Genomic DNA, 57671 nt, shown 5'->3' on the forward strand with positions numbered 1-57671 from the left:
ACGCGACAGCCTCGCCGCTGCTCATGAGACTACGTGACGTCACCGTGCGCAATTGGCTTGCTCTGACCGCCATGGGCTTCTTCGGTGTCTCTCTGTACACGCTCCTCCTCCACATCGGACTTGCCGCCTCGACCGCGGCCTACGCCGCACTCCTCATCCCGACGACGCAACCGATCTTCACCGCTCTTCTCAGCCGCCTAGCCTTCGGGGAGGCGGTGGGCTCCGCGATCATCGTCGGACTGGCGCTCGGCCTCGTCGGGGCCGGGCTCGTGCTCCTCGGCGGGTTGTCCTCTTCGGAAGACGCGTTGCTGATCGGAAACGTCGTCATCATCGCTTCGGCCTTCTCGTTCTCCTGCTATGCGGTATCGGCGAAGTTCGCCCCGGCATCGCTCAGCTCGATCGAGAACACGACGCTCTCCTTCGTGTTCGGGACCCTCTTCCTCCTGCCTATGCCCCTTCTGCTGGGCGAGACCCTCAGCCTGACGGACACGACGCCGTCTTTCTGGGTATCGATCGCTTACCTCGTGGTGTTTGCGACCGTGCTTCCTTACCTTTGGTGGAACGATGCCGTGAAGAGCATCGGCTCGTCGCGAACGGGAATATTCACGTTCCTTATGCCGCCACTCGCCGTCGCGCTCGCTGCACTCGTTCTCGGGCACATGCCAGTGCCGATCCAGATCATCGGCGGGGTCTTGTCTTTGTGTGGGGTCGCGCTGGCAACGTTCGGCTGGCCCCGGAGAGCGGCGCGATGACCGGCGAACTCGTGGGTCGCACGGCATTCGTGTCGGGCGCATCGTCGGGGATTGGCTTCGCCTGTGCGGTGGCGCTCGCCCGGAGAGGCGCGGCGGTGGTGTTGAATGCGCGCCGAGCCGAGCCTCTCGCGGAGGCGGCGGACCACATCCGTGGGCTCGGAGCGCCCGTGGCCGTGGCCGAGGGTGACATCGCCGACCCGAATGCCCGTGCTCGGTTCCCGCTCGGTGAGGTCGACATACTCGTCGCGAATGCGGGCGGCCCTCTCCCGACGCGTTTCGTGGACCTCACCCCGGAAGCATTCCATAGCGCCTTCGACGTGAATGCCGTGGCGACACTCGCACTCGTGCAGGGCTGCCTCCCCGCCATGCGACGGCGAGGCTTCGGGCGTATCGTGACCATACTCTCGACCGCGGCGATTCGCCCGATTCCAGGCCTCGACGCCTCTGCAGGTGCCCGGGCCGCCGTGGTCGCCGCGCTGCGCGGACCGGCGCGTGACGCGGCAAGGGACGGCGTCACGATCAACCACCTGCTACCCGGCTCGATCCGGACCCGCCGCACGGACGAGTACCTTGCTATACGAGCCGCCGCCGTCGGAGGAGAGGATGCCGCGTTCTCGGAACTCGTTCGCGATATACCCGCTGCCCGCCTCGGTCTGCCCGAGGAGATCGCGGCGCTCTGCGCGTATCTCGCCTCTCCGCTCGCCGGTTTCGTGACGGGGCAGACGATTTGCATAGATGGTGGCCGAACCCTTTAATGAGCCCGCCTCAGATCGCCTCCTCCCACGGGAAGAACGGAAGGCCGTCGAGGCGGCCTTGCGTCTGCGGCGGCTGAGGGGGCATGCCCTCTTCGGGCGGGGGGATGACCGGGGTGGTGCCGGGCTCGGGGTCGGGGGGAACGATCGTCATCTCGGGGCCGGCTTCCATGCCGGGATCGAGGACGCCGTCCTCGCGCTCGAGCGTCTCGGACAAGGTCTCGCCCGGGCGGCGGCGATAAGGGACGGTGTCGGGATCCTCGGCCGGCGCGGCGCGCTCGGTGGCGAGCAGCCTGTCCTCGGCGGCGGCGGGAGCGAGCAGGAGGGGCGGGGCGGCGAGGGCGCCGAGCGCGAGGGCGATCGCGCTGGCGCTGGTGCACAGGCTCCGGCGCAGGCTCTTGCGATGATCCGTCATGGTTCGGCTCTCCTCGGCTTCTCGAGGAGGCCAAAGCGCCATGGCTCCGGCGGGTTCCCGAAGGGGCTCAATCCCGCCAGTCGCGCAGGGCCCGGCGGAGATAGCCGAGCACGCCGCCGCCGGCGCCCGTGCGCACGCTCTCCACGCGGCAGACGAGCACGTCGTGCGTGCCCACGGGCACGCTCCGCACGAGGCGGCACTGGAAGGCCGCGGCGGCGTCGGGCAGTTCCGGAGCCCGGCCGGGACGCTCGGTCCAGGCGGTGCCCTCGAACCTCTCCTGCGCCTCCGCCGCCCCGGCGAAGCGCGCGGCGAGCGCGCGGTGGCGCGGCCGCAGCACGTTGACGCAGGCGATCCCGTTGCCCGCCAGAGCCGCTCCGCTCGCGCTGGCGCGGTTCACGCAGACGAGGAGCGTCGGCGGGTCGTCGGTGACGCTGCACACGGAGGTCGCGGTCAAGCCGCGGCGCCCCGCCGGGCCGTCCGTCGTGACGAGCGTCACGCCCCCCGCGAGCCAGGACATGCCCTCGCGGAATTGCGCGGCGTCGACGAGCCTGCGCGCGTCGGCATGCAGCATCGCGCCCTCCGTTCTGCGCCGGCTCAGGCGTCGCCGTCGCGGCGGCGGCAAGTGCCGCGGGGGCGGCGCTCGCGCGGCGCCTGCTCGCGCACCGGGGGGAACAGGCGGTCGACGAGCGCCTCGAAGCGCTCGCCGTCGCCGGAGCCGGATGCCCGGCGCGCGGCGTCGAGGAAGATGTCGACCTGGATGTCGACCCATTTGCGTCGCGATCTCTCGAGCATGTCACGCGACCTCCATCTGACGGACGTGCGGACCGAGCGGCTCGGGCGCGCGACGTGCCGACAGCGGCTCCGGCGCCGCCTCGTCGAGATCCTCGAGGCTCGGATCGGTTGCCGCGAAGCCTTCGGCGAAGCGCTGCGACATCAGCCAGGTGGTCCGGCTCGACACGCCGAGCAGCTTCGAGAGGCGGCTGACGCTGACGGGATTGCGGCAGGAATGCAGAAGGAAGAGAGCCTGAAGCCACAGATGCAGCGGCAGGTGCGAGCCTTCGAGCAGCGTGCCGAGCTTGACGTTGAACGGCTTGCGGCAGGAATAGCATTTCATGGTGCCCGGCTTCGAGGTCGTGCCCCGCAGGCGGCCGATCGAACTGCGGCTGCCGCAATGCGAGCAGACCGGCCCGTCGGGCCAGATACGGCTCTCGAGGAAGCGATACGCATCGTCCTCGTTGCGAAAAGCAGGGTGAGTGAAAACGTCCATCAGCCCCTCCTGAATATGCCCCTTACCAATCATTGACTATTGATGTTATCATTTGTTGAGCATTATATCGCAATCGTGCTGCGTCACAAGTGCTGAGCATCCGTATTTTACGAACCTTGAAAGTAATCCGCCGACGAACGACTTCATCGCGTCGAGATTCGCAATCCAAGAAACTGAACTAAATCGACCCGCGCGGCCGAGCGCGTTTCGGCGCGCGCAGCCAGGCGCCGGGCGACGCCGCGCGCTCTCGGGGGATGGAGGCGATCTCAGGGCACGCTCGCCGCGAGGCCGGTGCGCATGGCGCGGCGGCGGGAGACGGCTTGCGCGCGGGCGTCCTCGCCCTCCCGCTCGCTGCCCGAAGCGGCGGGCTCGGGGGCGGCGGGCTCCCGCGCGGCGTCGGGGCCGGCGAGATGCGCGGCGAGGCCGGCGGCGGTCGGGAAGCGGAAGATGTCGGTGATCCGCAGGGCGGAGAGCCCCTCCTCCTCGCGCAGCGCCCGCGACGCCTGGACGGCGAGGAGCGAATGCCCGCCGAGCGCGAAGAAATTCTCCCCGCCCTCGACCGCCGCGCGGCCGAGCACCCGCGCGAAGACCCGCGCGATCCGGCTCTCGAGCGGCGTGCCGGGCCGCGGCATCGGCGCGCGGAACGCTTCGACGCGCGCAGGCTGCGCGACCTCGGGAGCGCTCGCGGCGACGTCTTCCGGCGCCGGGAGGGCCGCGCGGTCGACCTTCTTGTTCGGGGTGAGCGGGAAGGCGTCGAGCGCGACGATGCGGGCGGGCACCATGAAGGCCGGGAGCTGCGTCTCCATGGCCGCCCGCAGCTCTGCCTCCGCGAGCGGCCGCTCGGTCGTGACGTAGGCGACGAGCCGCTGGTCGCCGGGGGCGTCCTCGCGGGCGACGACGATTGCCTGGCGCACGCCGGGCAGCCGCTCGAGGCAGGTCTCGATCTCGCCGAGCTCGATGCGATGGCCGCGCAGCTTCACCTGGTGGTCGGCGCGCCCGAGAAAGGCGAGCCGCCCGTCCGGCTCGCGCCGGACGAGATCGCCCGTGCGGTACATCCGCCCGGCGCCCGCGAAGGGATCGGGCAGGAAGCGCTCGGCGGTCAGATCCTCGCGCCGCCAATAGCCGCGGGCCACGCCCGGACCGGCGAGCCAGAGCTCCCCCGTCTCCCCGGTCGCGACGGGGCGGCGCGCCGCGTCGAGCAGGTAGGCGCGGGTATTGGCGATCGGCGTGCCGATCGAGGCGACGCCGTCGCGTCCGGGGGCGGCCTCGGTGAGGGACCAGATCGTCGTCTCGGTCGGCCCGTACATGTTCTGCACGCGCGCCGCGCCCAGGCTCTCGAGCGCCGCGACGAGCGCGCCCGGCAGCGCCTCCCCGCCGATCATCAGATGGGGGACGCGCCCGAGCGCGGCGCGGGTCGCCTCGTCCTCGAGGAGGATGCGTGCGAGGCTCGGCGTGCATTGCAGATGGGTGACCCCGTGGCGCAGGATCTGCGCCGCGAGCGACGCGTCGGCGGGATCGAGGGCATCGTCCGCGGCCGGATTATTCGCGCGGCGCACGATCTCGGCGAGCGGCACGAGACCCGCGAGCACCTCGGCGGTCGGCACGCCGTAATCGATCAGGCAGGCGATCTCGTCGACGCCGATCGCGGCGAGCGCGGAGACCCGCTCCAGACAATCCTCGACCGTGCCGAACAGGCCCGAATCCTCGAAATAGCGGCGGAAGGCGAAATCGAGGATCGCGTCCATCTCCTCCTGCGAGAGGCCGCGCAGATCGAGCGCGGCGGGGTTCTCCAGGCCCGGCGGACGCTTGAAGGCGGGGAAGTCCCAGGCATATTGGCGGATGAGCCCGGCGGCGCTGCGCAGATAATCCGTCATCGGCCCGCGCGCCGCCTCGCGCACCGCCTCGCGATCGGCGCCGACGAGGGTGTGGAGCATCAAGGTGACGGTGCCCGCTTGCGGATCGTGACCGCTCTCTTCGCGCGCCGCGCGGTAGAGCGCGATCTTCTCGCCGACCTCCGCGATCGACTGGCCGAGGAGATGGGTGAGCACGTTCGCGCCCATCGCGCCGGCGTCGATCCAGGTCTGCGGATTGCCGGCGGTGGTGAGCCAGAGGGGCAGCTCGCGCGAGACCGGGCGCGGCTGGGTGACGACGGCGTGGGTGCCGCCCGAGCCGTTCGGGAACGCGACCGCCTCGCCCCGCCACAGGCGCCGCACCTGGTCGATCGCCGCCAGCATGGCGTCGCGGTTGCGCGGCGGCGCGTTCTCCGGGCGCAGGACGAAATCGTCGGGCTGCCAGCCGGCGGCGATGGCGAGGCCCGCGCGCCCGCCGGTGAGATTGTCGACGATCGCCCATTCCTCGGCGATGCGGGCGGGATGGTGCAGCGGCGCGACGCAGCTGCCGGCCCGCACCGCGACGTTGCGCGTCACCGCGGCCACCGCGGCGCCGGTCACGGCCGGGTTCGGATAGGGGCCGCCGAAGGCGTGGAAATGCCGCTCGGGCGTCCACACGGCCGAGAAACCGTTGCGATCGGCGAATTTCGCGCCCTCGAGCAAGAGCTCGTACTTGCGCGGGCCCGGCCCGTCGTCGTTGCCCCAATAGAACAGGCCGAAGGCCATCGCGCGCGCCGGTCCCTCGAAGCGCGGGCGCGCGGGGCCCGCGGCGAGGCGGTCCTCCTCGCGCGCGATCACGACCGTGAAGCCGCGCGCCAGCGTGTAGAACAGCTCGAGCACCGAGATGTCGAAGGACAGGCTCGTCACCGCGAGCCACACGCCCGGCGGATCGTGGGCGATGCGCCCGTCCATGCCGTGGAAGAAGCTCGCGACGTTGCGGTGCTCGATCATCACGCCCTTCGGCCGCCCCGTCGAGCCCGAGGTGTAGATGACGTAGGCGAGATCGTCCGGCCGCGCGCCGTCGTCGCAGGCCTCCTCCGGCAAATCGTGGGCGAGCGCGTCGATCGCGACGCGCCGAGCGGAGCCCGAGGGGAGCGCGTCGGCGAGCGCGGTGGTGGTCAAGACGACGGGCGCCGCGCTGTCCTCGAGATAGAGCGCGAGGCGCTCGCGCGGATAGGAGGGGTCGAGCGGCACGTAGGCGCCGCCCGCCTTCCAGATCGCGAGCGCGCCGATCGCGAGCTCCGGGCCGCGCGGCAGGTGGAGGCCGACGAGCGTGCCCCGCCGCACGCCGGCCGCCCGGAGCGCGCGCGCGACGCGCTGCGCCCGCGCCTCGACCTCCGCGTAGGTCAGGCGCTCGCCTCCGCACACGAGCGCGGTCGCCTGCGGCGTGCGCGCGGCCTGGGCGGCGATCAGATCGTGGATGCAGGCCTCCTCGAAGGGCTCGTCCGACGGCGCGGGGAGCGGCTCGACCGCGCGCGCCATCGCGGGCTCCGACCCGCGCGAGAGCGCGTCGATAAGCGTGTCGAGCGCCGCGAGCGCGGCCCGCGCGCGGTCCTCGGCGCAGGCGGCGTCCGCGGCGGCGAGGACGCGGTGCGTGTCGCCGCCCGGCTCGACGCGGACCCATTGCGCGCCGCGGCGGGTCTCCCGCAGGACGATGGTGCCGTGGGCGGCCCGCGCCATCGCCTCGGCGGGGATCGGCGCGCGGGCGCCTGCGACGAGGATCCGGTCCGCCCCCACCCCCAGCCGGGCGGCGAGGTCGCGCCCGGGCGCCTCGCAGCGCAGCCCCCGCGCGGCGGCGAAGGCGCGCGCCGCGGGCGACTGCGTGACGATCGCGCAGAGGCCGATGCCGCCCGCGGCGAGCCTCTCGGCGCAGGCGACGGCATAGGGCTCCTCGGCGATCAGGATGGCGGTGAAGGTCATCGTTCGCTCCGAGAGGTGATGCGGGCGCCGCGCACGGCATGGGCGGCGAGATCGAGGGCGAGGCGGCGCGGGCCCGTCGCGGTCCGGCCCGCGAGGGCGAGGCGGGCGCGATGGAGCCCGATCCCGAGAAGCCGGGCGAGCGTCGCCGCGACGAAACCGGCGCGGCCGTGATGGGCGAGGAAGTAGCGACGGCGCGAATCGAGCCAGTAGGACGGCACCCGCGTCCAGCCCTTCATGCCCGTCGAGGCCGAGCCTTCGTGGGCGACGCGGCTCTCGCGAACATAGAGCGTGGAGAACCCGGCCCGGCGCGCCCGCAGGCACAGGTCGGTCTCCTCGAAATAGAGGAAATAGCCCTCGTCGAAGGCGCCGACCGTGTCGAACACCTCCCTGCGGACGAGGAGGCTCGCGCCCGCCACCCAGTCCACCTCGCGATCGCTCTCGGGGATCGGCAGGGCGACGACGCGGTCGGCGAGGAGGCGCGTGAGCGGGCCGAGGCAGGCGGCGGCCTCGAGCTCGCCGAGCGCGGAGGGAAACCGGAAGGCGGTCGCGTGCGGCACTCCGTCGAAGCCGTGCACGTAGCTCCCGGCGAGGCCGACGCGCGGGTCGGCCTCGAGCCGCTCGACGAGGATGCGGATCGCGTCGGGGGCGGGGCAGGCGTCGGAATTGAGGAGGTAGACGTAGTCCGGACGCCCGCCGTCGGGCAGCCCCTGCCGGATCCCTTCGTTCATGCCTGCGCCGAAACCGCCGTTGCGGGGCGAGGCGTGGACGCGCACCCGAGCGTCGCGATCCCACCCCGCCGCAGCCACCGCCCGCGCGATCCGCTCGAGCGAGCCGTCGCCGGAGGCGTTGTCGACGACGACGATGCCGCCGGCGAGCCCCTCCATCGCCCGCACCGCGCCCTCGAGCGCGCGGAGGGTCAGGTCTGGCGTGCGGTAGTTCAGCACGATCGTCAGGATGCTCGGCGAGCGCATCGGCCCACTCCCCTCATTCGGCCGCGAGCGCGAGGATGCGGCGCGCGGGCACGTCCGGCGGCGCGTCCATCTGCGCGAGGCGGCGGGCGAGCCGGGCGGCGAGGATGCGCACGTTCGGCTCGAGCACCATGGAATCGTGGTCGCCGGGCACCTCCTCCACGCACAGAGCCGGCGCGAAGCGCGTCCAGCCATTGTCGGAGTGGACGAATTCGCGGTGCCGGCCGACGAAGCGGCCGCCGGTGACGCGGTAGCGCTCGTCGAGCGGCGGCCGGAACAGCAATGCGGGTCCGCCCCAGGGCAGCGGCGCATAGGCCGCCGCCGCCGCGCAGAAGGCCTGCGCCACCGCCTCGCTGCGGAAGGCGTGCTCGGCCGGTTGCTCGGGGGCGAGCCGGGCGCGGGTGCGGGCGATCTCGAAGGCGATCCGCGCCCGCAGCCAGCGCGCGAAGAAGCCCGGACCTTCCTCGCGCAGCTCCCCCAGGCGCACGAGGAGCCGATCCGGCAGGGTCAGCCGCGGCCGTACCGGCAGCGGCGTGTCGAGGAAGAAGAGGAGCCCGACGCGCTCGCCCGCATCCTCGATCTGGCGCGCGATCTCGAAAGCGGTGATGCCGCCGCCGGAGAAGCCGCCGATCGCGTAGGGCCCGTGCGGTTGCACGGCGCGGATCTCGGCGAGGCAATCGGCGGCGGCCGCCTCGATCGAGGCGTGCGGCTGCGCCTCGCCGTAGAGCCCGCGCGCCTGCAGGCCGTAGACCTTGCGATCACGGCCGAGCCGCGTCGCGAGCCCGCGCAGGTTGAGCACGTTGCCGAACATGCCGGCCACGACGAAGACCGGCGTGCCCGGCCCGCCCTCGCCCTCGTGCATGGGCACGAGGTGGTGGAAGCGCGGCGTCGGTGCGGACGCCGTCTCCGCGACGCCCCCCGTGCGCGCCTCGATCAGCGCGGCGCAGGCGGCGACGGTGGGCGCCTGAAACAGCGTCGAGATGGGCAGATCGACGCCGAAGGCCTTGCGGATCATCACGAACAGGCGGACCGCGACGAGCGAGTGCCCGCCGAGATCGAAGAACCCGTCCTCGACCCCGATCGGCGAGACGCCGAGGAGCTCCTCGAAGAAGCCCGCGAGGATGCGCTCGCATGGCGTGCGCGGCGCGACGTAGGCGCTCGCGAGGTCGGGCCGCGCGAAGCCGCCGGCCTCCGGAATCCGCGCCGCCGCCTCCGCCTCCGCAGCCGCCTCGCGGGCGAGGTCGTCGAGGTCGAGCGAGGTGACGATCAGGTGCGGATGCCCGAGCGCGAGCGCGCGCGAGAAGGCCTCCGCCCCCTCCGCCGGCTTCACGCCCTGGGCGAGCGCGCGGGCGAGGCGGGCGCGGGCGGGGGAGGCGGCCTCCGCCTCCTCCGGCGACGCGGCGAGGCTCAGCTCGGCGGGGCGCGGCGGCGGCAGCGCGTCGAGCGCGAGCGGCTTGTCGAGGCGCTTGGCGCAGAAGCCCTCGACGCTCACGAGCACCCGCCCGTCCGGATCGCACAGATCGACGTCGAAGCGCGCGAGATCCGCGTCCCTCCCGCGCAGGCGCACCACGCTGACGATCCGCTCCGGCAGCGGGGCGTGGACGCGGATCGCGTCGTAGGAGAGGGGCACGTAGAGGCGCGCCGGGTCGTAACCCGGCACGAGCGCCATCGCCCAGCCGGTCGCGATGTCGAGGAGCGCCGGGTGGAGCCTGAAGCCGGCCGCGAGATCGGCCCGCGCCCCGTCGGGGAGCGCGAGCTCGGCGATCCCCTCGCGATCGCCGAGCGCCGTCGCGCGCAGGACCCGCCAGCGGTCGCCGAAGCGCAGATGCGCCTCCTGCGGGGAGGGCAGGGTCTCGCCGGGCGCCGCAACGAGGCGGTTCGCGCAGCGGGCGCGGATCGCGGGGAGGTCGAGATGCGCGGCTGGCGCCTCGTCTCCGGGCAGGAGCCGCGCGCGCGCCGTCGCGACGAAGGCCTCGCGCCCCTCGTGACGCAGGCCGGCGCAGAGCGTGAAGGCGAGGCCGTCGCGGCTGCGGCTCAGCCGCGCCTCGATCGGCCGCTTCGCGTCGTCGGCGACGTGCAGCGGGCGCAGGAATTCGAGATCGGCGATGGTGTAGGGCGTCGCGACGCCCTCCAACGCCAGCGCCTGCGCCGCGATCTCGATCGTGCCGGTGCCGGGCAGGAGCGCCTCGCCGGCGGCCGTGCGATGGCCGTCGAGCACCCAGAGGTCGCGTGCGGAGAGCCGCGCCGCATAGGTGCGTGTCCCGTCGGGCGCGGTGCGCAGCGTCTCGAGGAGGGGCGCCGAGATCGGCATCGCGGGGGCGGGCCCGCCCGCGAGCGCCGAAGCGGCCATGCCGACCTCGCTCCAGATCCCCCACGCGATCGCGATCACCCTCGTGCGTCCTCCGGCGCGCGACTGCGCGAAGGCGTCGAGGAAGGCGTTGGCGGCGACGTAGTCGACCTGCCCGGCGGGCGCCGTCGCGACGCTCGCGGAGGAGAACAGGACGAGCCCGTCGAGCGTCCCGTCGGGAAAGAGCGCGTCCAGAACCCGCGTGCCGTGGACCTTCGGCGTCAGCACGTCCTCGATCTGCGAGGGCCGCTTCGTGGCGATCAGCCCGTCGGCGAGATGGCCGGCGGCGTGGACGACGACCTCGATCTTCCCGAAGCGCGCCTCGGCCTGCGCGATCGCCGCGCGCATGGCGGCCTCGTCGCAGACGTCGGCGGCGACCACCATCACATCGGCGCCGGAGGCCTCAAGCCGCTCGACGGCGCGGATGCGTCGGCTGACGGGATCGTCCTCGCCGCAGGCGGCGCAATGGGCGTCGAAGGCGGCGCGCGGCGGCAGCGGAGTGCGCGCGAGGAGGACGAGCCGCGCCCGCCGCTCGCGCGCGAGCCGCTCGGCGATGGTGAGCCCGATGCCGCCGAGCCCGCCGGTGATCAGGCAGGTCGCGCCCTCGCGGATCGGAAACGTCTCGGCCGGGGGCAGCGGGGTCGCCTCGTAGGCGAGCGCGAAGCGCCGGCCGCGGCGCAGGGCCGCGATGCCGCTCTCGGGGGCGGCGAGGAGCTCCTCGGCGATCGCGTCGGCGAGTCCTTCCGCCGCGTGGGCGCGCGCGGCGTTCCGCGGCGCGAGCCGGCCGAGGCCGCGCGGCACGGGCGGTGGCGGCACGATGTCGAGGAGGGCGACGCTCGCGCCGGGCATCTCGCGCGGGATCACCCGCACGGGGCCGATCACCGTCGCCTTCTCGGGATGGTCCGGGCGCTCGCCGTCGAGCCCGACCGCGCCGCTCGTCACGACGAGGACATGGGGGGCGGGCGCGCTCGGCTCGTCGAGCCAGGCCTGGGCGAGGTGCAGGAGCGCGTAGAAGCCCTGCTCCTGATGGCGGTGGAAGGGGCTCGATCCGGCGCGCACGCGCGGCGCCCGCGGCGCGAGCCAGAAATGGGCGATCCGGCCCGGCACGCCCTCCGGCGTCTGCGCGAGCGCGGCGAGGAGCGCGTCGTAGCCGGCGCGGCCCTGTTCGGGGGCGAGCGTGAAGGCGTCGGGCCCGATCCTGCGAAACCCGTCTCCCGCCTCGACCGTGACGATCCGATGCCCGGCCCGCGCCAGTCGCTCTGCGACCCGTCCCCCGATCCCCTCCTCGTCGAGGAAGAAGAGGAAGCTCGCGCTCGGCATCGCGGCCAGGTCGCGGGTGAGGTCGATCGCTCCCGCCGGTAGGCGCGGACGCCAGACCGGGCGGTAGCCGAACGCGTCGAGCGAGGCCTTGCGCCGCGGCGAACCGGGTGCGGCCTCGATTGCGGGGGCGCGGCGCTCGAGGAAGTGGCGCTCGTCGGCGAAGCGATAGGTCGGCAGCGGGACGCGGTGGCGGCGCGCGTCGCCCCAGATCTGCCCCCAATCGACGCCCACGCCCGTCGCCCACAACCGACCGATCGTGCCCAGGAAATGCACGTCGTCGGCGATCGGCTCGTCGGGATGGCGCAAGGAGGCGAGGGTGCGGTTTCCCGGCACGCCGTTGGCGCGCACGAGGCTCTCCAGCGTGCGCCCCGGGCCGACCTCGAGATAGACGGGGCTCGCGCCGCCCTCGCGCTGCGACGCGAGCCCCGCCTCGAGCGCGGCGATGCCGTCGGCGAAGCGCACGGTGCCGGCGAGATGGGCGACCCAGTAATCGGGATCGGTCGCCTCCTCGGCCGTCAGGAGCGCGCCGGTGCGGTTCGAGACGATGGGGATGGCGGGCGCCGCGAGCGGGATGTCGGCGGCGACCGCGCGGAACGCGTCGAGGATCGGCGCGAGCATGCGCGAATGGGCGGCGATGTCGATGGGGACGCGCCGGCATTCGACGCCCTCGCGCGCGAGATGCGCGGCGAGCCGATCGAGCCCGGCGCGCGGGCCGGAGGCGACGCAGGCCTGCGGCGCGTTCACGCTCGCGATGTCGAGGCCCTCCGCGGCGAGCGGGCCGTCGAGAACGCGCGCGAGCGCGTCGGCGGGCAGCGGCACGGCGAGCATGCCGCCGGCCGCGACCGTGTCGAACAGGCGCCCGCGGGCATGGACGAGGCGGATGCAATCCTCGAAGGACATCACCCCAGCGACGCAGGCGGCCGCGTTCTCGCCCATGCTGTGACCGATCAGCGCCGAAGGCCGCAGCCCCCACGACATCCACAGTCGCGCGAGCGCCACCTCGACGATCAGGATGAGCGGCAATTGCAGGGAGGGTCGGCGCAGCCGCTCGGCCGCCGCGGGGACGTCCTCCGGCGCGGGAAAGAGGAGCTCGCGCGCGCCCGCCGCGCCGAGCCGCTCGAGCGCGGCGAGCCCGCGATCGACCTCGTCCTTGAACACGGGCTCGGTCGCGTAGAGCCCCTGGGCCATGCCGGGATATTGCGCGCCGCCGCCGGGGAACAGGAACACGACCGGCGGGTCCTCGCCCACGCGCTCATGGGTGAAGACGCGGCGCGGATCGCCGCTCTCGAGGAGGCGCGCGGCCTCCTCGTGGCTCTCCGCGACGAGCACCCGCCGCTTCTCGAAGGCGCGCCGGCCCTCCTTGAGGGTGTAGGCGATGTCGGCGAGGGGCGATTCGGGATGCGCGCGCAGATGGCCGGCGAGGGCGGCGGCGTTCGCGTCGAGCGCGACGCGCGTGCGGCCGGAGACGACGAGGAGCTGGAAGGGCCAGTCCGACGGGTCGGAGGCCGGGCGGGGCGGGGACTCCTCGAGGATCGCGAAGGCGTTGGTGCCCCCGACGCCGAGCGCGTTGACGCCCGCGCGGCGCGGCGCGTGCGGGCTCTCCCAGGTCTGCGTCCGCGCCGCGACCCGGAAGCGCTCTCCGAGATCGAGAGCGGGGTTCGGCGTCTCGAAGTCGAGGCTCGCGGGGATCGTGCGGTGATGCAGCGAGAGCGCGGCCTTGATCAGGCTCGCCGCCCCCGCCGCGGTGTCGAGATGGCCGATGCCGGTCTTCACCGAGCCGATCCGGCAGGGCTCGGCGCGGCGGCCCTCGTCGCTCGAGAAGGCGGCCGCGAGGGCGGCGATCTCGATCGGATCGCCGAGGAAGGTGCCGGTGCCGTGGCACTCGACATAGCCGATCGCCTCGGGCGGGAGCCCGGCCGCCGCGAGCGCCGCGCGCACGTTCGCCGCCTGGCCCTCGACGCTCGGCGCGAGATAGCCGGCCTTCGCCGCGCCGTCGTTGTTGACCGCGCTGGCGCGGATCACGGCGTAGACCTGATCGCCGTCCGCGAGCGCGTCGGCGAGGCGCCGCAGCGCGACGATCGCGACGCCCGAGCCGAACACGGTCCCCGCGGCGCGCGCGTCGAAGGCGCGGCAATGGCCGTCGGGCGAGAGCACCTCGCCCTCGCGGTGGAGATAGCCGCGCCCGTGCGGCAGCTCGATCGTGACGCCGCCCGCGAGCGCGAGGTCGCATTCGCCCGCGCGGAGCGCCGCGCAGGCCTGATGCGTCGCCACGAGCGAGGTCGAGCACGCGGTCTGCACCGACAGGCTCGGCCCCTTCAGGTCGAGGACGTGGCTGACGCGGGTGGCGAGGAAGTCCTTGTCGTTGCCCGTATGGCGCAACAGGAACAGGCCCGTGCCCGCCACGAGATCGGGATGCGAGCAGACGTTCCAGTAGAAGTAGCTCCCCATGCCGCAGCCGGCATAGAGGCCGATGCGTCCAGGAAAGGTCTCCGGCACGTGCCCCGCGCTCTCGAGCGCCTCCCAGGCGGCCTCGAGGAAGTGGCGGTGCTGCGGATCGAGGATCGCGGCCTCCTTGGGGCCGAAGCCGAAGAAGCCCGCGTCGAACCGATCGTAGCCCTCGAGCGGCGCCGCGTAGGGGACGTAGGCCGGGTCGTGCAGGCGCTCCGGCGTCTCGCCCGCTTCGAGGAGCGCCTCGCGGTCGAGCGCGCGGATCGACGACACGCCCTCGCGCAGGTTGCGCCAGAAGGCGTCCGGCGTGCGCGCGCCGGGCACCCGCAGCGCCATGCCGACGATCGCGACGTCCTCGCGCGATGCCGCGCCCTCGTTCCCGTTACCCATGTCTCGCAAGCTCATCAGGAGACCTTCTCGGTGCCGGCGACCGTTCCGTCGGCGAGGTCGGAGGCGCCGTGCAGGCTCAGGCTCAGGCGGGCGAGCGGGCGCAGCCCGGCGAGCGTCATCGATCCGCCGCGCGCGCGCATCGCGTTGCGGATCACGAACAGGAGCCCGACGGTGCGCGCGTCGAGGCAGCGGACATGCGCGAGGTCGATCTCGAGGCTCGTCGCGTGGACGAGGGTGTTCTTCAAGGTGACGAGGAGCGCCTCGACCCCGCCGAGCCGCGCGTCGCCCTCGAGCGCGAGCCGGCAGCGGCCCTCGTCGAGCGACGAGCCGCGCAGCGCGATGCCGCGTCCGCGCGGCGGCGCGATCACGTCGAGAAGGGCGAGGGGCGCGAGGCGGAAGGCGACGATGCCCGACAGGCACAACCCGTCCCAGGCATAACGCTTCCACAGGCGCGGCTCCTCCTTGATCCGCCAGAGCCATTCCACCCCGCGCAGCCGCCAGGACGGCGGCGCGCGGCGCACGCGGCCCGCGCGGAAGGCGAGGACGGCGCCGAGATGGCTGCGCAGGGGCACCGCGATCCGCTCCGCGTTGCGGGCGAGCCAGCTCTGGCCCTTCACGGCGCCGAGCGCGACGACGAGGAAATCCGCGCCGCTCGCATTGATGGTCTCGATCACGTCCTGCCCGCTCAGCTCCTCGACGCTGCCGCGCCCGGGATCGAGAAAGCCGACGCAGGTCACGCCGATGCCCTCGCGCGCGAGGCTGCGCGCGGCCTCCTCCGCCACCCCGGCATCGCCGCCGAAGAAGAACACCCGCAACGGGTCGGCGCCGGCGGGGCGGGCGACGAGCGCGTCGAACAGGTCAGACCCCGCGACGCGCTCGCGGATCGGGATCCGCACCCGCCGCGCGAGCCAGGCGAGCGCCGCCCCGTCGACGGTGCACAGGTCGCTCGTGCGCAGCGTCTCGCGGAAATGCGGGTCGAATTGGCTGTTGACGAGGAAGTTCACGTTGGCCGTCGAGATCAGCGTCCGGTACAGGCCCCGCGCTCCCGTCACCATCGCGACGACCTCGCTCATGCTGATCTCGTCGACGAGGATGCCGAACAGACAATAGGCGCGGCGGTCGAGCTCCGCCTCGAGCGAGTTCGCCATGGTCGTTGTCCTTCACGAAGGAGACGCACCGAGCCGACGACGCGGGATGTGCCGAGGACCGGACGAGGGTGCCTCCGGCGCCGCGCCGGCTCGCGAGCCGCGCGGGGAATTAAAGTAAAACATTCACTTCGCCACCCCAGACGCGCGAATTCGATCTGTAGGCCGCGAGCTTCGTCTCTGTACTAAGCGCAATCAAGCAGCGCAGCGTTTATTTTCGGGCCCCTGATATCACAATCATTTGGATCGAAAGGTGGAATAATCCATGTTTAACCGTCTGGTAACTAAAATTGAATTGCGAATGCCGCAATGCCGCCCAATAAAAACTCGAAGTGAGGCGCGGTTTCGCTCCGGGCGAACAGCGAACGAAGCCGCGTTTCGATGGGCAAGACGGCCGACCTGCGTCACCGGGGAGTGCATCGTGGATGGTTCTGTCAGACGCGGCGCCGGCCCTCCCGCCGGTGCTCGGGACATGTCGGTCGCGCGTGCCTCGGTTGCGGGCACGGCGGAAGGAGCGCGGTTCGACGACCGGCGGGAGCGGGGGGAGCGCGCGAAGCGCTGCTTCGATCTCTGCGCCGCGATCGTCCTCCTCGTCCTCGTCGCGCCGCTGCTCGCCGCGCTCGCGATCGCGATCAAGCTGCAATCGCCCGGCCCCGTCCTCTTCCGCCAGACCCGGCTCGGACGAGACGGCCGGCCGTTCGAAATCCTCAAGCTGCGCTCGATGACCGTCAGCGAGAGCGCCGGCGGGACCGTTCAGGCGACGCGTGCGGACGCGCGCGTGACGCCGATCGGACGCTTCATGCGCCGCGCGAGCCTCGACGAGCTGCCGCAGCTCGTGAACGTGATCCGCGGCGAGATGTCCCTCGTCGGCCCGCGCCCGCACGCCGTCGATCACGAGCGGCATTACGAGGGTCTGATCGCCGACTATTCCCTGCGCCGGAGCGTGCGTCCCGGCGTCACCGGTCTCGCCCAGGTGAGCGGGCGGCGCGGCGCGACGCCGCGGCTCTCCGACATGCAGGCGCGGGTCGAGATGGACCTCTGGTACGTGCGCAACCGCTCCTTCGCGCTCGATCTGCGCATCCTCGTCCTCACCGTCCCGAAGGTCCTCTGGGACGAGAACGCCTATTGAAGACGGGAGCGATCGTGGACGGGAGCGTACGCCAGACGAAGCCGACCGAGCGTCCCCGCGAGCCGGAGGCGGCGCCCGCGGTCGAGCCCGGCGGGCTCGCGCGGCTCCTGCGCGGGAGCACGCTGTCGGCCCGCGCGGCGCGCAGCTCCGCCTTCGCCGCCGCGGGCTTCGGCGCCGGCCAGGCGATCCGTCTCGGCTCGAACCTCGTTCTCACGCGCATCCTGTTCCCGGAGGATTTCGGGCTGATGGCGATCGTCCTCGCCGTCACCACCGGGCTCGCGCTCCTCTCCGACATCGGGCTCGGGCCGGCGATCATGCAGAGCCGCGCCGGCGACGAGCCGCGCTTCCTCGACACCGCCTTCACGATCCAGATCCTGCGCGGCGCGATCCTCTTCCTCGCGACCTGCGCGCTCGCCCTGCCGCTCGCCTCGCTCTACGGCGAGCCGCTGCTCGGCGCGATCCTGCCCGTGGCGGGGCTCTCGCTCCTCGTTTCCGGCTTCCTGCCGACGAAGATCGAGACGGCGCACCGCCACCTGCGCTTCGGGCGCGTGATCCTCCTCGATCTCCTCTCCCAGATCGCGGGGACGATCGTCGTCGTGGCGCTGGCGCTCTGGCTGCGCTCGGTCTTCGCGCTCGCGATCGGCCTGGTCGCGGGGGCGGCGATCCGGCTCGCGCTCGTGTGGGTCTTCCTGCCGGGGCGCGGCAACCGGCTCGGCTGGGATCGGCCGCGCGCGCGCGAGCTCGTGCGCTTCGGGATCTGGATCTTCGCGAGCACGGCCTGCGCCTTCGTCGTCCAGCACGCCGACAAGCTCCTCCTCGCCAAGCTCGTCCCGCTCGACGTGCTCGGATTCTACGCCATCGCGCAGATCCTCGCCTCGGCGCCGATCGCGCTGCAGGCGGCGATCCTCTCGCGCACGATGATCCCGCTCTACCGCGAGCGGCCGCCGAGCGCGAGCGCGCACAACCGCGTCGTCCTGCGGCGGGCACGGATCGGCGCCGCGGGCGGGACGATCGCGCTCCTCGCCCTCGTGGCGCTCGTCGGGGTGCCGCTCGTCGAGTTCCTCTACCGGGAGCCGTTCACGCGCGCGGGACCGCTCGTCGTGCTCGTCGCCTGCGCGCTGATGCCGGCGGCGGCTCTGGCGGGGATCGACCAGGCGGCGCTCGCGGCGGGCGATTCCCGCGGCTTCTTCGCCGTCGTGGCGGTGCGGGCGCTCGCGCATCTCGCGGCCTTCCTCGCGGGCTACGCCCTCTTCGGACTGCCGGGCGCGATCGCGGGCCAGGCCGTCGCGGTCCTGTGCGCCTACCCGGTGCTGTTGCGGCTCCTGCGGCGGCACGGCGCCGCCGATCCGGCGCTCGACGCAGCCCTGCTCGCGGCGAGCGCCCTCCTCGCGCTTCTCGCGATCGGCGTCTCGGTCGAGGCGATCGCCGGCTTGGCGTTGGAGTGAGCCGATGCCGAACGCCTTCGCCTATGCCGCGCTCCTCCTGTGGCCCCTCGTGGCGATCCTCCTGTTCGCGCGGCTGCGGGTCGACAAGGCGCTCGTCTGGACGCTCATGGGCGGGTATCTGCTCCTGCCGCCGGTCGCGGCGATCGATCTGCCGATGATCCCGGCCTTCGACAAGGCGTCGATCCCCAGTCTCGCGGCGCTCGCCGCCATCCTCGCCCTCGGCCATCGTCTGCGCCCGCTCGACGGGCACGCCGTCGAACGCACGCTGCTCCTCCTGTTCGTCCTCGCGCCGTTCGCCACCGTCCTGACCAATCTCGACCCCCTCCGCTACGGGCTCGCGACGCTGCCGGGGCTGCGCGTCTACGACGCGATCGCGGTGCTCGCCCACCAGGCGATCCACCTCGCGCCCTTCCTCGCCGCACGCCGCGTCCTGCGCGAGGAGGGCTCGCTGCGCGTGCTCCTCGCCGCGCTCGCGGTGGCGGGTCTTCTCTATTCGCTGCCGATGCTCCTCGAGGTGCGCCTGAGCCCGCAGCTCAACACCTGGATCTACGGCTTCTTCCAGCACAGCTTCGACCAGATGATGCGCTCGGGCGGCTATCGGCCGATCGTCTTCCTCGAGCACGGCCTGTGGGTGGCGTTCTTCGCGATGACGGCCTTCGTCGCCGCGCTCGCCTTGTTCCGCGCGGGCGCCGCGCCGGGACGCTCCGCCTGGCTCGCGGCGGCCTTCTACCTCTTCGTCGTGCTCGTGATGTGCAAGAGCGCGGCCTCGATCCTCTATGCGCTCGCGCTCGCACCGCTCGTCATCGTGGCGAGCCGTCGGCTCCAGCTCCTCGTCGCCTGCGTCCTCGTGATCGTCTCCTTGAGCTATCCCCTCCTGCGCGGCGCCGACCTCGTGCCCGTCGACGCGATGCTCGAGCAGGCGCAGGCGATCGAGGAGGACCGCGCCGCCTCCCTGCGCTTCCGCTTCGAGAACGAGGACGCGCTCCTCGAACGCGCCCGCGAGCGGCCGCTGTTCGGCTGGGGAATCTGGGGCCGCAACCAGATCTTCGATCCCGAGAGCGGGCGCATGACGAGCGTCACCGACGGGCGCTGGATCATCGTGATCGGGACGTTCGGCTGGCTCGGCTACCTCGCCGAGTTCGGCCTCCTCGCCTTCTCGGTCCTCTTCGCGACGATGCGGGAATGGCGGAGGACGGGCGGCGCGGGCTCGCCCCTCGTCGGCCCGCTCGCGCTGATCCTCGCGATCAACATGGTCGACATGCTGCCGAACGCGACGCTGACGCCGCTGACCTGGCTCGTCGCCGGCGCCCTCGTCGGCCACGCGAGCCGCCTCTCGGCGCCCGCCGCCGCTCGAATTCCGGCGCCGACGACGCCCACGCCGGCCTGCCGCCCCTATCCGATCACCTGAACCGAGGAGCCTTCGAGATTCACACGCCGTCACCTGCGCATCGAACCGAGATCGGAAGCCGCCGCCCTTCTCCTTCCCCTCAGGGGAAGGTGGCCCGGCGGCGAAGCCGACGGGTCGGATGGGGTCATTCGCCGCGCCAGCGGCGAAGGGGCGTCGTCGTAGAGCTGCTTACGTTCGGCGGCTCCCGACGCCCCTTCGACCCTTCGGGTCGAAAGATCCCATCCGTCTCCGACCCCTGTTCGGGGTCGGAGCCACCTTCCCCTGAGGGGAAGGAGAGGGAGCGCCATCATCCCACGCGTGCAGGAGCCACGACGCGTGCGCCTTGCAGGCCGAAGAACCGAGGAGCCGAGATGACGAGCCGACACCGCGTTCTCCTCATCGCCGAGGCGGCGAACCCGGAATGGGTGTCGGTGCCGCTCGTCGGTTGGTCCCTGGCCTGCGCGCTGCGCGAGGTCGCCGACGTCCACGTCGTCACCCATGTGCGCAACCGCGACGCAATCCTCCGCGCCGGCTGGGTGGAGGGACGCGACTTCACGGCGATCGACAACGAGATCCTGGCCGCGCCCGCCTGGCGCGTCGCGAGCGCGCTGCGGCTCGGGGAGGGCAAGAGCTGGACGCTGCTGCAGGCCGCCTCCGCGATCGCCTATCCGCTCTTCGAGCGGGAGGTCTGGCGGCTGTTCGGCGAGCGCCTGCGCGGGGGCGGGTTCGATCTCGTCCACCGCATCACGCCGCTCAGCCCCACCATACCGAGCCCGATCGCCGCGCGCTGCGCGCGGCTCGGCATCCCCTTCGTGATCGGCCCGCTCAACGGGGGCCTGCCCTGGCCGCGGGAATTCGAGCGGGAGCGCTGGCGCGAAGGCGAATGGCTCTCCTATCTGCGCGGCGGCATGCGGCTCCTGCCGTGGCGACGCGCGACGCTGCGGGCCGCGGCCTTGATCGTGGGCTCGCGGGCGACGCGGGCGGAGATGCCGGCGCGCGCCCGCGCGCGCTGCGTCACCATTCCCGAGAACGCCGTCGATCCGGAGCGCTTCGCCCGCCGCGCGCGGCCCTGCGGATCGGGTCCGCTGCGCGCCTGCTTCGTCGGCCGGCTCGTGCCCTACAAGGGCCTCGACATGCTCCTCGAGGCCGCGGCGCCGCTCGCGCGCGCGGGGCGCCTCGTGCTCGACATCGTCGGCGAGGGGCCGATGCGGCCGCGGATCGAGGCGCTCGTCGCCCGCGAGGGTCTCGGCGAGAGCGTGCGGCTGCACGGCTTCCTGCCGCACGCGCGCGTCCGCGACGTGCTCGCGCAGAGCGAGGTCTTCGCCTTTCCCTCGATCCGCGAGTTCGGCGGCGGCGCCGTCGTCGAGGCGATGGCGCTCGGCCTCGTGCCGATCGTCGTCGATTACGGCGGACCCGGCGAGCTCGTCACGGCCGAGACCGGCATCAAGCTGCCGCTCGCCGACCACGCGAGCCTGACCCATGCGCTGCGCGAGGCCCTCGCGCGGGCGCAGGCCGACCGCCTCGACCTCGTCGCCCGCGGGGCGCGGGCGCGGGCGCGGGTGCTCGCGCTGCTCACCTGGCGGCGCAAGGCGGAGCAGATCGTGGAGGTCTATCGCTGGGCGCTGCGCGAGCGGGCGGACCGGCCGGTCTTCTTCGAGGAGGAGGCGCCCGCGGCCGTTTTCGCACCGGAGCGCGACGCGCCCGCGCCGGCCCTCGGGACCCGGGTCGCGGGAGGGCCCGCCTGATGCGCATCCTCTACCTGATCCCCGAATTCCCCGGCCAGACGCACGTGCTGTTCTGGCGCGACATCGAGGCCCTGCGTCGGCACGGGCACGACGTGCGCCTCGCCTCGACGCGACGACCCGCGAGCCCCTGCCCGCACGCCTTCGCGAACGAGCCCTGCACCTGGCTGTGGCCCTACCGTCGCCGCGACCTGCGCGAGGCGCTCGGGCCCGGCGGCGCGCGGGCGGCGCTGAGCGCGCTTCGCGTCGCGGAGGGCGGAGGCCGCGAGAGGGCGCGCCTCCTCGCTCTCGTGCCCGCGGCCGTGCGGCTGCGGCGTCTCGTCGAGGAGGCGGCGATCGATTACGTCCACGGCCAGTCGCTCGCGCAGAGCGCGTCGGTGCTCCGCCTCGCCTACGAGATCCGCCCGTTCGCCTACGGCCTCGTTCTGCACAGCGCGATCGACGGGTTCGGGCGCAATCTGCGCTGGAAGGCCGAGCGGGCGCGGCTCCTCGTCGGCGTGACCGGCGCGGCGATGCGGGATCTGCGCGCGCTCGGCACGGGGGTGGACGTCGCCACGATCGCCTGCGGCGTCCCGCTCGACCGATTCGTGTTCCGCGAGCGCGAGCCTGGGGCCGCGCTGCGGCTCGTCACCGTCGCGCGGCTCCACGCGGGCAAGGGCCTCGGAGCGGTCGTCGAGGCCGTGGCGCGGCTCGTGTCCCGATACGACCTGCGCTACACGATCGTCGGCGAAGGGCCGTGGCGCCCGGATCTCGAGAGGCTCGTCGAGCGCCACGGTCTGTGGGACGTCGTCACCCTCGCCGGCGCCCGCGACGAGGCGGGGATCGTCGAGGCCCTGCACGGGGCGGATCTCGCGGTGCTCGCGAGCGCCGCCGAGACGACGGCGATCTTCGTGCGGGAGGCGATGGCGACGGGGCTGCCGGCGATCATGAGCGACGTCGGCGACGCGCGCCTCATGATCGACGAGGGCGTCGAGGGCTTCGTCGTGAAGCCGGGCGACGTCGCGGCGCTCGAAGCACGCATCGCCTGGTTCTGCGAGAACCCGGCCGCGCGGGCCGCGATGGGCCGCGCCGCCCGCCGGCGCGCCGAGCGGGATTTCGACGCCGAGCTCGGCCCGCGCGCGCTCCTCGCGGCGCTCGGTCACGGGGCGCACGCACCGCTCGCGGCCGTCGCTCGGGCCTAGAGCATCACCCCGCCATCGAATGTCGGTCGGCCGACGGGACGATGCATCTAGGCCGCGGGCGCGGGCGAGGGGAGCGGGGCCTGCGCCCGCTCCGGCGCGAGCCCGCCTCGGAAGCGCGCGCCGAGCTCGGCCGCGCAGCGGTCGACGTCGTGGCGGGCGAGCGCACGCTCGCGGCCCGCGAGGCCCATCGCGACGAGCCGCTCGCGCGGGGTGTCGGCGAGCGCGACGAGAGACGCGGCGAGGGCGTCCGCGTCGCCGGCCGGGACGAGCCAACCCGTCGCGCCCGGACGCACGAGTTCGGGAATGCCGGCGACGAAGGTCGCGATCACGGGCCGCCCGGCCGCCATCGCCTCCATGATCACGACGGGAAGCCCCTCGGCGAAGCTCGGCACCACGAGCGCGCTCGCCTCGGCGAGCGCCTCGCGCACCCCGGCTTCGTCGCGCCAGCCGGCGAGGACGACGGCGTCCTCGAGCCCGAGCCGGGCGCGCGCCGCCTCGATCGCGGGCCGCATCGGCCCGTCGCCGACGAGGGTGAGGCGCAGGTCCGGGCGCTCGCGGCGCGCGCGGGCGAGGGCGTCGAGGAGCACGAGAAAGCCCTTCTCCTCGGCGAGCCGGCCGATCGCGACGAGGCGGGGTCCGCTCTCCGGCAGCGGCCGCAGGGAGGCGAAGCGGCCGGGCTCGATGCCGCAATGCACGACGCGGATCCGGTCCCAATCGGCGGGATCGGCGAAGCGGCAGATCTGGCTGCGGCCGAACGCGCTGATCGCGATGGTGAAGGCCGCGCGCCGCACCTTGAGCCGCAGCGAGAGCGCGCGCGCCGCGTCGAATTCCTCCGGCCCGTGCACGGTCAGGCTGAAGGGGATCTCGGCGAGCCGCGCCGCCAACAGGGCGACCGCCGCGGAGTTCGTGCCGAAATGGGCGTGCAGATGCGCGATGCCGAGCGCCCGGCAGCGGTCGGCCAGGCGGCAGGCCTCGGCGAGGTAGACGAGATGGCGCGCCCGCGCGCCCGCCGCGTGGCCCATCGCGAGCGCGTCGGAGAGCGCGGCGAGGGCCGTGCGCGGCGCACGCGCGGCGGCGCCGATCGTCGCGGCGAGGAGGCGCGTCGGGCCGGCCTCCAGGATGCGCTCGGTCCGCTCGTGCTCGCTGCGATCGGCGGGATCGACGAGGGCCGCGAAATCGCCGCGGATCGCGAAGCGGTGGACGCGGTGCCCCGCCCGCTCGAGGGCGCGGATCTCGCGGCGGATGAAGCTGTGGGAGGGCCGCGGGTAGCAATTGACGAGGTAGCCGATCGTCATCGGCGCGTCTCCCCCAGGGTTCGCGTCTCCCCGAGCGCGAGCGCCTCGGCGAGCGCGCGCTCCCGCGCCGCCGCGGGCGAGCGCCGATCGGGATCGATGCGCACCACGTTGACGAGGTCGCCCGCGCGCACCTCCGTCATGTCCTGCGCGGGCAATTCGCGCATCGTGCCGTCGATCGGGCGCAGGATGGTGAAGCGGACGGTCGGCTCGAAATCGGTGGCGCTCGGCAGGCCGAGATCGGCGAGCGCCCGCTCGCCGGCCGAGAGGTTGATCTCGAGCTCCTCGCGGCGCCTCTGGAGCTCGTGCAATTCGGCGGAGCGCTCCAGCGTGCGGCGCGTGCGCACGGCGAGGAGATCGGCCTCCGCGCGCTCGGTCTCGCCGCGGGCGCGGGCGAGCGCCGCCTCGAGCTGATGGCGGCCGCGGACGAGCTCGGCGCGGCGGATGCGCATCTCGCGGGCGCGGGTCTCGGTGACGATGCCGCGCGCGACGAGCTTCTCCATCGCGACGCTCTCCTCCTCGACGACGGCGAGCTGTGCGTCGCTCGCCTGCGCCTCGGCCTCGGAGAGGGCGAGCTCCTCGCGGGCGAGCGCGAGCGCCCGCTCGGCGGCCGCGATGTCCTCTTCCAGCTCCTCGGCGCGCAGATCCATGAGGCGCCGCTCCTGGGCGAGCGCCTCGTCGAGGGCGCCCCCGAGCCCGCTGCGCCGCAGCCGCTCCTCGTCCCCCGGCTCCACCGCGATCGCGGCATTGCCGCGGCTCTCGGCGAGGAGGCGCGCCTCCTGGGCGACGACGATCGCGAGCTGGCGGCGCAGCACGCGCACGGTGCGCTGCGCCTCGACGAGGGTCGCCGCGTCGTCGAGCGCCGCGGGCCGCAGGAGCCCGCCGGCGACGCTGAGCGCGTGCAGGACCGTCATGCCGGGGCGGTGGCGATAGGCGCCGGGCGTCGTCACCGTGCCGGCGACGTAGATCGTCGGGGGATCGGCGACCTCGGGCGGGTGGAGGATCGCGACGAGGTCGAGGGGCGTGCGGTAATAGGCGGCGAGGCGCTCGAGGATGGCCCGCTCGAGCTCTTCGAGGCTGAGGCCGCGCGCCTGGAGATGTCCCGCGAGCGGCAGGGAGACGCGGCCGTCCGGGCGCACGATCACCTGGCGGTTGAGGCTCGGCTCCTGCGCGGTCCAGATCTCGACCACGTCGCCGCTCTCGAGCCGATAGACGGCGTCCTGCGCGCGCAGGGTCGGCGCGGCGAGAACGAGGGCGGCGAGGAGGGTCGCGAGGAGGCGGATTCCGGCGGGCATGACCGTCTCCTTCAGCGATGCCGGTTGAGGACGGCCGCCGCGAGACGGTCCGGCGGCACGAGGCGGGCGGCCGTCTCGACATCGCGGGCGCTGGTGACGCCGGCACGCAGGACGAGGAGGACCTTGTCGATGCGCGGCAGGAGCGCGAGCGTGTCGTCGAAATCGAGGAGCGGATGCGTGTCGACGACGACGATGGCGCCCGGCAGCTCGTCCTCGATCTCGTCGAGGACCTCGCGCAGGCCGCGGGAGGCGAGGAGCTCGGCCGGGTTCACGGCCGAGCCGCCGCTCGCGACGCGCAGGCGATAGGCGCCGATCCGCACCGGCAGGAGGATCTCGCGCGTCGCTGCGAAGCCGCCGAGCGCCTGGGGCAGTCCGGACGTGCTCTCGAGCCGGAGCCGGGCGGTGAGCTCCGGCGCGCGCAGGTCGGCGTCGATCAGGACGACGGGGCGCTCTCCCAACCGCGCGAGGCCGACCGCCAGGTTGAGCGCGACGAAGCTCGCGCCGCAGCCCGCGCGGGGCGAGACGATCGCGAGCGTCCGGTGGCCCTCGGCTTCGAGCGTGCGCAGCATGTGCGTGCGCAGGATGTCGATCTCGCGGGTGCGGCGGTCGCGCCCGTTCAGGCTCGCGATCCCGGCGCGGCGGATCGTCGGGGGATCGAGGACGATGTCCCCTCCGCCGAAGAGCCGATCGTCCACGGCGCGCAGCCGCGGCGCGACGCGCGCCTCCTCGGCGGGGACGAAATCGCGAACGTCGTCTATGTTGCCCATGGTTCGTTGCCTTCCGCTCATCCCATCCGCTCGTCGATGACGTCGGACAACACGGTGATCGCGCCGCCCCAGGCCTCGACGAGGCGCGGCCCGTACTCGACCGTCGCGGCGGCGATCGCGACCGCCGCGACGAGGCTCGCGGCGGTTCGCAGCCGCCGGGCGCGGGTGACGGAGGCGGTCGCGACGGTCGGCAGCAGGACGACCGGGACGGCGCCGAGGCTGCCGAGGTCGTAGGCCTCGCGCACCCGCCCGTCGAGGAGATCGCCGACGACGAGCGCGACGAACCCCGCCCCGAGCGCCGCCACCACGACGAGCGCGAGGAGCGTGCCGCGGCGCCCCGTCGGCGCGTCGGGGAGCGAGGCGGGGCCGAGCGCCGCGAGCTGGGCCATGCGCTCGTCGCGCGCGATCCGAAGCCGGATCTCCGCCGTCGAGAGGCGGTCGCCGACATAGACGAGCTGGCGCTGGAGAATGTCGCGGCGGCTCTCGAGCTCGCGCATCATGGTCGCCACCTCCGGCGCCTCCTCGACGATCGCGCGCACGGCGGCGAGGCGTTCGGCGAGCGCCGTGCGGCGCTCGGAGAGATGGCGCATGCGCTCCTCGGCGACGCGGCTGCGCTCGGCGATGAGCGCGATCTCGGGCGCGAGGCGGGGGGCGGGCGCATCGCTCGCCTCGGCGGTCTCGGCCCCGCCGGCTCCCCCCTCCGCCGCGACGCGCCGCTCCAGCGCCTCGATGCGCTCGCGCAGCGAGCGGACGCCGGGATGGCGGTCGGACGCGATCGAGGCGAGCGCCGCGTAATCCGCGCGCAGGGTCTCGAGCTGCTCCTCGAGCGCGACGCTCGGCGCCCGCGCGCGGCGCGCGTCGTATTCGAAGCGCATCAGGCGGCGCTCCTCTGCGAGCGCGATCGTCTCTTCGTCGATCTCCTGGAGCCGCGTCGAGAGCCGCTCGATCTCCTCGAGCCGCGCCTCCACCCGCTCCGGCAGGATGTCCGCGTGGCGGCGCACCGCCGATGCGATCTCGGCCTCCATGCCGCCGAGCCGCAGCCGCAGCTCCTCGTATTCCCGCCGCACGAGATCGACCTCCCGCTCGAGCCCGCCGACGCGGATCGCGCGCTCCCCCGCGATCAGGAGGGCGACGACGTCGTCGACGACCGCCCGCGCGCGCTGGGGGTCGGGGTGAGCGAAGCGCACGCGCACGCCGATGCGGGTGCGGTCGAGCGGGAAGGCGAGGGGGCCGTCCTCGACGATCGTGATCTCGAGGCGCCGCCGCAGCCGGTCGACCGGCTCCTCGTCGTCGGGGAAGAGGTCGCGCGCGGCGGCGATGCGGGCGAGGGCGTCGCGGTCGAGCGCGCTCGTCTCGATCCGGCGCAGCTGCTGGCGCGCCTCGGTCTCCCCGTGCTCGAAGCCGTCCGGGTGGTTGCCGACCTGGAGGACGAGATGCGCCTGCGAGACGTAGCGCGTCGGCAGCGACAGGATCACTGTTACCCCGACGGCGAGGACGATCCCCGCCACCAGGAGGAGGAGGGGCGCGCCGCGCCCGACGAGACGGAGATAATGCTCGATCGGTTTCACCCTCTGGTCCGCCTTCTCGTGTCGATGGGAGGTGTCGGTGCGCGATGTCGGTCAGGGCGTGCGGGCGCGGCTCTCCGCGAGGGGGCCGGGCGTCGCGACGCCCGATTTCGGATAGGAGGAGACCACCTCCCAGACGATCTCGCGGATGCGCCGCGACGCCGCGTCCGTCAGTGCCGGCATCGGCGTGCCGTCGGCGTCCGCGCCGGAAGGCGGCAGATCGACGGGGCTGCTTCCGTAGAGCGTCGCGTAATGGGCGAGCGCCACGACCCAATTGCCGAGCGGGCTCGGGTGGATGTCGTCGACGAAGAGGTCGGCGCGGCCCGCCACCCCCTCGATCCCCCCGCCGTCCTCCGCCGCGCGCACGACCGCGGCGATCGCCTGCCCCGCCGGGACGACCCGGATCGGCGCGGGAAGCGGCTCGCCGGCCTGGGCGCGGGCGAGGAGCTCGCCTTCCCAAGCGCGCGGGAGATCGCGGTCGATGCGCTCGAGAAAGCCCTCCGGATCGTCGAGCCGATGCCAGGTCTCGTAGAGATAGACGCGGATCGCGGGGTTGCCGGCGAGCGCCCGCTCGGCGAAGGCGCGCAGGAACCGGGGGCTGTCGAAATGGCGGATGGCGTCGCGCAGCTCGACCATCTCGGTCAAAACGAGCACGTCGAAATCGCCGCTGTCGAGGGCGCCGTGGACGTCTTCGTGGAGCGGGTGGAGGTCGACGGTCTCGAAGCCCGGGATCGGCGCGTCGGCGCGCCAATGCGCCTGCAGCGTCGTCCCCCAGCCGAGCTGGGACGCGTAGCGATGGCCGACGGGCGCCATCGCGGCGAGCATCCGCGGCATGTCGCGCCCGACGAGGCTGTGGCCGAGATGGAAGACCGCGAGCGGGCCCTCCGGCGGGGGCAGGGGCGTCGCGTAGAGCGCGGCGAGCGCCTCGGGCGAGAGCGGCGCCGTCGTGCTCGCCATGCGCTCCGAGAGCGCGGCGATGGCGGACGCGGCCGCGACGAGAGTGGCCATCGCCAGGCTCGCCTTGATCGTGATCGACATGGTCCGGTCCCGTTCCTCACGCTGTGCCCGGATCACGGGACGACGAGGCGACGTCGAGCCCGAGGGCGATTGTCGATCTTCTTCGCGCGAGCGCGAGACACAACGGTATTTTGCTGACCATTCGCATGTCTTCGTTCGCTCCTGCACAGTCTAGGGGAGCCGAAATACGTGAATTCGGGCGTGACCCGAACGCCCTCGCGCGGCAGCCTTCGTGCGGACGCGACGCGGAGACGAGGATGGAGCGGGTCGGGGCGGTGGTGATCGGGCGCAACGAGGGCGACCGGCTTCGCGCCTGCCTCGCCTCCCTCGCGGGCGCAGTGGATGCCGTCGTCTACGTCGATTCCGGCTCGAGCGACGGCAGCGTCGCCCTCGCTCGGGCGATGGGCGCGCGCATTGTCGAGCTCGACGGCGATCGCCCGTTCGGCGCGGCGCGCGCCCGCAATGCGGGCCTCGCCGCGCTGCGCGAGGAGCCCGAGATCGCCTTCGTGCAGCTCGTCGACGGGGATTGCGTGGTGCAGCCCGGCTGGATCGCCGCGGCCCGCGCCTGCCTCCTCGCCGACCCGCGCCTCGCCATCGTGTGCGGACGCCGCCGCGAGCGCGATCCGGGCGCCTCCGTCTTCAACCGCCTGTGCGATCGCGAATGGGACACCCCCGTCGGCGAGGCTCGGGCCTGCGGCGGCGACGCGTTCGTGCGGGCCGGCGCGCTCGCCGCGATCGGCGGCTTCCGGGAGGACCTGATCGCCGGGGAGGAGCCGGAGCTGTGCCTGCGGCTGCGCCGCGCCGGCTGGCGGATCCGCCGGATCGATCGCGAGATGACGCTCCACGATGCGGCGATGACGCGCCTCTCGCAATGGTGGCGGCGCGCCGAGCGGGCGGGGCACGCCTTCGCGGAAGGCGCCGCGCTGCACGGCGCCGGGCCCGAGCGCCATTGGGTCGCGCAGACGCTCCGGGCGCTCGCCTGGGGGCTCGTCCTGCCGATCGTCGCGCTCCTCGCCGTTTTCGCCAGCGGCCCGCTCGCCCTCGCGCTCTTCGCCGCCTATCCGCTCCAGATCGCCCGGCTCGCGCACCGCGACGGCGCGCGGCGCGCGAGCGTCGAATGGGCGGCATTCGCGACCCTGGCAAAGGTCCCGGAGGCGATCGGCGTCCTGCGCTACCTGATCGGCCGCCGGCTCATGGGGCGCCGCCCCCGCCTCCTCGAATACAAGTGAGCCCTGCCATGCCCGCACCCTGCCTCCGTTCCGGCCTGCCGCTCGTCGCGGCGATCGTGCTCGCGGCGAGCGTCTCCCCGCAGGCGAAGGCCGATCCCGGCCGGCCCTTCGACACGCGCGTGATCCAGTCCGGCCACAGCCTCACCGATCCGATTCCGCCGGTCCTCGCGGGTCTCGTGCGCGCCAAAGGGAATGTGCGGCCGACGATCCACCGCTCGACGATCCCCGGCAGCCCGATGGACTGGCGCTGGGACCACACCGCGATCCCGCAGGACGCGCGCACGCAGATCGCCGATTACGAGATCCTCGTCCTGACCGAGCGCGTCTCGCTCTCGGGGACCATGCCCTGGCACGGCTCGGCGGAGACGGCGCTGCTATGGCAGTCCCACGCCTTCGCCGAGGGCGACGGCGGCCGCGGCGCCGAGACGATCCTCTACGCCACCTGGGTCTCGCTCGCGAGCGGCCCCGATTACGTGCGCGAGCAGCCGCACGATCCCGAGGCGATGCTGCCCTTCCGCGAGCGCCTGCCGCTCGAGCTCGCCCGCTGGGAGGAGATCCTCGCGCATGTCAACGAGAAGCGCGATCCGCGCTCGCCGCCGATGCGCATGATCCCCGGCCCCGTGATCATGGCGGAGGTCTACGATCGCATCGCCGCCGGCACCGCGCCGGGTCTCGAGGCGATCGACGCGCTGTTCGTCGACGAGATCCACCTCTCGGCGGCGGGCACCTACCTGATCGCGCTCGCCCACCTCGCGGTGATCTATTGCACGGACGTGCGCGGCCTGCCCGCCGATGTCGGCCAGCCGCTGCCGCCCGATCCGGCGCTCGCCGCCTTCATGCAGGATCTCGTCTGGGAGGTGGTGACCACCTATCCCCACGCCGGCGTCGACCGCTGCCCGACGTCCTGAGGGCGAAGAGTTCTCTTCACACCAAGGCTGTCATCCCGGGCCGCGAAGCGGACCCGGGACCCATATCCACGACGACGAGTCCGAGCGCGCATGCCGCGCTCGCTGCACCACCGTGCCGCATGTGCGATCGTCGGAGAAAAACGCAGCCTATAGGCTGCGAACCGGACGTCGGCCGGCGAGAAGGGGTGCATCCAATCGGTGTCATCCCCGGCCGGAGCACGCGTAGCGTGCGCAGGGGAAGGGGACCCAGCACCAAGACCTGTGCGGAGCACACGATCGTGCCGCCGACCAGGCGGCTAGACGCCGCCGCGACAGTGTGCTCCGCACACGTTTTTGTGCTGGGTCCCCTTACCCTCCGGTCGCAAGCGACCTCCGGCCGGGGATGACACCGGTGGAGCCGCTCCGGGAGAACGACGCATCCGGGACCCCAGAGGGATTCCGTTGCCACCGGCGTGGCTGACTTGATGACAGCCTATGAGCGTGGTTGCAATTCCTCAGAGCCCCCCGAGCCGCCGCGCGAGGGCGTCCGAGAGGCCGATCGTCGGCACGGGCGGCAGAGCCGCGGGCTCGCTCGGCCCGGCGCCGGCGCGCGCCGCCGCGAGGGTCGCCGCGAGCGCCGTCTCGAACGAGCACAGGACGGGCATGCCGAGGCGCTCGCCGACGCGTGCGCGAAGGCCGATCAGCCCCGCGCCGCCGAGGATCACCACGTCCGCCCCGTCCTCGTCGCGGCAGCGGGCGGCGGCCTCGGCAAGCGCCGCCACCGCCCCGTCCGGATCGCGCGCGATGCCGCCTCCGTCCGGCGCGACCGCGCGAATGCCCGCGATGCGCTCCGACAGGCCGCGCGCGGCGGCGAAGGCTTCGAGCATCGCCGGCCAGCGCTCCCCGCCGGTGACGATGCCGACGCGTGTGCCCGCCGCGCTCCCGGCGAGGATCGACGCCTCCGCCATGCCCAGGACGGGAACCGCAGCGATCTCGCGGACCGCATCGAGCCCCGGATCGCCGAAGCAGGCGATCAGCACCGCGTCGCAGCCCTCGCCCTCGCGCGCGAAGGCGTCGAGCGCCGCGTGGCCGGCGACGGCATAGGCGGCCTGCGTCGCGACGTAGGCCGCGCCGAAGCGCCCCGTCGCGCCGCGGAAATCGACGCCCGGTGCTTGCGCGCGGGCCGCCTCGACGAGGCGGGCGGTGATCGGCGCGGTGGTGTTCGGATTGATCAGGAGGATGCGCATCGGCCGGCGAACGCCTTTTGAGTGAGCATGCACGTCGGTTCGGCACGCAGCCCGATTCGCAGGCAGGTGCCGGCTGCGGCCAGCGCGGCCGCGCCACGCCTTTCTGCGCCCGCTTCCGCTCTCGGGCAAGACCGCGGGCGAGGCCGGGCAGGGGATGGCACGGCGCTTGCTGACCTTGCGTCCGACCAATCAAGAACAGGGGAAGCGGTCGATGACACGATTTCTGAACAGCACCGGGGCGCTCCTCGTCGCGCTCGTGGCCGGCACGGCGCTCGTCGCGCCCGCGCTCGCGCAGGAGAAGGTCCTGCGCATCGGCATGACGGCGGCGGACATCCCGCGCACCTCCGGCCAGCCGGACCAGGGGTTCGAAGGCAACCGCTTCACCGGCATCCCCATCTACGACAGCCTGACGCAGTGGGACCTCTCGAAGGAGGACGCGCCCTCCGTCCTGATCCCCGGCCTCGCGACCGAATGGGCGGTCGATCCGGACGACAACACGAAGTGGATCTTCCGTCTGCGCGAGGGCGTCGTCTTCCACGACGGCTCCTCCTTCGATGCCGACGCGGTCGTGTGGAACGTGCAGAAGGTGCTCGATCAGGAGGCGCCGCATTTCGACGCGGCCCAAGTCGGCGTCACGGCCTCCCGCATGCCGACCCTGCGCTCGGCCCGTGCGATCGACGCGTTCACGGTGGAATTGACGACGTCCGAGCCCGACGCCTTCCTGCCGATCAACCTGACGAACCTGTTCATGGCCTCGCCCGCTCATTGGCAGGCGAAGTTCGACGCGGTTCCCGCCTCCGTCACGGATCCGAAGCAGCGCGCCGAGCAGGCCTGGGCGGCCTTCGCGGCCGATCCGTCCGGCTCGGGTCCCTTCCGCGTCACCGCCTTCGTGCCCCGCGAGCGGCTCGAGCTCGCGCCCAATGCCGATTATTGGGACGAGACCCGCAAGGCGCGGATCGACCGCGTCGTCCTCATCCCGCTGCCTGAGCCGAACGCCCGCACCGCGGCGCTCCTGTCGGGTCAGGTCGACTGGATCGAGGCGCCCTCGCCGGACGCGATCCCGCAGATCGAGGCGCGCGGCTTCAAGGTCTACGCGAATGCCCAGCCGCATGTCTGGCCCTGGCAGCTCTCCTTCGCCGAGGGCTCGCCCTGGCTCGACATCCGCGTGCGCCACGCCGCCAATCTGTGCATCAACCGCGAGGAATTGCGGGAGCTGCTCGGGGGCTACATGGCGATCCCCGTCGGCACGGTCGCGCCCGGCCATCCCTGGTGGGGCGACCCGTCCTTCGAGATCCGCTACGATCCCGACGCCGCCCGCGCGCTGATGGAGGAGGCGGGCTTCTCTGCCTCGAACCCGGTCCAGGTCCGTGTTCAGACCTCGGCCTCGGGCTCGGGCCAGATGCAGCCGATCCCGATGAACGAGTACGTGCAGCAATCCCTGCGCGATTGCTTCTTCGACGTCGAGCTCGACGTGATCGAGTGGAACACGCTGTTCACGAATTGGCGCCGCGGCGCCACCGACCCGACGGCGAACGGCGCCCATGCGATCAACGTCTCCTTCGCGGCGATGGACCCGTTCTTCGCCATGGTGCGCTTCACCTCGACGAACACCTTCCCGCCGGTGTCGAACAATTGGGGCTATTTCGGCAACGACGAGTTCGACGCGCTGATCGCCGAGGCGCGCACGAGCTTCGAGGCGGAGGCGCGCGACGCGGCGCTCGCGCGGCTGCACGCGCGCATCGTCGAGGAGGCGCCCTTCGTCTGGATCGCGCACGACGTCGGCCCGCGGGCGATGTCGCCGCGCGTGACGAACGTCGTCCAGCCGCGCAGCTGGTTCATCGACATCGCGCCGATGGACATCGAGTGATCGACGGGCGCGGGCTCCGCCGGCACGCGCCGACGGAGCCCGTCGCCGGCATCGCTCGATACGGATACGCACAATGCTCGAATACCTGATCAAGCGGCTGGTCTACACGGTCCCGATCTTTCTCGGCGTGTCGGTCGTCTGCTTCGCGCTCGTCCATATCGCGCCGGGCGATCCCCTGATCTCGATCCTGCCGGCGGACGCCTCGGTCGAGCTCCAGGAGATGCTGCTCACGCTCTACGGCTTCGACCGCTCCTATCCGGAGCAATTCCTGATGTGGCTGTGGCGGGCGCTCCAGGGCGATCTCGGCACCTCGATCGCGACCGGCCGTCCCGTCGCCGCGGAGGTCTTCCGCGCGGTCGGCAACACGCTGATGCTTGCTGCCGTCGCGACCCTGATCGGCTTCCTGTTCGGGTGCCTGTTCGGCTTCGTCGCCGGCTATTTCAGCAATTCCTGGGTCGATCGCGCCGCCTCCGCGCTCGCCGTGCTCGGGGTGAGCGTGCCGCATTACTGGCTCGGCATGGTCCTCGTGATCGTCTTCTCCGCCCAGCTCGGCTGGCTGCCGGCGACGGGGGCGGGGCCCGGCGGCTCGGCGAGCTGGCGCTGGGATTTCGAGCACGTCCAGTTCCTGATCCTGCCGGCGATCACCATGTCGGTGATCCCGATGGGCATCGTCGCGCGCACGGTGCGGGCGCTCGTGGCCGATCTCCTCGCGCAGGACTTCATCGTCGGCCTTCGCGCCAGGGGCCTGTCCGAGCTCGGGATCTTCCTGCACGTCGTCAAGAACGCCGCGCCGACCGCGCTCGCGGTGATGGGCCTCCAGCTCGGCTACCTGCTCGGCGGCTCGATCCTCATCGAGACGGTGTTCTCCTGGCCCGGCACGGGGCTCCTCCTCAATTCCGCGATCTTCCAGCGCGACCTGCCGCTCCTGCAGGGGACGATCCTCGTGCTCGCGCTCTTCTTCGTGTTCCTCAACCTCGCGGTCGACGTGCTGCAGACGGCGCTCGATCCGCGCATCAAGCGGGCCTGAGCCGATGTCGAACGCAACGCCCGCGCTCGCCGCGCCGATCGAGAAGACGGACGGCTATTGGACCACGGTCGCTCGTCGTCTCGCCCGCGATCCCGTGGCGCTCGTCGCCGGCGCGGTGCTTCTCGCGATCTTCCTCGCGGCCGTCTTCGCCCCCTTCGTCGCGCCCGCCGATCCCTACCAGGGCTCGATGCTGCGCCGCCTGCGCCCGATCGGCACCGAGGGCTATCCGCTGGGCGCCGACGAGCTCGGGCGCGACATGCTCTCGCGGCTCATCTACGGCGCCCGGATGTCGCTCCTGATGGGCGTCACGCCCGTCGTGATCGCCTTCTTCGTCGGCTCGGCGATCGGGATCTTCGCCGGCTATGCGGGCGGGATCGCCAACACGCTGATCATGCGCACGATCGACGTGTTCTACGCCTTCCCCTCCGTCCTCCTCGCGGTGGCGCTCTCGGGCGCGCTCGGCGCGGGGCTCGGCAACGCGCTCCTGTCGCTCACGGTCGTCTTCGTGCCGCCGATCGCGCGCATCGCGGAATCCGTCACGACGCAGATCCGCGCGCGCGATTTCGTCGAGGCGGCGCGGGCCTCGGGCGCCTCCGCCCTCACGATCGTGCGCGTGCACATCCTCGGCAACGTCCTCGGGCCGATCTTCGTCTACGCGACGAGCCTGATCAGCGTCTCGATGATCCTCGCCTCGGGCCTCTCCTTCCTCGGCCTCGGCGTGCGCCCGCCCGAGCCGGAATGGGGGCTCATGCTCAACACGCTGCGCACCGCGATTTACGTCCAGCCCTGGGTCGCGGCGCTGCCGGGTCTGATGATCTTCGTCACCTCGATCTCCTTCAACCTCCTGTCCGACAGCCTGCGCTCGGCGATGGACATCAAGTCGTGAGGAGGCGCCGCTCATGGATCTCGTGAAGCCGCCGACGCAGCCGAGCCGCCCGGAACCGCTCCTGTCCGTGCGCGGTCTCGTCAAGCATTTCCCGCTGTCGAAGAGCTGGTTCTCCGGCCGGGAGGAGCGCGTCTACGCGGTGGACGGCATCGATCTCTCGGTCCATGCCGGCGAGACGCTCGGCATCGTGGGCGAATCGGGCTGCGGCAAGTCGACGACGGCGCGCCTCCTGATGCAGCTCATCGCCCACGACGACGGCGAGATCGTCTTCGACGGCAAGACGGTCGGCTCGCGGGCGCTGCCGCTGCGCGAGTTCCGCCGCCAGGTGCAGATGGTGTTCCAGGACAGCTATTCCTCGCTCAACCCGCGCCTCACCATCGAGGCCTCGATCGCCTTCGGCCCGCAGGTGCACGGCGTCTCCCGCAAGGAGGCGCTCGCGCGGACCCACGCGCTCCTCGATCGCGTCGGCCTCGATCCGCGCCGCTTCGCCGAGCGCTACCCGCACGAGCTCTCCGGCGGCCAGCGCCAGCGCGTCAACATCGCCCGCGCGCTCGCGCTGCAGCCGCGGCTGATCATCCTCGACGAGGCCGTCTCGGCGCTCGACAAGTCGGTGGAGGCGCAGGTCCTGAACCTGCTCATGGATCTCAAGGACGAGTTCGGCCTCACCTACGTCTTCATCAGCCACGATCTCAACGTCGTGCGCTACATCTGCGATCGGGTGCTGGTGATGTATCTCGGCAAGGTCGCCGAGATCGGCGCGACGCAGGCGGTCTTCGAGGCCTCGGCGCATCCCTACACGGCCGCGCTCCTCTCTTCGATGCCCTCGATCGATCCGGACAACCGCACGCAGGTCGCGCCGCTCGCGGGCGATCCGCCGAACCCGATCGACCCGCCCTCCGGCTGCCGCTTCCACACGCGCTGCGCCTTCGCCGAGCCCGTCTGCGCCCGGGACGCGCCGCGCGAGCGCGACCTCGGCGCCCGCCACCGCGTCGCCTGCCACCGGGGCGATCCGACCTCCGGCTACGGCCTCGCCGAGACGCCCGCCCCCCTCGCCGCGACGGGAGCCTGAGCCGTGAGCGCGTCCCCCGCCCCCCTCGAGACGCCCCCGCCCGCGGCCTCCGCTCCCGCCGCGCCCTATCTGAGCCTGCGCGACCTGCACGTGACCTTCGTCGGCGGCCGCAAGCCGGTTCACGCGGTCAACGGCGTCGATCTCGCGCTCGCCCCCGGCGAGGCGCTCGCGCTCATCGGCGAATCGGGCTCGGGCAAGAGCGTCACGCTGCGCGCGCTGATGCGGCTCAATCCGGAGCGCAAGACGAAGACGACCGGCGAGATCCTCGTCGGCGGGCGCGACGTCGCGCGGCTCGACGGCAAAGCCCTCTCGCTCTATCGCGGCGGCGAGGTGGCGATGATCTTCCAGGAGCCGCTGCTCGCCCTCGACCCGGTCTTCACCCTCGGCCAGCAGATCGTCGAGGCGATCCGCCGTCACGAGCGCATCGACCGGGCGCAGGCGCGCGCGCGGGCGCTCGCTTTGTTCGAGCGGGTACGGATCCCGAGCCCGGCGAAGCGGCTCGACGCCTACCCGCACGAGATGTCGGGCGGCATGCGCCAGCGGGCGATGATCGCGCTCGCGCTCGCCTGCAATCCGCGCGTCCTCCTCGCCGACGAGCCGACGACGGCGCTCGACGCCACCGTCCAGATCCAGATCCTGCTCCTCCTGCGCGACTTGCAGCGCGAGCTCGGCCTCTCGATCGTGTTCGTCACGCACGATCTAGGCGCGGCCGTGGAGATCGCGGACCGGATCGTGGTGATGTATGCCGGGCGGATCGTCGAGGAGGGGCCGGCGCGCGAGATCATCCGCAATCCGCGCCACCCCTACACGATCGGCCTCCTGAAGAGCCGGGCCGACGGAGCGATGAAGAAGGGCGCGCGCCTCGACGCGATCCCCGGCGCGCCGCCCGATCTCGCGAATCTCCCCGCCGGCTGCGCCTTCGCGGCGCGCTGTTCGATCGCCGAGCCGCGCTGCCGCGAGATCCTGCCCCCGCTCGCGCGCCATGCGGCCGGCGGCGGGGTGCGCTGCCTGCGCGCCGACGAGGCGCCGGGGCTGCTCGCGCGCTAGGACCGATCGCCGCACGCCCCCCGCCGCCGCGGCCGAAACGTGGCGAATCGAGGGCGGAATCCCGCGCCGTTAGACCTTCGGCGATAGGGACAGTGCGTAGATCAGAGTTGAAATTCTTGCATGGCTGCCGTACCGGTATGGCAACGCTCGTCGCCCGCGAGGCCGCGGACGACGGGCTGCAGCGCGAGTCGCCGCCGAAGCCGAAGGCCGGCGCCGAAACTCGCGGGGGAAACGAGAACAACAAGGGAGAACGTCGAAATGACAAAGAATGCCGGTCTGCGCGCCACGGCCTTCGCCGCGGCTGCCGCCACCGCCCTCGTGTCGATGCCGTTTTCGGCGCAGGCCGAAGTGGACCGCGTCCGTTGGCAGATCCCGATGGCCTTCGCCTCGTCGCTGACCGCGCTCGGCGACACGATGCCCTGGGTCGCCCAGAACCTCGAGCAGGTCTCCGGCGGGCGCATCCAGTTCCAGGTCGCGGAGCCGGGCTCCGTCATACCCGCGCTCGGCGTGTTCGAGAACACCTCGAACGGCAATATCGACGCGGGCTACTCGTTCATGGGCTACGAGATCGGCCAGGTGCCGGCCGCCGCTCTGTTCGGCGCCATGCCCTTCGGCCTCGATTCGACGCAGTTCATCGCGTGGATGTACTTCCACGGCGGCGACGAGCTCCTGAAGGAGACCTTCGCGCCCCACAACGTCTACCCGATCCTCTGCGGCTCGATCGCGCCGGAAGCGGCCGGCTGGTTCCGTCAGCAGATCGAGAGCGTCGAGCAGCTCCAGGGTCTTCGCTTCCGTGCGGCGGCCATCGGCGGCGAGATCATGAGCGAGCTCGGCATGTCGGTGACCATGCTGCCGGGCGGCGAGCTCTTCCAGGCGCTGGAGACCGGCGTGCTCGACGCGACCGAGTTCTCGCTGCCGACCGTCGACGAGCAGCTCGGCTTCTTCCAGGTGGCCAAGCACTATTACCTGCCCGGCTGGCACCAGCCCTCTACGAACCAGTACCTCTACGTCAACCTCGATGCCTGGAACGGCCTCTCGGAGCAGACCCAGGCGGTCATCGAGACCTCCTGCAAGGCCGGCACCATGATGGCCATGGCCAAGGCCGAGGCGCTGCAGGGCGCCGCGCTCGCCCGCTTCCAGGAGCAGGGCGTCACGCTCGAAACCTGGGACGAGGAGTTCCTCGACGTGTTCTGGGACGCGACCCAGCGCGTGATGGAGCGCCGCTCCGGGCAGGACGAGATGTTCCGCCGCGTCCACGAGTCGATGCGCGCCTTCCAGCGCGAGCATGCGCAATGGGGCGCCACCGGCTATCTGCCGCGCGACTGGGCGCTGCGCAACCTCGTCGGCGAGAACTGAGCGGAGCCGTCGTGGCCAATCTCCACGTTGCCCCGGAGACGAACGCGGCGCCCGAGCGCCCCGCGTTCGACCTCCCGCACACGGTGATCTCGCGCCCCCTCGACGCGTTCGTACGCGTCGTGGGGGAGGCGTTCTCCTGGATCTGGGTGGTCTTGATCCTCCTGATCGTCGGGAACGTTTTCCTGCGCTATGTCGTCGGCCGCAACTTCATCGCGCTCGAGGAGATGCAATGGCACCTCTTCTCGATCGGCTTCATGATGGGGCTCGGCTACACGCTCCTCAAGGACGGCCACGTCCGCGTCGACGTGCTCGCCGAGCATTGGTCGGACCGCAGGCGCGCCGCGATCGAGTTCCTCGGTCTCGTCCTCTTCCTGGGGCCGTTCCTCTATTTCGTGATCGTCTACGCCGTCCCCTTCGTCCAGCGCTCCTGGGCGCTCAACGAGGTCTCGGCGGCGCCGGGCGGGTTGCCGGCGCGCTGGGCGATCAAGTCCGTCATCATCATCGCGTTCGGCTTCCTCGCCATCGCGGCCTTCTCGCGGCTCACGCGCGTCACCGCGTTGCTCTTCCGCTTCCCGCGCCCGCGCCGGGAGGACGGAACGCCGGCCTGACCGCCGTCCCACGCATCCATCAAAGCCGCGGCTTGCGGAGTCACGCTTCGTGTTCGAGACATACGAAATCTTCGTCATCGCGATGTTGGGCTCCTTCATCGCCCTGATCTTCACGGGCTTCCCGATCGCCTGGCTGCTCGCCGGGATCGCGGTGATCTTCGCCGTCGGCGGAATTCTGCTGAACCAATATTTCGACGTCGACACGTACTTCCTGAACAATTGGCGCATCTTCGGCATCTTCGTGCAGCGCGTCTACGCGCAGATGTCGAACTGGGTGCTCGTCGCCTTGCCGATGTTCATCTTCATGGGCCTGATGCTCGAGCGTTCGGGCATCGCCGAACGGCTGATGACGAACTTCGTCAAGCTGTTCGGCCGCTATCCGGGCGGGCTCGCGATGGGCGTGATCCTGATCGGCATCCTGCTCGCCGCCTCGACCGGCATCGTCGGCGCCTCGGTGACGCTGCTCGCGATGCTCTCGATGCCGGTGATGCTCTCCCAGCACTACAGCAAGGCCTTCGCCTCCGGCGTGATCGCGTCGGCCGGCACGCTCGGCATCCTGATCCCGCCCTCCGTCATGCTCATCCTGATGGCGGACCAGCTCTCCCTGTCGGTCGGCGACCTGTTCATGGGGGCGCTGATCCCCGGCGTGCTGCTCGGCATCTGCTACATTCTCTACGCGCTCGTCGCCGCGCGCGTGGTGCCGACCCTGGCGCCGGCTCCGAAGAACCTCGACCCGGTCGATTGGAGCCTCGTGCGCGACACGCTGCTCGCCATCCTGCCGCCGGTGCTCCTGATCATCGCGGTGCTCGGCTCGATCTTCTTCGGCATCGCCACGCCGACCGAGGCCTCCGGCGTCGGCGCGCTCGGAGCGGCCATCCTCGCGCTCGTCAACCGGCGCTTGAGCATGGCCGTCCTGCGCGACGTCTGCATCAAGACGACGCTGACGACGGCCTTCATCTTCGGCATCTTCCTCGGGGCGACGGCCTTCGCCGTCGTGCTGCGCCAGCTCGGCGGGGACGAGTTCATCAAGGACCTCCTGACCGCGATCCCGCTGTCGCCCGGCGGCATCGTCCTCGTGATCCTGTTCGTGGCCTTCCTCGCCGGCTTCTTCCTCGATTGGCTCGAGATCTCGCTGATCCTGCTCCCGCTCGTCGGCCCCGTCGTCGCCAACGAGCTCGGCTTCAACCTGATCTGGTTCGTGGTCCTGTTCGCGGTGACGTTGCAGACCTCGTTCCTCACCCCGCCGGTCGGCTTCTCGCTCTTCTATCTGAAGGGCGTGGTCCCGCCGGAGGTGAAGACGCAGGACATCTATCGCGGGGTGATCCCCTTCGTGGCGATCCAGATGCTCGTCGTCGGCATGGTGTTCTACTGGGATCAGCTCGTGCTCTGGCTGCCGCGGCAGATGTACGGGTAGGGCATCGGCCCTCGGCCGCCGCCCCTCGATCATTGACGCGGCTCATGGCGAGGTTCAGCGCTTCCAATTGTCGGCGGCGCCTGCGCGCGCTTAGGCTCGCGCCGGACGGCCGTCAGGCGGCCCCACCCCCACTCGCGAGAGCCATCCCATGTTCGACGCCAAGAAGCTCCTCGATCAGATCATGACGTCCGCGCAGACCGGGACGCTGCCCGGCGGCCTCGGCCAGATCGCCCGCGACGCGCTCGGCTCGGCCACCGGGACCGCGCCGGGTGTCGGCCAAGGCGGAGGCGGCGTGGGAGGCGGGGTCGGCGGCATCGCCGCGGGCACGCTCGCGGGGGGCGTCGTCGGCCTCCTCCTCGGCAACAAGAAGGCGCGCAAGTTCGTCGGCAAGACGGCCGGCACCGCGCTCGCCGTCGGCGGCCTCGCCGCGGTCGCGGGCCTCGCCTACACGGCCTGGCAGCGCAACCGTCAGGGCGCCGCCGGCACCCCCGTCACGGCTGCGCCGGGCGCGCCCATGCTGCCTCCGCCCGACAGCCCCTTCGCGACGCAGAACGCGCCCGGCGGCGAGCAGGCGCTGGCGCGCGGCGTGATCGTGGCGATGATCCAGGGCGCCAAGGCGGACGGGCACATCGACGCCGCCGAGCAGGAGCGCATCTTCACGCAGATCCGCACCCTCGCGCTCGACGCCGAGGCCAAGGCCTTCGTGATGGACGAACTCGCCGCCCCGCTCGACATGGAGCGCGTCGTCGCCGCCGCGACGAGCCCCGCGATCGGCGCCGAACTCTACGCGGCCTCGCTCCTCGCCATGACGCCCGACGCGCCCGCCGAGCGCGCGTATCTCGATGCGCTCGCCGCGCGCCTCGCGCTCGAGCCGGGGCTCGCGGCGGAAATCGAGGCGCAGGTTGCCGCCGCCTTGGCGGGCTGACGAGAAAGCGACGCGTCGGGGTTCGATTGCGTTAAGGTAATCGGCGCGAATTATCGCATTCGCGCCGCCCTAATTCGGAATCGCGGCTTCGCGCAGAGTGGGTCGGCGATCGACGCAACGAGTCCGTAACGAGAGTGGCGCATCTCTGGGCTGTCTGATCCAGAGGTGAAGCCCATGTCCGTGCAGAAGATCCTGCGCGCGGGAGCCGCGATCGGTCGGAACGGCGCGCGTGCTCTCGCCGACCGCCGTGGCGGCGTGTCGATGCTGTTCGGCCTGGCCTTGCTGCCGGTGCTCGCGGGCGTGGGGCTCGCGGTCGACGTGGGGGCATGGCACGCCCATCGCACGACCCTCCAGACAGTGGCCGATGCCTCGGCGCTCACCGGCGCCCGCGAGATGCGGATCATCGGGCGCGACGCGACGGCCCTGGAGCTGCGCACGCACGCCGCGGCCCGGCAGGCAATGATCGGGCACGGCATCGACCCCGACGGCGTGCGGGTCGCCGTCACCGCCGATCCCGAGGCGGGCACGCTCGACATCACCCTCCGCGGCAGCCACGAGGGCACCTTCTCCCGCCTCGTCGGCATCGCCAGAATGGACATCGCGGTCGCCGCGACGGCGCGCCTGAGCGGTACGCTGCCGATCTGCGCGATCGCGCTGGAGACGCAACCGGGATCCTCGTTGTGGCTGCGCGAGCGCGCCCGCGTGGACGCGCGCAATTGCGCCGTCTTCTCCAACGGCAGCGGCGAGAGGGCCCTGCGCATCGACGACGACGCCTCCGTCAGCGCGGGTCTGATCTGCTCGGCCGGCGGCGCGCGCGTGCGCCCCGCGAGCGTGAGCCCGCAGCCGCGGACGGATTGCCCGAAGACGCCCGATCCGCTCGCCGCGCGCGGCCCCGGCTCGCTCGGGTCCTGCACGGTGCAGAACGCGCGCCATTCCTCGGACGTGCGCCTGAGCCCGGGCGTGTTCTGCGGCGGCCTGCGGCTCAATTCGGGCGCGCGCGTCGAGCTGCAGCCGGGCGTCTACGTGATCCGCGACGGGGATCTCGTCGTCGACGACGGGGTGCATCTCACCGGCCAATACGTGACCTTCGTCCTCGAGGGCACGAGCCGCGCGACGAACGTGCGCTTCGCGCCGACGTCGCGCGTGTCGCTCACCGCCTCGAAGGACGGCGCCGGCCGTCCGGCGCTCGCCGGCTTCCTGTTCCACCAGACGGCCGGCTCGCTGCCGATGCGCTTCCTGATCGAGAGCAACGACGCGCGCGTGCTGCTGGGCACCGTCTATCTGCCGAACGGCGACATCCAGATCTCGGCCGGCGGCGCGGTCGCCGACCGCTCGGCCTTCACCGTCATCGTCGCGCGCACGATCGCGCTCGACCGGGGGCCGACCCTGACGCTCAACACGAATTATCACGAGACGGACATCCCCGTGCCCGAGGGCGTCGGCCCCGTCGGCACGCCGGTCCTCGCGCGCTGAGGGCGCGCGGTCGGCGGGGATTGGCGATCATCCTTGGATGAATGGTCGGAGTGGCAGGATTCGAACCTGCGACCCCCTCGTCCCGAACGAGGTGCGCTACCAGGCTGCGCTACACTCCGATCCCCTGGTGAGGCGTCCGTATAGCCGCTCGCTCCGACCATCGCAAGAGGATTGCGCGAGGAAAAACGGAAATCGCCAAGTGCCCCGTCAAGGCCGTTGCCAGACGCCACGCCGCGCACTAAGTTCCGCCCGTCCGCCGCGCCGTCCCGTGCTCGGCCGGACCATTGGGGCGTAGCCAAGCGGTAAGGCAGCGGTTTTTGGTACCGCCATTCCCAGGTTCGAATCCTGGCGCCCCAGCCAATTTCGGCGGCCGGACGTGGGCCGCGGGTGCGCTCCCGTCGATCTCGCCGAGCGCGGTCTCCCGTTCTCCCGTCCCTGCGGCGCCGCGGCCTTGCGCTCCGCCTCGCGTGCCATTACAGACGCCTCCCCGCGAAGATTGGAGCCGATCCATGGCGCAGCATGTCTCGGTCGGCATCGATTTCGGCACGACGAACACCGTGGTCGCGGTCGCGCGGGCGGGCGAGCCCGTGCAGGCCTTGCCGTTCGCGCAGGCGCAGGGTCTGAGCGACGTGTTCCGCTCCGTGCTCGCCTTCGAGAACGTCACCGCTCGCGGCACGGCACGGGTCGTGGCGCATGCGGGCGAGGCGGCGATTCGCGCCTTCCTGGAGACGGCGTTCGAGCTGCGCTTCATCCAGTCCTTCAAGAGCCACGCCGCAAGCCGCCTGTTCGAGGACACGCGCGTCTTCTCGCGCCGGTGGCGGTTCGAGGATCTGCTCGCCGAGTTCCTGCGCCTCGCGATGGAGAGCGCCGGCGATGCGTTTCCCGAGCGGGTCGACACGATCGTCGCCGGACGCCCGGTCGCCTTCGTCGGCGCTTCGCCCGACGAAGCGCTCGCGACGCGCCGTTACGATGCCGGTTATCGCCAGGCGGGGCTCGCGCGGCCGGCTTACGTCTACGAGCCCGTCGGCGCCGCCTTCTGGCACGCCCAGGGGCTCACGCGCGACGCGACCATCCTCGTCGGCGATTTCGGCGGCGGCACGAGCGACTTCTCGCTCGTGCGCTTCGAGCGGCGGGCCGGGCGCCTCCATGCCCGCCCGATCGGCTTCGCCGGGCTCGGGATCGCGGGCGACGCCATCGACTATCGCATCATCGACGCCGTGATCTCGCCCGCCTTGGGCAAGGGCGGCTCCTACCGCTCGATGGGCAAGATCCTGCCGATGCCGGTGCATCATTACGGCGCCTTCGCGAAATGGCACCAGCTCGCGCTCATGCGCTCGCGCGAGACGATCGCCGAGCTCGAAGAGCTGGAGCGGCTCGCGCTGGAGCCCGAGAAGATCCGCGCCTTCCTCGACATCGTGCGCAACGACCGGGGCTTTGCGATCTACCGCGCCGTCTCGGACGCGAAGATCGCGCTCTCGAGCGTCGAGGAGGCTCGCTTCCGGCTCGACCTCGGGGCCCTGTCGATCGACCGCACCATCAGGCGCGGCGCGTTCGAGGCCTGGATCGCCGACGACCTCGCCCGCATGGACGCCACCGTCGCCGGCCTCCTCGCGCGAGAGGGCGTTCTCGCCCGCGACATCGACACGGTCTTCCTCACCGGCGGCACCTCGCACGTGCCGGCCGTGCGCGCCCTGTTCGAGCGCCGCTTCGGCGCCGACCGGATCGCGGCCGGCGATCCGTTCCAATCCGTCGCCTACGGCCTCGCGCTCGTCGGCCAGGAGGCGGATGTCGGCCCGTGGCTCGCGCGGGCCGCGTGAGGCGCGCCTGCGTGGCGTCCAGCGCTCGGAGCCGCTAGACTGCCGAGCGGGGAGGAACGCGGGCATGCGGATCACGATGGTGGGGGCGGGGGGCGTCGGCGCCTCCTACGGCGCGCGTCTCGCACGAGCCGGTCACGACGTGCGGCTCCTCGCGCGCGGCGCGCATCTCGAAGCGATCCGGTCGCGCGGGCTCACCTTCGTCGCGGACGGGACGGCGCTCACGCTGGCGCTGCCGGCGAGCGAGGATGCACGCGCGCTCGGGGAGAGCGACGTCGTGGTGATCGGCGTCAAGCTCTGGCAGACCGAGGAGGCGGCGCAGGCCGCGCGCCCGCTCGTCGGGGACGACACGCTCGTCGTCTCGCTCCAGAACGGGGTGGACGCGCGCGAGCGGATCGGGCCGATCCTCGGGCCGCAACGCGTCGTCCACGGCGTCTCGCAGATCTCCGCGATCGTCTCCGAGCCCGGCACCGTCGTGCAGCGCAGTCCGTTCGCGCGCATCATGGTCGGCGAAGCGGACGGGCGCCCGAGCGCGCGCCTCGGCCGCTTCGTCGAGGCCTGCACCGGCGCCGGGATCGAGGCGCGGGAGAGCGCGGCGATCGAGGTCGATCTGTGGGCGAAATTCGTGTTCATCGCCTCGCTCTCGGCGGCCTGCGGGATGTTCCGGTCGCAGGTGGGGCCCATCCTCGCCGATCCGGGCACGGCCGCGTTCCTCGAGCGCCTGATCGCCGAGGCGGTCGCGGTCGGGCGCGCGGAGGGCATCGCCCTGCCCGACGATCAGATCGCGCGCACGCTCGCCTTCACCCGGGGGCTGCCGCCGGGCATGCGCGCCTCGCTGCTCGACGATCTGGAACGCGGCGCGCGGCTCGAGCTGCCCTGGCTCTCGGGCCGCGTCGTCGCCGGCGGGCGGCGCCACGGAATCGAGACGCCCGCCCACGAGACGGCCGAGCTCGCGCTGCGGCTCCATGCGGAGGGGCGGCGCTGAGGTCCGCGCGCCTGCGGGGGCGCGACGCGGCCTACCGCATCGTCTCCATCGGCGCTCCCGCCGTCGCGAGCCTCCACGCGGCGAGCGCCTCGAAGACCGGCGCGAGCGCCGCGCCGGCCTCGGTGAGGCCGTAGGTGACCTTCGGCGGCACGGTCTCCTCGACCGTGCGCCAGACGAGCCCGTCGGCCTCGAGCCCGCGGAGAGTCGCGGTCAGGACGCGCTGCGTGATCGGGGGCAGGCTGCGCTGGAGGGCGTTGAAGCGCATCGGCGCCTGCCCGAGCCGGAACAGCACGAACAGCCGCCACTTGCCGGTGAGGAGCGCGAGCGCGCGCTCGACCGGGCAATCGGGGAGGGCGGGCCGGGCATCCATGGCGGTATCCTTTCGGTGCGTACTTGCGAGCGCGATCGCACCGTTCCATCTGCCTCCGCGATCGCGGAAGGCAAGGGAGACGCGCGGATGAAGGTCTTGGTTCTGGGGGCGAGCGGGCGCACCGGCGGGCATGTGGTCGAGGCGCTCGCGGCGGCGGGGCACGAGGTGGGGAGCTTCGGGCGCAGCCCGCCGAAGGTGGCGGGCGCGTCGAACCACGTCGCGGGCGATCCCGGCGATGCGCAGGCGCTCGCCCGCGCGCTCGGCGACGCGCAGGCGATCCTCTCCTGCCTCGCCTCGTCGAATACCGAGCCCGTCGCCTCCTCCGCCGCGCGCGCGGCGATCGCCGCGGCCGACGGGCGGCCCATGCGCTATCTCACGATCGCGGGCGCCGGGGTGGACGCGCCGGGGGACGCGAAGGGGGTCGCCGACAAGGCGGTCGGGCTCGTGATGCGCCTCGTCGTCGGGCGCATGCTGGCCGATCGCCAGTCCGAGCTCTCGATCCTCTCCGCCTCGCCGCTCGCCTTCACCATGCTGCGCCCCCCGCGCCTGACCTCCGGCGCGCCGACCGGCAGGTGGCGCTTCACCTTCGACAGACCGGCCGCGATGGCGATCGACCGCGCCGACCTCGCGGCTGCGATGGTCGAGGCGCTCGACCGCGCCGATTTCGCGCGCCGCGCGCCCTTCGTGTCGGCGTAGCTCAGCTCGCGACCGCGCGGGCCTCCGGCATCAGCCGCCCGATCCGAGCGGCGAGGTCGGCGGGTCGGAAGGGCTTGGCGAGGCGGGGGAGGTCGGGGGCGATGTCGTCGACGTCGGCATAGCCGGAGACGACGAGGACCGCGAGGTCGGGTCTGCGCCGACGCGCGGCGCGGGCGAGATCGACGCCGCTCATGCCCGGCATCAGGTGGTCGGTGACGAGGAGCGCGACGGGGTGGCCCGCCGCGATCAGGGCGAGCGCCTCCTCGCCGGATGTCGCCTCGACGACGTCGAAGCCGAGCTCCATCAGCATGTCGGCGACGCTCGCGCGCACCAGATCCTCGTCGTCGACGACGAGCGCGGTGCCCCGCGCGGCGGGCGCGGGCGGCGCGGCGGCATCGGGCGCGTCGGCGGCGCCCGCGCCCGCGGCGCGCCCGGGGAGCCCGACATGGACATGGGTGCCGCGGCCGCGCTCGCTCTCGATCGCGAGCCCGCCGCCGAGCTGCGCGGCGAGGCCGTGCACCATGGACAGGCCGAGCCCCGTGCCCTTGCCGAGGCCCTTCGTCGTGAAGAACGGCTCGATCGCGCGGGCGCGGGTCGCCTCGTCCATGCCGATGCCGGTGTCGGAGACCGTCAACCGCACGTAGTCGCCGGGGGCGAGCCCGTCGGGCGCGCCGGGCGTCCCCGCGCGGGCGGGCGCGGCGGAGATCGTCAGCGTGCCGCCGTCGGGCATCGCGTCGCGGGCGTTCACGCTCAGATTGAGGAGCGCCATCTCGATCTGGTTGGCGTCGGCAGACGCGCTCGGCAGCGCCTCGTCGAGCGCGACGCGGATCTCGATCGTCGGACCGAGCGTCGAGCCGATCAGGTCCGCCATGCCGCGCACGAGCCCGGCGAGGTCGATCGGCGCCGCGCGCAGGGGCTGGCGGCGGGCGAAGGCGAGGAGGCGCTGCACGAGCACCTTCGCCCGCTCGGCCGATTGCAGCGCGCCGTCGAGGAGGCGCCGCTCGCGCTCGCTGCCGATCCCGCGGCGCACCAGCATGTCGAGCGGGCCGATGATCGGGGTGAGCAGGTTGTTGAAATCGTGGGCGACGCCGCCGGTCAGCTGTCCCATCGCCTCGAGCTTGCGGCTCTGGCGCAGCTGCTCCTCGGCCTGGGCGAGGGCGCGCGCCTGCTCCTTCTCGGCGGTGACGTCGCGGCCGACCGCGTGGATGAGGCCGGCATCGGGCACGGCGGTCCAGGACAGCCAGCGATAGGCGCCGTCGCGCCCGCGATAGCGGTTCTCGAAGCGCAACGTCGTCGTCCCCTCGGCGAGCCGCGCGAGCTCCGCACGGGTGAGGTCCCGGTCGTCCTCGTGCACGAGGGCGAGCAGGTCGGCGCCGCCGATGTCCCCCTCCGTCCAGCCGAGCAGCGCCGTCCAGGCGGGGTTGAACGCCTCGACGGTGCCGTCGACGCGGGCGACGAGCATCACGTCGGTCGACAGCCGCCACATCCGGTCGCGCTCGGCGGTGCGCTCCTCGACGCGCCGGGCGAGGGTCTCGTTGAGTTCGCGCAGGGCCTCCTCGGCGCGCTTGCGCTCGGTGACGTCGCGCACCATGCCCTTGACGCGCCCGGCGCCGGCCCCGTCCCCCAATTCGACCTCGCCCTGGGCGGAGATCCAGCGCACCTGCGCGTCGGCGCGGCGGATGCGGCATTCGAAGTCCCAGCGGCCGCCGTCGGCGATCGCCTTCCGGAACGACGCGTCGACCATGCCCCTGTCCTCCGGGAGGATGTGGTCGAGGAACATGTCGTAGGTCCATTCCGGCAGCATCGCCGCGTAGCCGAAGATGCGGTCGTGCTGTGGCGAACGCCAGGCGGCGAGCGTCGCGAGGTCGAGCTCCCAGGCGCCGAGCGCGCCCGCCTCGAGCGCGCGCTCGAGCCGCGCCTCGCTCTCCGCGAGCCGCGCTTCGGCGCGCTTGCGCTCGGAGATGTCGATCGACACCGCGAGCACGGAGGAGACCGCGCCGTCCTCGCGCACGCCCGAGACGCTGTTGCGGACGAAGGCCACGGACCCGTCCGGCCGCACGTAGCGCTTCTCGATGTCGAAGGCGGGGCCTCCGGCGGCGGCGGCGGCGAAGAGCGGCAGGTTGGCGGCGAGGTCCTCGGGATGCGTGATGTCCTGCATCGCGAGCCCGGAGAGCGCCTCGCGGCTGCGGCCGACGATGGCGCAATAGCGGTCGTTCACCTCGACGAAGCGGCCCGTCGGATCCGTCCGCGCCAAGCCGGCCGCGGCCTGCTCGAACACGGCGCGCAGGCGCGCCTCGCTCGCGCGCAGCTCGGCCGCGGCGGCGACGCGCTCGACATGGGCCCAGGAGCGGGCGGTCACCTCGCGCAGGAGGCTCGTCTCCGCCTCGGTCCAGACGCGCGGCACGCGGTCGTGGATCGCCATCAGCGCGGTCAGGCGCCCCTCCTTGACGAGGGGCACGCAGATCGTCGCGGCGATGCCGATCGACCGGAAGGTCGCGGCCTCCGCCGGCGCGAGCTCGCGGGCGACGTCGTGCACGACGAGCGGCAGCCCGGCGCCGAGCCGCGCCATTGCGAGCTGCCCGAAATCCGCGAGCCGGTAGCGGCCGACGATGCTCGCCGCGCCTGGCGCCGTCCAGTCGTCGCGGATCGTGAAGCCGTCCGCGTCGGCATCCATGTCGGCATAGGCGCAGATCGAGACGCGCAGATGCTCGCCGAGGAGCCGCATCGTCGTCGCGAGCACCGCGTCGGCATCGGCGAGCGGGGCCGTCTGCGTGCCGAGGCGGTCGAGGAAGGCGAGGCGCGCCTCGCTCGCGCGCACCCGCTCCTCGGCGCGGGCGCGCTCGACGGCGGCCCAGGTGCGCGCGGCAACGTCCTCGACGAGCGAGACCGTATCGGGGGACCAGCGCCGCGGCTCGCGCGAATTGACGTAGAGGGAGGCGATCAGCCGCCCGTCGCGGACGAGCGGCACGGAGACGAAGGCGCGGGTCTCGATCGCGGCCCAGGTGGCGTGGACCTGGGCGGGGTCGGCGACCACGTCCACGCAGACGTCCGTCGCCCCGTGGCGCTGACGCTCGACGCTCTCGGGGCCGAAATCCTCGAGCCGGAAGGTGCCGAGGATCGGCGCGACGCCGTCGGCATAGCAGGTGGCGCAGTGGATCGTCTCGCCGTCGGGCAGGACCTCGCTGTAGCCGGCGCGGGATATGCCGAGATGGCGGCCGAGCGCCTCGACCGCCGCGTCCATCGCCGCGCGCGGCTCGGCGCTGTCGCGCAGGCGCTCCTCGAGCGCGAGCAGGAAGGCCTGGCGCCGCTCGGCGAGCACCTGCGCGGTCGTCTCCGTGCAGGCGCAATACATGCCCGCGACCGCGCCGCTCTCGTCGCGCACCGGCGAATAGCCGAAGGTGAACCAGGTCTCCTCGTCGTGCCCCTTGCGGTTCATCACGAGCGGCAGGTTCTCGCGCCAGGTCGCCTGGCCGTCCATCGCGGCGGCGACGAGGGGCTCGATGTCCGGCCAGATCTCGCTCCAGATGTCGCGGAACCGCCTGCCCAGAGCCGCCGGATGCTTGGCGCCGAGGATCTCGGCATAGGCGTCGTTGTAGACGAAGCCGAGTTCCTCCCCCCAGGCGACGAACATCGGGAAGGGCGAGGACAGCATCAGCCCCACGATGGAGCGCAGGGATTGCGGCCAGGTCTCCGGCGGTCCGAGCGGCGAGGTCGACCAATCGTGCGCCCGCATGAGCGCGCCGACGCGGCCGCCGGCGAGGAAAGCGAGGTCGTTCCCGCCCGGGACGCTCATGGCCGGGCTCATGGCGGGGCGATCCCGGCGGGCTCGGCCAAGGGGGGGGACGGCGGCGCCTGCACGCCGGCGGCGGCCGCATCGGAGAGCGCGCCTCCTCGCTCGGACCCCGTCGCGGGCAGCGGCAATTCGAGACGGAAGCGCAGGCCGCTCGGCTCGAAATCCTGGCGGATGAGCGCGCGGCATTGCACGGCGAGCACCCGCTCGAGCATGATCGAGCCGAACCCCTTGCGCTCGGGGGGGCGGACCGGCGGCCCGCCGCGTTCCACCCATTCGAGCACGAGCGCGCGCTCCGCGTCGCCGGCGGGGTCGCTCTCGCGGACGCTCCAGGTCACCGACAGCGAGCCTTCCGGCACGGACAGGCAGCCGTGCTTGACGGCGTTGGTGGTGAGCTCGTGCAGGGCCATGCCGAGCGGCACGGCGATCTCGGCGCCGAGCTCGATCTCGGGTCCATCGAGGCCGGTCCGGCGGGCGACGTCCTCGAACGGCTCGAGTTCGGCGCGCAGGATGCGGCCCAACGAGGCCGATTGCCAGAAATCCTCCGTGAGGAGCGCCTGCGTCTTCGCGAGCGAGGCGATGCGGCCCGAGAACGCGGCCGTGAATTCCTCGATCGTCCCCGTGGTGCGCGCGGTCGCGCCGAGCATGCCCTGGATGCTCGCGAGCATGTTGCGGACGCGGTGGTGGAGCTCGCGGATCAGGAGCGATTGCCGCTCGGCGGTGCGGTCGCGCTCCTGGAGATAGGCGAGCGCCTGCAGCTGCCGGTGGCGGGCGCGCAGACCCGAGCGGACCGCGTTGACGAAGGTGGAGGCGTGGAAGGGACGCTCGAGGACCGTCACGTTGCCGAGCGCCGCGACGAGCGCGTCGGGCGCGGGGGCGCCGCGTTTGCCGAGCAGGAGGAACGGGTAGTCCGACCAGGGCGGCTGGCGCGCGACGAAATCCGCGAGCGCCCGGCAATCCGCGCGCACGAGCGCCTCCTCGGCGATCACCGCGCCGAAGGCGCGGTCGAGCCCGCCGACGAGCGTCTCGAGATCGGGACACACGAGCGCCGCGACGCCGACCTCTTCGAGAATGGCGGCCGCGATCTTGGCGTCCCGGCCGCTCGGCGCGAGGATCAGGATCGTTCCCTTACGCCAGCCCATCGTCGTCTCGGGTCTCCATGAGCGTTTCGCTGCCGCCGTCGAAGGCCGGAACCCCCGTCAGCACGCCGCGGAACGCGTCGAGCGGCATTCCAACGCGCACCCCGTCGCGGTCGATCCGCAATTCGCGGATCGTGTCCTCGTGGGACCCGGTGCGCTTCTTCACCACCGAGATGGCACGCCGGATGCGTCCGGCCGCCTCGAAGAAGCGCAGGAGAAGGACGGTGTCGCTCAGATAGGTCAGGTCGACGGGCGAGGTCATCTGCCCGAGGAGCCCGTGCTGGGCGAGGATCATGATGGTCACGACCCCCTGCTGATTGAGATAGGTGAGGAGCTCGTGCATCTGCAGGACGAGGAAATTCTCGTCGGGCATCGAATTGACGTAGCCGCTCCAGGAATCGATCACGACCATCCGCACGCCGCTCTCCTCGACCGCGCGGCGCAGACGGCCGGCGAGCTCGCCGGGGGAGAGGTCGGCGGGGTCGACCTGCTGAACGGTGAGCCGGCCGGACGCGATGTGGGGGCGCAGCTCGACGCCGATCCCGGAGGCGCGCTGCAGGAACACGCCGAGCACCTCGTCGAAGCTGACGACGAGGACGCCCTCGCCGCGGTTCAGCGCCGCCTCCACGTATCCGAGCGCCACCGTCGACTTGCCCGAGCCGGACGGCCCGACGATCAGCGTGCTGGTGCCGCGATCGAGCCCGCCGCCGAGAAGCGCGTCGAGCTCGGCGATCCCGCTCGACACCACCTCGCGAGCGAAGCCGCGTCCGTGCTCGGCCGCGACGAGGCGGGGGAAGACCTCGACGCCACCGGTCTGGATGAGGAAATCGTGATAGCCGCCCTTGAAGCGCCGGCCGCGCATCTTGATCACGCGCAGGCGTCGGCGCTCGGCCCCGTAGACGGGCGCGAGCTGCTCGAGCCGGATCACGGCGTGCGCGAGGCTGTGGAGGTTGAGGTCGTCCTGCTCGGCGGTGAGATCGTCGAGCATCATGACGGTCGCATCGTGCAGGAGGAAGTAGCTCTTGAGGGCGAGGACCTGGCGACGATAGCGCACCGAGCCCTGGGAGAGGAGCCGGATCTCCGAGAGGCTGTCGAAGACGATGCGCGTGGGCTTCACGCGCTCGACCTCCGCGAGCGCCATGCGAACGGTTTCGCCGAGCTCGAGTTCTGAGGTGTGCAGCAGGCTCTGGTGCTGCTCGGCATCGAGGCTCAGTTCGGGCGGAACGAGTTCGAAGATGTCGATCCCGTCGAGATCCCAGCCGTGCTGTTCGGCGACGTTCAGGAGCTCGCGCTTGCTCTCCGAGAGCGTGATGTAGAGGCAGCGCTCGCCGCGCTCGACGCCCGCGAGCAGGAATTGCAGGCCGAGCGTGGTCTTGCCGGAGCCCGGCCGCCCTTCGACGAGATGCGTGCGGTTCGCCGCGTAGCCTCCCGCGAGGATGTGGTCGAGCCCCGAAACGCCGCTGGCGACGGAGGCGGCATCGCTGATCCGAGCTGGCATCCAGATCCTCTCTGCTTCGAGCGGGATCCTCACCGACCCGGCGCGAAGTCCTGCATACGGGCTGCCGGCCCGTACGGCAAGAACGCCGCCGTGAGACGCGGCCCCGCCGCGCGCGCCTCCGACCCGAAAACGAGCTTGGCCGCGTTTCGGTTTCGCTCGTGTGCGCGAAACGGCCTCCGCGAGGGCGTCGCGGAGGCCGACGGGGCAGGGCGTCGGGGCAGGGCGGGGCAGGGGACCGGCCGGTCCCGGTCCTGCGCTTACGCTGCGGGAGGAGGCGCCTGCGTCGCCGCCGCGGCCGCTTCCGCCTCCGCGAGGCTGCCCGGCAGGGTCCCCTGCCAGCACGGGAAGCCGTCCTCCCGCCAGCCCCAGATGCCGCCGATCATCATCTTCACCGGCCGTCCGAGGCGCGCGAATTGCAGCGCTCCCTTGTCCGCGCCGTTGCAATGGGGCCCCTCGCAATAGACCACGAACAGCGTTTCGGGGGCGGCGAAAGCGAGGCGCTCCGCCGTGATCTCGCGGTGGGGGATGTTGATCGCGCCGGGCACGTGGCCGCGCGCATAGGCCCTCGGCCCGCGGACGTCGACGAGGACGAATCCGGGGCTGCCGGCGCGCATGTCGGTGTGGACGTCGTCGGGATCGGTCTCGAGGGCGAGGCGGCGGGCGAAATGGGCGTAGGCCTCGCTGGACGGGGCGGCGGGGGTATCGGTCACGTGGGTCGACATGGTGCTCGTTCCTCTGTGTCGGCTCGTCGACATTGCGCGTACTTCCCGACGGTTGAAATCGCCGCCGTCGACGATTAGCGTCAAGATCATGCCAAACGCGCCGTCGCCCGATCCCCGCCTCGTCGTCGCCCTCGCCTACGAGGGCCTGTGCACCTTCGAGCTCGGCGTCGCCGTGGAGGTGTTCGGCCTCCACCGCCCCGAAATGGGGCCGGACTGGTACCGGTTCGCGGTGGCGAGCCTCGAGCCCGGGCCGCTGCGCGCGACGGGCGGGCTCACCGTCGCCGTCGACGGGGGCGCCGACCTCCTCGCCCAGGCCGGAACCGTCGTGGTCCCGGGCTGGCGCGGTGCCGAGGAGCCGGTCCCCGACGCCATCGCCGAGGCGATCCGCGCCGCGCACGACCGGGGGGCGCGCGTCCTGTCGCTCTGCTCTGGCGTCTTCGTGCTCGCCGCGGCGGGGCTCCTGTCGGGGCGAACCGCGACGACGCATTGGCGCTATCTCGACGCTCTCGCCAGGCGCTACCCCGACATCCGCCTGGCGCGGGACGTGCTCTACGTCGACGAAGGGCAGGTCCTCACCGCCGCCGGCAGCGCGGCCGGGATCGATCTGTGCCTCCACCTCGTGCGTCGGGATTTCGGTCCCCTGGCCGCGAACGCGGTGGCGCGGCGCCTCGTCGTTCCGCCCCATCGCGACGGCGCTCAGGCGCAGATCGTGGAGCGGCCCGTGCCGCTCCCGCACGAGGGGGCGCGGCTGTCGCCGCTTCTCGACCGCCTGCGGCGGAGCCTCGATCATCCCCACACGATCGCCGCGATGGCGAATTCGGTCGGGATGAGCGAGCGGACCTTCCTGCGGCGGTTCAAGGCGCTCACCGGAACGACGCCCGGAGAGTGGCTCCGCGACGAGCGCCTGCGCCGGGCCCGCGAGCTTCTCGAGACGACGCTCCAACCGATCGAGACGATCGCGGTGGCCAGCGGCTTCGGCTGCGCGGGGAGCCTGCGTCATCATTTTCGCGAGCGGCTCGGTACGAGCCCCGTCGCCTATCGTCGGCGGTTCGCGCGAAAGGCGGCGTGACGCGCCCGCTGCGGGAACGGTGGCGGTTTCGACGGACGGCGTCGTCGAGACGGTCTCGGCGAGAACGTCGGAACGATCGGCATTCGCACGCATCGCGCTCGCCGGCGGGAACGAGGTGCAGGTCGAGGCATCGGCTGCGACTTGCATCGACCTGCACCTGAGCGTCGGCTCGATCGCCCTGCGCGTGCAGAAGTGCCCCCCGTGACCTCCGAATCTGCCCGTCCGGCGACGATTCGCAAACGTGAATGCGCGCGTGCATGAGCATGTCGATTCCGGCGTGCATATTCGGGCGACCCCGGATGGCGCGTGCTCCCTCGCTCTATAAAGTTTCATCAACAACGGTCGTTGAGGCGCGGAAGTCGACAGGGGAGGGGCGCGACGTGAGCGAAACTTGGGGCATTCTCAGCCCGGCCGATCTAGCCTCCTCACGCCGGCTCCAATCGCTCGGCCTGACGCGCGCGATCCGGCGCTTCAACGAGCGGGCGGTTCCCGGGATGGGCGGGCTGTGGTTCACGATGCCTTTGGTCTGGTCAATGCTCGGGATCGCGGTCGCGCACGAGACGGATAAGCGGCCGATCTCGGCGGCGAACGCGGTCGAAGCGCTCGCCATGAAGCTGGCGCTCGCCAAGAGCAACGGCGGCGAGCCCGACGGCCGGTTGCGGGGGCGGCGCAATCTCGGGCGGACGGATGGCTGGAGCTTCGCCGAGCTCGCCAGACCGGGCTCCTATGTCACGCAGCCCTTCCGACAGACCTGCACGCAGCCTCTCGTCACGCTCGGGCTCGTCGAGTGATCGAGCGCGCGTTTCAACTCCTTCCGCCTCCGCAAGGATGCCGAGCGCCTTCTCGCGCTGCTGCCGGGCCTCGTCGAGGCGACCACGGCATGGGTGGAGGGCCGATCGCACGAATGGCGCATTCACGACGGCATTCTCCCGCGCGCCCCGCTCCCGGAGGCGCTGCGGGCGGATATCGGCCGGCGCATCTACGGCGAGGGCGCCGACGCCGCGCGCCGCAAAACCGTTCGCGACCATGGGCGCCGCTGGACATCGCAGGCGCTCCTCGACCAGGAGCCCGCGGGCGTCGCCGCCGATCACCTCGTCGATCTCAGGGGCGGCATCGCGACCGTCCGCCTGCGCGACGCCGCCTTGCGCGTGCTCGGCGCGGTCGAGGCGCGGATCGCGGCGCGACGCGATGCCGGTCACGCGCCCGCTCTCACGCTCACCGATGCGCTCGCCGACGAGACGATCCGCGAGCGGATCGCGGCGTGCGTCGCGCAGGCCGCGTTCGCGGCGCCTCATATCGAGGCGGCGAAGGAGAGCGACAGTCTCGCCTTCCTGAAAGATTGCCGCTCGCCCGACGGCCTCCTCGAGCGCCTCGCCCGGCGCGACGGTGTGGTGATCGTGCTGCGCGACGACGTGCTCGCGCCCGGTCCCGCCTTCGGCGCAGCGCCACCCGGCCAAGACGACCAAGAGGGCGCCCCGCGCTCCGACGTGCCGGAATTGCCGCGCATCGCCAATCTCCTCGCGCTCACGGACGATCTCGCTGGCGGAAACCAGGGGAGGGCCGCAGCATGAGCCACAGCCTCCTCTCCCTGTTCATGCCGCCCGACGACGATCACACCGGCGATTTCGGGATGCTCTGCGGGTTCACCGCGAGCCGCGACGTGCTCGAGCGGATCGCCCGCACCTTCTCGGGCGACGGCTCGCGGCCCCATCTCGCCGCCTTCATCCACCCGAACGCGGGTGCGGTCACGGATATTCCAGGCATTGCCTGGATGCATTTTCGGAACGAGCCGTTCAACCTCCTCCACGCCAAGGTCGCCCTCCTCGGTTTCCGCAGGCGCGGCGCCGACGGCGAGGGGGACGGCTATCGTCTGCGCCTCGCCGTCAGCACGGGGAACTGGACCGCCGAGCCGTTGACGACGAGCATCGACATGTTCTGGTGCGGCGAGATCGCGGTCGGCGCGCGCGACCCGCAGCTCGTCGCCGACATCCGCGCCGCCGACGGGCTTTTCGGCTGGCTGCGCGGACTCGCCGACGACAGCCTCCTGCGCCAGACCTTCGACGGGCACCTCCCCGACGCGGCGTTCCGGGAGGCGATCGAGAGCCTCCCCGACAGCCGTC

At 72.5% G+C, this 57671-nt stretch carries 45 protein-coding genes and 2 tRNA genes (2 of these 47 only partly in view); 27 read left to right on the forward strand and 20 right to left on the reverse strand.

Translation table 11 applies throughout. The features are described 5' to 3' along the window. On the forward strand, window positions 1–752 hold the 3' portion of the coding sequence (locus tag ACK4UM_RS02810; RefSeq protein WP_409795319.1) for a DMT family transporter. Its footprint begins 193 nt before the window's first position; the window shows 752 of its 945 coding nt (coding positions 194–945); its start codon lies beyond the left edge, outside the window; the stop codon is at window positions 750–752. After that, window positions 749–1507, forward strand: a complete 759-nt coding sequence (locus ACK4UM_RS02815) for an SDR family oxidoreductase (RefSeq protein ID WP_409795322.1) — start codon at window positions 749–751, stop codon at window positions 1505–1507. The genes ACK4UM_RS02810 and ACK4UM_RS02815 overlap by 4 nt, the downstream gene beginning before the upstream one ends. 10 nt (window positions 1508–1517) lie before the next feature. On the opposite strand, the gene ACK4UM_RS02820 is transcribed toward ACK4UM_RS02815, so the two are convergent. The 8 genes from ACK4UM_RS02820 to ACK4UM_RS02855 all read right to left on the reverse strand — a co-directional run bounded on the left by ACK4UM_RS02820 (window position 1518) and on the right by ACK4UM_RS02855 (window position 15616). Then, on the reverse strand, window positions 1518–1919 hold the full coding sequence (locus ACK4UM_RS02820; protein ID WP_409795324.1) for a hypothetical protein: 402 nt from the start codon (window positions 1917–1919) through the stop codon (window positions 1518–1520). Between the two features lie 67 nt (window positions 1920–1986). Continuing rightward, a complete protein-coding gene (locus ACK4UM_RS02825; RefSeq protein WP_409795327.1) occupies window positions 1987–2490 on the reverse strand; it encodes a flavin reductase in 504 nt (167 codons plus the stop codon). 23 nt (window positions 2491–2513) lie between these two features. Further along, entirely contained in the window at window positions 2514–2711 is a 198-nt protein-coding gene (locus tag ACK4UM_RS02830; protein WP_409795330.1) for a hypothetical protein, read from the reverse strand. 1 nt (window position 2712) lies between these two features. Continuing rightward, window positions 2713–3186 (reverse strand): transposase, encoded by a 474-nt coding sequence (locus ACK4UM_RS02835; protein ID WP_409795332.1) that lies wholly within the window; start codon window positions 3184–3186, stop codon window positions 2713–2715. Window positions 3187–3452: 266 nt separating this feature from the next. Then, window positions 3453–6995: a MupA/Atu3671 family FMN-dependent luciferase-like monooxygenase gene (locus tag ACK4UM_RS02840; RefSeq protein ID WP_409795335.1), complete on the reverse strand. Its 3543-nt coding sequence runs from the start codon at window positions 6993–6995 to the stop codon at window positions 3453–3455. Then, window positions 6992–7966, reverse strand: a complete 975-nt coding sequence (locus ACK4UM_RS02845; RefSeq protein ID WP_409795337.1) for a glycosyltransferase family 2 protein — start codon at window positions 7964–7966, stop codon at window positions 6992–6994. The genes ACK4UM_RS02840 and ACK4UM_RS02845 overlap by 4 nt, the downstream gene beginning before the upstream one ends. Before the next feature lie 13 nt (window positions 7967–7979). Further along, window positions 7980–14483, reverse strand: a complete 6504-nt coding sequence (locus tag ACK4UM_RS02850) for a type I polyketide synthase (RefSeq protein WP_409795340.1) — start codon at window positions 14481–14483, stop codon at window positions 7980–7982. After that, window positions 14483–15616 carry a WecB/TagA/CpsF family glycosyltransferase gene (locus ACK4UM_RS02855; protein ID WP_409795343.1) on the reverse strand — a complete coding sequence of 378 codons (1134 nt, stop codon included), beginning with the start codon at window positions 15614–15616 and terminating at the stop codon, window positions 14483–14485. Before ACK4UM_RS02855 ends, ACK4UM_RS02850 begins: the two co-directional genes overlap by 1 nt. A 469-nt stretch (window positions 15617–16085) precedes the next feature. Here ACK4UM_RS02855 and ACK4UM_RS02860 point away from each other — a divergent pair, with 469 nt between their 5' ends. From ACK4UM_RS02860 to ACK4UM_RS02880, 5 genes are all read left to right on the forward strand, one after another. Then, the gene (locus tag ACK4UM_RS02860) at window positions 16086–16742 is read left to right on the forward strand and encodes an exopolysaccharide biosynthesis polyprenyl glycosylphosphotransferase (protein ID WP_409795346.1); all 657 of its coding nucleotides are present in this window, start codon (window positions 16086–16088) and stop codon (window positions 16740–16742) included. After that, a complete protein-coding gene (locus ACK4UM_RS02865) occupies window positions 16739–18187 on the forward strand; it encodes an oligosaccharide flippase family protein (RefSeq protein ID WP_409795349.1) in 1449 nt (482 codons plus the stop codon). Before ACK4UM_RS02860 ends, ACK4UM_RS02865 begins: the two co-directional genes overlap by 4 nt. A 4-nt stretch (window positions 18188–18191) precedes the next feature. Continuing rightward, window positions 18192–19595 carry a hypothetical protein gene (locus ACK4UM_RS02870; RefSeq protein WP_409795351.1) on the forward strand — a complete coding sequence of 468 codons (1404 nt, stop codon included), beginning with the start codon at window positions 18192–18194 and terminating at the stop codon, window positions 19593–19595. A gap of 350 nt (window positions 19596–19945) precedes the next feature. Next, a complete protein-coding gene (locus ACK4UM_RS02875) occupies window positions 19946–21319 on the forward strand; it encodes a glycosyltransferase family 4 protein (RefSeq protein WP_409795355.1) in 1374 nt (457 codons plus the stop codon). Next, window positions 21319–22497 (forward strand): glycosyltransferase, encoded by a 1179-nt coding sequence (locus tag ACK4UM_RS02880; RefSeq protein ID WP_409795358.1) that lies wholly within the window; start codon window positions 21319–21321, stop codon window positions 22495–22497. Before ACK4UM_RS02875 ends, ACK4UM_RS02880 begins: the two co-directional genes overlap by 1 nt. 47 nt (window positions 22498–22544) lie before the next feature. Here ACK4UM_RS02880 and ACK4UM_RS02885 read toward each other — a convergent pair whose 3' ends face one another. From ACK4UM_RS02885 to ACK4UM_RS02905, 5 genes are read right to left on the reverse strand one after another with little or no spacing between them, the layout of a single operon-like run. Next, entirely contained in the window at window positions 22545–23792 is a 1248-nt protein-coding gene (locus tag ACK4UM_RS02885; protein WP_409795361.1) for a glycosyltransferase, read from the reverse strand. Further along, a complete protein-coding gene (locus ACK4UM_RS02890) occupies window positions 23789–25084 on the reverse strand; it encodes a polysaccharide biosynthesis/export family protein (protein ID WP_409795363.1) in 1296 nt (431 codons plus the stop codon). Before ACK4UM_RS02890 ends, ACK4UM_RS02885 begins: the two co-directional genes overlap by 4 nt. Window positions 25085–25095: 11 nt before the next feature. Next, window positions 25096–25851, reverse strand: coding sequence for a CpsD/CapB family tyrosine-protein kinase (locus ACK4UM_RS02895; protein WP_409795365.1), 756 nt, complete (start codon window positions 25849–25851; stop codon window positions 25096–25098). Between the two features lie 17 nt (window positions 25852–25868). After that, window positions 25869–27419: a hypothetical protein gene (locus tag ACK4UM_RS02900; protein ID WP_409795368.1), complete on the reverse strand. Its 1551-nt coding sequence runs from the start codon at window positions 27417–27419 to the stop codon at window positions 25869–25871. A gap of 51 nt (window positions 27420–27470) precedes the next feature. Further along, window positions 27471–28454: a hypothetical protein gene (locus ACK4UM_RS02905; protein ID WP_409795371.1), complete on the reverse strand. Its 984-nt coding sequence runs from the start codon at window positions 28452–28454 to the stop codon at window positions 27471–27473. Between the two features lie 236 nt (window positions 28455–28690). Here ACK4UM_RS02905 and ACK4UM_RS02910 point away from each other — a divergent pair, with 236 nt between their 5' ends. Beyond that, the gene (locus ACK4UM_RS02910) at window positions 28691–29662 is read left to right on the forward strand and encodes a glycosyltransferase (protein ID WP_409795373.1); all 972 of its coding nucleotides are present in this window, start codon (window positions 28691–28693) and stop codon (window positions 29660–29662) included. 8 nt (window positions 29663–29670) lie between these two features. Next, window positions 29671–30570: a hypothetical protein gene (locus ACK4UM_RS02915; protein WP_409795376.1), complete on the forward strand. Its 900-nt coding sequence runs from the start codon at window positions 29671–29673 to the stop codon at window positions 30568–30570. Window positions 30571–31064: 494 nt separating this feature from the next. Here ACK4UM_RS02915 and ACK4UM_RS02920 read toward each other — a convergent pair whose 3' ends face one another. Further along, a complete protein-coding gene (locus ACK4UM_RS02920) occupies window positions 31065–31796 on the reverse strand; it encodes an aspartate/glutamate racemase family protein (protein WP_409795379.1) in 732 nt (243 codons plus the stop codon). 211 nt (window positions 31797–32007) lie between these two features. Here ACK4UM_RS02920 and ACK4UM_RS02925 point away from each other — a divergent pair, with 211 nt between their 5' ends. The 10 genes from ACK4UM_RS02925 (at window position 32008) to ACK4UM_RS02970 (ending at window position 43468) form a co-directional block, all read left to right on the forward strand. Then, window positions 32008–33663: an ABC transporter substrate-binding protein gene (locus tag ACK4UM_RS02925; RefSeq protein WP_409795381.1), complete on the forward strand. Its 1656-nt coding sequence runs from the start codon at window positions 32008–32010 to the stop codon at window positions 33661–33663. Between the two features lie 73 nt (window positions 33664–33736). Beyond that, entirely contained in the window at window positions 33737–34690 is a 954-nt protein-coding gene (locus ACK4UM_RS02930; RefSeq protein WP_409795384.1) for an ABC transporter permease, read from the forward strand. Window positions 34691–34694: 4 nt separating this feature from the next. Continuing rightward, a complete protein-coding gene (locus ACK4UM_RS02935; protein ID WP_409795387.1) occupies window positions 34695–35576 on the forward strand; it encodes an ABC transporter permease in 882 nt (293 codons plus the stop codon). Between the two features lie 13 nt (window positions 35577–35589). After that, a complete protein-coding gene (locus ACK4UM_RS02940) occupies window positions 35590–36645 on the forward strand; it encodes an ABC transporter ATP-binding protein (RefSeq protein ID WP_409795390.1) in 1056 nt (351 codons plus the stop codon). A gap of 3 nt (window positions 36646–36648) precedes the next feature. Continuing rightward, the gene (locus ACK4UM_RS02945; RefSeq protein WP_409795393.1) at window positions 36649–37692 is read left to right on the forward strand and encodes an ABC transporter ATP-binding protein; all 1044 of its coding nucleotides are present in this window, start codon (window positions 36649–36651) and stop codon (window positions 37690–37692) included. 258 nt (window positions 37693–37950) lie between these two features. After that, the gene (locus ACK4UM_RS02950; protein ID WP_409795396.1) at window positions 37951–39048 is read left to right on the forward strand and encodes a TRAP transporter substrate-binding protein; all 1098 of its coding nucleotides are present in this window, start codon (window positions 37951–37953) and stop codon (window positions 39046–39048) included. 11 nt (window positions 39049–39059) lie between these two features. Further along, window positions 39060–39656 carry a TRAP transporter small permease subunit gene (locus ACK4UM_RS02955; RefSeq protein ID WP_409795399.1) on the forward strand — a complete coding sequence of 199 codons (597 nt, stop codon included), beginning with the start codon at window positions 39060–39062 and terminating at the stop codon, window positions 39654–39656. Between the two features lie 49 nt (window positions 39657–39705). After that, the gene (locus ACK4UM_RS02960) at window positions 39706–41070 is read left to right on the forward strand and encodes a TRAP transporter large permease subunit (protein ID WP_409795402.1); all 1365 of its coding nucleotides are present in this window, start codon (window positions 39706–39708) and stop codon (window positions 41068–41070) included. Between the two features lie 148 nt (window positions 41071–41218). Then, entirely contained in the window at window positions 41219–41995 is a 777-nt protein-coding gene (locus tag ACK4UM_RS02965) for a tellurite resistance TerB family protein (RefSeq protein WP_409795405.1), read from the forward strand. Between the two features lie 174 nt (window positions 41996–42169). Beyond that, the gene (locus ACK4UM_RS02970) at window positions 42170–43468 is read left to right on the forward strand and encodes a TadE/TadG family type IV pilus assembly protein (protein WP_409795407.1); all 1299 of its coding nucleotides are present in this window, start codon (window positions 42170–42172) and stop codon (window positions 43466–43468) included. Between the two features lie 42 nt (window positions 43469–43510). Here ACK4UM_RS02970 and ACK4UM_RS02975 read toward each other — a convergent pair. Then, window positions 43511–43587: transfer RNA gene (locus ACK4UM_RS02975), tRNA-Pro, on the reverse strand. A 166-nt stretch (window positions 43588–43753) separates the two neighbouring features. Here ACK4UM_RS02975 and ACK4UM_RS02980 point away from each other — a divergent pair. From ACK4UM_RS02980 to ACK4UM_RS02990, 3 genes are all read left to right on the forward strand, one after another. Beyond that, window positions 43754–43828: transfer RNA gene (locus tag ACK4UM_RS02980), tRNA-Gln, on the forward strand. Window positions 43829–43977: 149 nt separating this feature from the next. Then, window positions 43978–45285 carry an Hsp70 family protein gene (locus ACK4UM_RS02985; protein ID WP_409795410.1) on the forward strand — a complete coding sequence of 436 codons (1308 nt, stop codon included), beginning with the start codon at window positions 43978–43980 and terminating at the stop codon, window positions 45283–45285. Between the two features lie 64 nt (window positions 45286–45349). Further along, a complete protein-coding gene (locus tag ACK4UM_RS02990; protein ID WP_409795413.1) occupies window positions 45350–46267 on the forward strand; it encodes a ketopantoate reductase family protein in 918 nt (305 codons plus the stop codon). Between the two features lie 31 nt (window positions 46268–46298). Here ACK4UM_RS02990 and ACK4UM_RS02995 read toward each other — a convergent pair whose 3' ends face one another. Further along, complete coding sequence (locus ACK4UM_RS02995; RefSeq protein ID WP_409795416.1) at window positions 46299–46637, reverse strand: winged helix-turn-helix transcriptional regulator; 339 nt, start codon at window positions 46635–46637, stop codon at window positions 46299–46301. A gap of 87 nt (window positions 46638–46724) precedes the next feature. Here ACK4UM_RS02995 and ACK4UM_RS03000 point away from each other — a divergent pair, with 87 nt between their 5' ends. After that, entirely contained in the window at window positions 46725–47333 is a 609-nt protein-coding gene (locus ACK4UM_RS03000) for an NAD(P)-dependent oxidoreductase (RefSeq protein ID WP_409795419.1), read from the forward strand. Between the two features lies 1 nt (window position 47334). Here ACK4UM_RS03000 and ACK4UM_RS03005 read toward each other — a convergent pair whose 3' ends face one another. The 4 genes from ACK4UM_RS03005 to ACK4UM_RS03020 form a co-directional block, all read right to left on the reverse strand. Then, window positions 47335–51126, reverse strand: coding sequence for a PAS domain S-box protein (locus ACK4UM_RS03005; RefSeq protein ID WP_409795422.1), 3792 nt, complete (start codon window positions 51124–51126; stop codon window positions 47335–47337). An 8-nt stretch (window positions 51127–51134) separates the two neighbouring features. Then, complete coding sequence (locus ACK4UM_RS03010) at window positions 51135–52265, reverse strand: sensor histidine kinase (RefSeq protein ID WP_409795425.1); 1131 nt, start codon at window positions 52263–52265, stop codon at window positions 51135–51137. After that, window positions 52252–53760: an ATPase domain-containing protein gene (locus ACK4UM_RS03015; RefSeq protein WP_409795428.1), complete on the reverse strand. Its 1509-nt coding sequence runs from the start codon at window positions 53758–53760 to the stop codon at window positions 52252–52254. Before ACK4UM_RS03015 ends, ACK4UM_RS03010 begins: the two co-directional genes overlap by 14 nt. 257 nt (window positions 53761–54017) lie before the next feature. Further along, on the reverse strand, window positions 54018–54482 hold the full coding sequence (locus tag ACK4UM_RS03020) for a rhodanese-like domain-containing protein (RefSeq protein ID WP_409795430.1): 465 nt from the start codon (window positions 54480–54482) through the stop codon (window positions 54018–54020). A gap of 88 nt (window positions 54483–54570) precedes the next feature. Here ACK4UM_RS03020 and ftrA point away from each other — a divergent pair, with 88 nt between their 5' ends. From ftrA to ACK4UM_RS03040, 4 genes are all read left to right on the forward strand, one after another. Further along, window positions 54571–55551, forward strand: coding sequence for a transcriptional regulator FtrA (gene ftrA, locus ACK4UM_RS03025; RefSeq protein ID WP_409795433.1), 981 nt, complete (start codon window positions 54571–54573; stop codon window positions 55549–55551). Between the two features lie 380 nt (window positions 55552–55931). Continuing rightward, the gene (locus tag ACK4UM_RS03030; protein ID WP_409795436.1) at window positions 55932–56342 is read left to right on the forward strand and encodes a hypothetical protein; all 411 of its coding nucleotides are present in this window, start codon (window positions 55932–55934) and stop codon (window positions 56340–56342) included. A 93-nt stretch (window positions 56343–56435) separates the two neighbouring features. Beyond that, window positions 56436–57122, forward strand: coding sequence for a hypothetical protein (locus ACK4UM_RS03035; protein ID WP_409795439.1), 687 nt, complete (start codon window positions 56436–56438; stop codon window positions 57120–57122). Beyond that, window positions 57119–57671: the beginning of a hypothetical protein gene (locus tag ACK4UM_RS03040; RefSeq protein WP_409795442.1), read on the forward strand. The gene runs 1274 nt beyond the window's last position; 553 of the gene's 1827 nt are visible here — the first part of the coding sequence; it begins with the start codon at window positions 57119–57121; its stop codon lies beyond the right edge, outside the window. The genes ACK4UM_RS03035 and ACK4UM_RS03040 overlap by 4 nt, the downstream gene beginning before the upstream one ends.

Source organism: Salinarimonas sp. (genome assembly GCF_046292825.1).
GTDB lineage: Bacteria > Pseudomonadota > Alphaproteobacteria > Rhizobiales > Beijerinckiaceae > Salinarimonas.

Excerpts from the sequence above, each read along its gene's own strand:
- ACK4UM_RS02815 (WP_409795322.1), top strand. The coding sequence starts at position 749 with ATGACCGGCGAACTCGTGGGTCGCACGGCATTCGTGTCGGGCGCATCG.
- ACK4UM_RS02820 (WP_409795324.1), bottom strand. The coding sequence starts at position 1,919 with ATGACGGATCATCGCAAGAGCCTGCGCCGGAGCCTGTGCACCAGCGCC.
- ACK4UM_RS02825 (WP_409795327.1), bottom strand. The coding sequence starts at position 2,490 with ATGCTGCATGCCGACGCGCGCAGGCTCGTCGACGCCGCGCAATTCCGC.
- ACK4UM_RS02830 (WP_409795330.1), bottom strand. The coding sequence starts at position 2,711 with ATGCTCGAGAGATCGCGACGCAAATGGGTCGACATCCAGGTCGACATC.
- ACK4UM_RS02835 (WP_409795332.1), bottom strand. The coding sequence starts at position 3,186 with ATGGACGTTTTCACTCACCCTGCTTTTCGCAACGAGGACGATGCGTAT.
- ACK4UM_RS02840 (WP_409795335.1), bottom strand. The coding sequence starts at position 6,995 with ATGACCTTCACCGCCATCCTGATCGCCGAGGAGCCCTATGCCGTCGCC.
- ACK4UM_RS02845 (WP_409795337.1), bottom strand. The coding sequence starts at position 7,966 with ATGCGCTCGCCGAGCATCCTGACGATCGTGCTGAACTACCGCACGCCA.
- ACK4UM_RS02850 (WP_409795340.1), bottom strand. The coding sequence starts at position 14,483 with ATGAGCTTGCGAGACATGGGTAACGGGAACGAGGGCGCGGCATCGCGC.
- ACK4UM_RS02855 (WP_409795343.1), bottom strand. The coding sequence starts at position 15,616 with ATGGCGAACTCGCTCGAGGCGGAGCTCGACCGCCGCGCCTATTGTCTG.
- ACK4UM_RS02860 (WP_409795346.1), top strand. The coding sequence starts at position 16,086 with ATGTCGGTCGCGCGTGCCTCGGTTGCGGGCACGGCGGAAGGAGCGCGG.
- ACK4UM_RS02870 (WP_409795351.1), top strand. The coding sequence starts at position 18,192 with ATGCCGAACGCCTTCGCCTATGCCGCGCTCCTCCTGTGGCCCCTCGTG.
- ACK4UM_RS02875 (WP_409795355.1), top strand. The coding sequence starts at position 19,946 with ATGACGAGCCGACACCGCGTTCTCCTCATCGCCGAGGCGGCGAACCCG.
- ACK4UM_RS02880 (WP_409795358.1), top strand. The coding sequence starts at position 21,319 with ATGCGCATCCTCTACCTGATCCCCGAATTCCCCGGCCAGACGCACGTG.
- ACK4UM_RS02885 (WP_409795361.1), bottom strand. The coding sequence starts at position 23,792 with ATGACGATCGGCTACCTCGTCAATTGCTACCCGCGGCCCTCCCACAGC.
- ACK4UM_RS02890 (WP_409795363.1), bottom strand. The coding sequence starts at position 25,084 with ATGCCCGCCGGAATCCGCCTCCTCGCGACCCTCCTCGCCGCCCTCGTT.
- ACK4UM_RS02895 (WP_409795365.1), bottom strand. The coding sequence starts at position 25,851 with ATGGGCAACATAGACGACGTTCGCGATTTCGTCCCCGCCGAGGAGGCG.
- ACK4UM_RS02905 (WP_409795371.1), bottom strand. The coding sequence starts at position 28,454 with ATGTCGATCACGATCAAGGCGAGCCTGGCGATGGCCACTCTCGTCGCG.
- ACK4UM_RS02910 (WP_409795373.1), top strand. The coding sequence starts at position 28,691 with ATGGAGCGGGTCGGGGCGGTGGTGATCGGGCGCAACGAGGGCGACCGG.
- ACK4UM_RS02915 (WP_409795376.1), top strand. The coding sequence starts at position 29,671 with ATGCCCGCACCCTGCCTCCGTTCCGGCCTGCCGCTCGTCGCGGCGATC.
- ACK4UM_RS02920 (WP_409795379.1), bottom strand. The coding sequence starts at position 31,796 with ATGCGCATCCTCCTGATCAATCCGAACACCACCGCGCCGATCACCGCC.
- ACK4UM_RS02925 (WP_409795381.1), top strand. The coding sequence starts at position 32,008 with ATGACACGATTTCTGAACAGCACCGGGGCGCTCCTCGTCGCGCTCGTG.
- ACK4UM_RS02930 (WP_409795384.1), top strand. The coding sequence starts at position 33,737 with ATGCTCGAATACCTGATCAAGCGGCTGGTCTACACGGTCCCGATCTTT.
- ACK4UM_RS02935 (WP_409795387.1), top strand. The coding sequence starts at position 34,695 with ATGTCGAACGCAACGCCCGCGCTCGCCGCGCCGATCGAGAAGACGGAC.
- ACK4UM_RS02940 (WP_409795390.1), top strand. The coding sequence starts at position 35,590 with ATGGATCTCGTGAAGCCGCCGACGCAGCCGAGCCGCCCGGAACCGCTC.
- ACK4UM_RS02950 (WP_409795396.1), top strand. The coding sequence starts at position 37,951 with ATGACAAAGAATGCCGGTCTGCGCGCCACGGCCTTCGCCGCGGCTGCC.
- ACK4UM_RS02965 (WP_409795405.1), top strand. The coding sequence starts at position 41,219 with ATGTTCGACGCCAAGAAGCTCCTCGATCAGATCATGACGTCCGCGCAG.
- ACK4UM_RS02970 (WP_409795407.1), top strand. The coding sequence starts at position 42,170 with ATGTCCGTGCAGAAGATCCTGCGCGCGGGAGCCGCGATCGGTCGGAAC.
- ACK4UM_RS02985 (WP_409795410.1), top strand. The coding sequence starts at position 43,978 with ATGGCGCAGCATGTCTCGGTCGGCATCGATTTCGGCACGACGAACACC.
- ACK4UM_RS02990 (WP_409795413.1), top strand. The coding sequence starts at position 45,350 with ATGCGGATCACGATGGTGGGGGCGGGGGGCGTCGGCGCCTCCTACGGC.
- ACK4UM_RS02995 (WP_409795416.1), bottom strand. The coding sequence starts at position 46,637 with ATGGATGCCCGGCCCGCCCTCCCCGATTGCCCGGTCGAGCGCGCGCTC.
- ACK4UM_RS03000 (WP_409795419.1), top strand. The coding sequence starts at position 46,725 with ATGAAGGTCTTGGTTCTGGGGGCGAGCGGGCGCACCGGCGGGCATGTG.
- ACK4UM_RS03005 (WP_409795422.1), bottom strand. The coding sequence starts at position 51,126 with ATGAGCGTCCCGGGCGGGAACGACCTCGCTTTCCTCGCCGGCGGCCGC.
- ACK4UM_RS03010 (WP_409795425.1), bottom strand. The coding sequence starts at position 52,265 with ATGGGCTGGCGTAAGGGAACGATCCTGATCCTCGCGCCGAGCGGCCGG.
- ACK4UM_RS03015 (WP_409795428.1), bottom strand. The coding sequence starts at position 53,760 with ATGCCAGCTCGGATCAGCGATGCCGCCTCCGTCGCCAGCGGCGTTTCG.
- ACK4UM_RS03020 (WP_409795430.1), bottom strand. The coding sequence starts at position 54,482 with ATGTCGACCCACGTGACCGATACCCCCGCCGCCCCGTCCAGCGAGGCC.
- ftrA (WP_409795433.1), top strand. The coding sequence starts at position 54,571 with ATGCCAAACGCGCCGTCGCCCGATCCCCGCCTCGTCGTCGCCCTCGCC.